General features: G+C 66.6%; 53 protein-coding genes (2 of these 53 only partly in view). 14 read left to right on the forward strand and 39 right to left on the reverse strand.

Translation table 11 applies throughout. The annotated features are described in order from the left end of the window. The 12 genes from grxD to U1707_RS04690 all read right to left on the reverse strand — a co-directional run. Positions 1–319: the 5' portion of a Grx4 family monothiol glutaredoxin gene (gene grxD, locus U1707_RS04635; RefSeq protein WP_332799065.1), read on the reverse strand. The gene continues 5 nt to the left of window position 1, outside the view; the window shows 319 of its 324 coding nt (coding positions 1–319); its start codon is at positions 317–319; its stop codon lies beyond the left edge, outside the window. 22 nt (positions 320–341) lie between these two features. Next, complete coding sequence (locus U1707_RS04640; RefSeq protein ID WP_131586202.1) at positions 342–572, reverse strand: BolA/IbaG family iron-sulfur metabolism protein; 231 nt, start codon at positions 570–572, stop codon at positions 342–344. Between the two features lies 1 nt (position 573). Continuing rightward, positions 574–897: a DUF1476 domain-containing protein gene (locus U1707_RS04645; RefSeq protein ID WP_332798886.1), complete on the reverse strand. Its 324-nt coding sequence runs from the start codon at positions 895–897 to the stop codon at positions 574–576. A gap of 113 nt (positions 898–1,010) precedes the next feature. Beyond that, a complete protein-coding gene (locus U1707_RS04650) occupies positions 1,011–2,009 on the reverse strand; it encodes an NADPH:quinone oxidoreductase family protein (protein WP_332798887.1) in 999 nt (332 codons plus the stop codon). Continuing rightward, positions 1,972–2,601: a 3-isopropylmalate dehydratase small subunit gene (leuD, locus tag U1707_RS04655; protein WP_332798888.1), complete on the reverse strand. Its 630-nt coding sequence runs from the start codon at positions 2,599–2,601 to the stop codon at positions 1,972–1,974. The genes U1707_RS04650 and leuD overlap by 38 nt, the downstream gene beginning before the upstream one ends. A 112-nt stretch (positions 2,602–2,713) precedes the next feature. Then, a complete protein-coding gene (gene leuC / locus U1707_RS04660; protein WP_443025643.1) occupies positions 2,714–4,150 on the reverse strand; it encodes a 3-isopropylmalate dehydratase large subunit in 1,437 nt (478 codons plus the stop codon). Positions 4,151–4,318: 168 nt separating this feature from the next. Beyond that, positions 4,319–5,221, reverse strand: a complete 903-nt coding sequence (locus U1707_RS04665; protein WP_332798889.1) for an alpha/beta hydrolase — start codon at positions 5,219–5,221, stop codon at positions 4,319–4,321. Further along, positions 5,221–5,904, reverse strand: coding sequence for a glutathione S-transferase family protein (locus U1707_RS04670; RefSeq protein WP_332798890.1), 684 nt, complete (start codon positions 5,902–5,904; stop codon positions 5,221–5,223). Before U1707_RS04670 ends, U1707_RS04665 begins: the two co-directional genes overlap by 1 nt. Beyond that, complete coding sequence (locus U1707_RS04675; RefSeq protein WP_332798891.1) at positions 5,904–6,539, reverse strand: 3-oxoacid CoA-transferase subunit B; 636 nt, start codon at positions 6,537–6,539, stop codon at positions 5,904–5,906. Before U1707_RS04675 ends, U1707_RS04670 begins: the two co-directional genes overlap by 1 nt. Beyond that, complete coding sequence (locus U1707_RS04680) at positions 6,539–6,862, reverse strand: DUF5076 domain-containing protein (RefSeq protein WP_332798892.1); 324 nt, start codon at positions 6,860–6,862, stop codon at positions 6,539–6,541. The genes U1707_RS04675 and U1707_RS04680 overlap by 1 nt, the downstream gene beginning before the upstream one ends. Continuing rightward, positions 6,862–7,689, reverse strand: a complete 828-nt coding sequence (locus U1707_RS04685; RefSeq protein WP_443025644.1) for an HAD family acid phosphatase — start codon at positions 7,687–7,689, stop codon at positions 6,862–6,864. The genes U1707_RS04680 and U1707_RS04685 overlap by 1 nt, the downstream gene beginning before the upstream one ends. A 306-nt stretch (positions 7,690–7,995) precedes the next feature. Then, positions 7,996–8,706: a CoA transferase subunit A gene (locus U1707_RS04690; RefSeq protein WP_332798893.1), complete on the reverse strand. Its 711-nt coding sequence runs from the start codon at positions 8,704–8,706 to the stop codon at positions 7,996–7,998. Positions 8,707–8,858: 152 nt separating this feature from the next. Between U1707_RS04690 and U1707_RS04695 the strand changes: the two genes are divergently transcribed. Then, positions 8,859–10,499, forward strand: a complete 1,641-nt coding sequence (locus U1707_RS04695; protein ID WP_332798894.1) for a thiamine pyrophosphate-binding protein — start codon at positions 8,859–8,861, stop codon at positions 10,497–10,499. Positions 10,500–10,789: 290 nt separating this feature from the next. On the opposite strand, the gene alaS is transcribed toward U1707_RS04695, so the two are convergent. Both alaS and U1707_RS04705 read right to left on the reverse strand, forming a co-directional pair. Next, entirely contained in the window at positions 10,790–13,444 is a 2,655-nt protein-coding gene (gene alaS, locus U1707_RS04700) for an alanine--tRNA ligase (protein WP_332798895.1), read from the reverse strand. 313 nt (positions 13,445–13,757) lie between these two features. Then, positions 13,758–15,020 (reverse strand): M24 family metallopeptidase, encoded by a 1,263-nt coding sequence (locus U1707_RS04705; RefSeq protein ID WP_332798896.1) that lies wholly within the window; start codon positions 15,018–15,020, stop codon positions 13,758–13,760. Between the two features lie 89 nt (positions 15,021–15,109). Between U1707_RS04705 and U1707_RS04710 the strand changes: the two genes are divergently transcribed. After that, a complete protein-coding gene (locus U1707_RS04710) occupies positions 15,110–16,447 on the forward strand; it encodes a dicarboxylate/amino acid:cation symporter (protein WP_332798897.1) in 1,338 nt (445 codons plus the stop codon). A gap of 142 nt (positions 16,448–16,589) precedes the next feature. Here U1707_RS04710 and U1707_RS04715 read toward each other — a convergent pair whose 3' ends face one another. The 6 genes from U1707_RS04715 to U1707_RS04740 form a co-directional block, all read right to left on the reverse strand. Next, positions 16,590–17,225, reverse strand: a complete 636-nt coding sequence (locus tag U1707_RS04715) for a glutathione S-transferase family protein (protein WP_332798898.1) — start codon at positions 17,223–17,225, stop codon at positions 16,590–16,592. Between the two features lie 17 nt (positions 17,226–17,242). Beyond that, positions 17,243–18,079, reverse strand: coding sequence for a class I SAM-dependent methyltransferase (locus tag U1707_RS04720; protein ID WP_332798899.1), 837 nt, complete (start codon positions 18,077–18,079; stop codon positions 17,243–17,245). Positions 18,080–18,610: 531 nt separating this feature from the next. Beyond that, positions 18,611–19,684, reverse strand: coding sequence for a recombinase RecA (gene recA / locus U1707_RS04725; protein WP_332798900.1), 1,074 nt, complete (start codon positions 19,682–19,684; stop codon positions 18,611–18,613). A 586-nt stretch (positions 19,685–20,270) separates the two neighbouring features. Beyond that, positions 20,271–21,215 carry a 4-(cytidine 5'-diphospho)-2-C-methyl-D-erythritol kinase gene (locus tag U1707_RS04730; RefSeq protein ID WP_332798901.1) on the reverse strand — a complete coding sequence of 315 codons (945 nt, stop codon included), beginning with the start codon at positions 21,213–21,215 and terminating at the stop codon, positions 20,271–20,273. 308 nt (positions 21,216–21,523) lie between these two features. Next, a complete protein-coding gene (locus tag U1707_RS04735; RefSeq protein WP_332798902.1) occupies positions 21,524–22,930 on the reverse strand; it encodes a tetratricopeptide repeat protein in 1,407 nt (468 codons plus the stop codon). 7 nt (positions 22,931–22,937) lie between these two features. Next, on the reverse strand, positions 22,938–24,599 hold the full coding sequence (locus U1707_RS04740; RefSeq protein WP_332798903.1) for an electron transfer flavoprotein-ubiquinone oxidoreductase: 1,662 nt from the start codon (positions 24,597–24,599) through the stop codon (positions 22,938–22,940). A 138-nt stretch (positions 24,600–24,737) separates the two neighbouring features. On the opposite strand from U1707_RS04740, the gene U1707_RS04745 reads away from it, so the two are divergent. From U1707_RS04745 to U1707_RS04760, 4 genes are all read left to right on the forward strand, one after another. Continuing rightward, positions 24,738–25,520, forward strand: coding sequence for a uracil-DNA glycosylase (locus U1707_RS04745; protein WP_332798904.1), 783 nt, complete (start codon positions 24,738–24,740; stop codon positions 25,518–25,520). Between the two features lie 77 nt (positions 25,521–25,597). Continuing rightward, positions 25,598–27,406, forward strand: a complete 1,809-nt coding sequence (locus U1707_RS04750; RefSeq protein ID WP_332798905.1) for a lytic transglycosylase domain-containing protein — start codon at positions 25,598–25,600, stop codon at positions 27,404–27,406. Between the two features lie 5 nt (positions 27,407–27,411). Next, positions 27,412–27,939, forward strand: coding sequence for a molybdenum cofactor biosynthesis protein B (gene moaB, locus U1707_RS04755; protein WP_056057366.1), 528 nt, complete (start codon positions 27,412–27,414; stop codon positions 27,937–27,939). A 209-nt stretch (positions 27,940–28,148) separates the two neighbouring features. Next, positions 28,149–28,421: a hypothetical protein gene (locus U1707_RS04760; RefSeq protein ID WP_332798906.1), complete on the forward strand. Its 273-nt coding sequence runs from the start codon at positions 28,149–28,151 to the stop codon at positions 28,419–28,421. Between the two features lie 108 nt (positions 28,422–28,529). Here the strand turns inward: U1707_RS04760 and mtnP are convergent, their stop codons facing one another. The 10 genes from mtnP to U1707_RS04810 form a co-directional block, all read right to left on the reverse strand. Further along, positions 28,530–29,399, reverse strand: a complete 870-nt coding sequence (mtnP, locus tag U1707_RS04765) for an S-methyl-5'-thioadenosine phosphorylase (RefSeq protein WP_332798907.1) — start codon at positions 29,397–29,399, stop codon at positions 28,530–28,532. Further along, positions 29,396–30,787: an amino acid permease gene (locus U1707_RS04770; protein WP_332798908.1), complete on the reverse strand. Its 1,392-nt coding sequence runs from the start codon at positions 30,785–30,787 to the stop codon at positions 29,396–29,398. Before U1707_RS04770 ends, mtnP begins: the two co-directional genes overlap by 4 nt. A 332-nt stretch (positions 30,788–31,119) precedes the next feature. Next, on the reverse strand, positions 31,120–31,473 hold the full coding sequence (locus U1707_RS04775; protein ID WP_332798909.1) for a HesB/IscA family protein: 354 nt from the start codon (positions 31,471–31,473) through the stop codon (positions 31,120–31,122). 114 nt (positions 31,474–31,587) lie between these two features. After that, complete coding sequence (locus U1707_RS04780) at positions 31,588–32,049, reverse strand: SUF system Fe-S cluster assembly protein (protein ID WP_332798910.1); 462 nt, start codon at positions 32,047–32,049, stop codon at positions 31,588–31,590. After that, positions 32,046–33,254, reverse strand: coding sequence for a cysteine desulfurase (locus U1707_RS04785; RefSeq protein WP_443025645.1), 1,209 nt, complete (start codon positions 33,252–33,254; stop codon positions 32,046–32,048). Before U1707_RS04785 ends, U1707_RS04780 begins: the two co-directional genes overlap by 4 nt. A 118-nt stretch (positions 33,255–33,372) precedes the next feature. Further along, positions 33,373–34,509: a SufD family Fe-S cluster assembly protein gene (locus U1707_RS04790; protein WP_332798912.1), complete on the reverse strand. Its 1,137-nt coding sequence runs from the start codon at positions 34,507–34,509 to the stop codon at positions 33,373–33,375. An 83-nt stretch (positions 34,510–34,592) separates the two neighbouring features. Next, a complete protein-coding gene (gene sufC / locus U1707_RS04795) occupies positions 34,593–35,336 on the reverse strand; it encodes a Fe-S cluster assembly ATPase SufC (protein WP_332798913.1) in 744 nt (247 codons plus the stop codon). Positions 35,337–35,338: 2 nt separating this feature from the next. Beyond that, positions 35,339–35,701 (reverse strand): endonuclease domain-containing protein, encoded by a 363-nt coding sequence (locus U1707_RS04800; RefSeq protein WP_443025646.1) that lies wholly within the window; start codon positions 35,699–35,701, stop codon positions 35,339–35,341. 116 nt (positions 35,702–35,817) lie between these two features. Beyond that, positions 35,818–37,308: a Fe-S cluster assembly protein SufB gene (sufB, locus tag U1707_RS04805; RefSeq protein ID WP_332798914.1), complete on the reverse strand. Its 1,491-nt coding sequence runs from the start codon at positions 37,306–37,308 to the stop codon at positions 35,818–35,820. Continuing rightward, complete coding sequence (locus tag U1707_RS04810; protein WP_332798915.1) at positions 37,308–37,778, reverse strand: SUF system Fe-S cluster assembly regulator; 471 nt, start codon at positions 37,776–37,778, stop codon at positions 37,308–37,310. The genes sufB and U1707_RS04810 overlap by 1 nt, the downstream gene beginning before the upstream one ends. A gap of 291 nt (positions 37,779–38,069) precedes the next feature. Between U1707_RS04810 and U1707_RS04815 the strand changes: the two genes are divergently transcribed. The 3 genes from U1707_RS04815 (at position 38,070) to U1707_RS04825 (ending at position 42,970) form a co-directional block, all read left to right on the forward strand. After that, complete coding sequence (locus tag U1707_RS04815; RefSeq protein WP_332798916.1) at positions 38,070–39,101, forward strand: quinone-dependent dihydroorotate dehydrogenase; 1,032 nt, start codon at positions 38,070–38,072, stop codon at positions 39,099–39,101. A gap of 162 nt (positions 39,102–39,263) precedes the next feature. Then, a complete protein-coding gene (ggt, locus tag U1707_RS04820; protein ID WP_332798917.1) occupies positions 39,264–41,006 on the forward strand; it encodes a gamma-glutamyltransferase in 1,743 nt (580 codons plus the stop codon). 176 nt (positions 41,007–41,182) lie between these two features. Beyond that, positions 41,183–42,970 (forward strand): AMP-dependent synthetase/ligase, encoded by a 1,788-nt coding sequence (locus tag U1707_RS04825; protein ID WP_332798918.1) that lies wholly within the window; start codon positions 41,183–41,185, stop codon positions 42,968–42,970. A 207-nt stretch (positions 42,971–43,177) separates the two neighbouring features. On the opposite strand, the gene U1707_RS04830 is transcribed toward U1707_RS04825, so the two are convergent. From U1707_RS04830 to U1707_RS04860, 7 genes are all read right to left on the reverse strand, one after another. Further along, positions 43,178–43,828 (reverse strand): lysophospholipid acyltransferase family protein, encoded by a 651-nt coding sequence (locus U1707_RS04830; protein ID WP_332798919.1) that lies wholly within the window; start codon positions 43,826–43,828, stop codon positions 43,178–43,180. Positions 43,829–43,898: 70 nt separating this feature from the next. After that, complete coding sequence (locus U1707_RS04835; protein WP_056047123.1) at positions 43,899–44,321, reverse strand: Fur family transcriptional regulator; 423 nt, start codon at positions 44,319–44,321, stop codon at positions 43,899–43,901. A 74-nt stretch (positions 44,322–44,395) separates the two neighbouring features. Next, entirely contained in the window at positions 44,396–44,884 is a 489-nt protein-coding gene (locus U1707_RS04840) for a GNAT family N-acetyltransferase (RefSeq protein WP_332798920.1), read from the reverse strand. Continuing rightward, entirely contained in the window at positions 44,884–45,501 is a 618-nt protein-coding gene (gene tsaB, locus U1707_RS04845) for a tRNA (adenosine(37)-N6)-threonylcarbamoyltransferase complex dimerization subunit type 1 TsaB (RefSeq protein ID WP_332799069.1), read from the reverse strand. The genes U1707_RS04840 and tsaB overlap by 1 nt, the downstream gene beginning before the upstream one ends. A gap of 124 nt (positions 45,502–45,625) precedes the next feature. Beyond that, a complete protein-coding gene (locus U1707_RS04850; protein ID WP_332798921.1) occupies positions 45,626–46,219 on the reverse strand; it encodes a malonic semialdehyde reductase in 594 nt (197 codons plus the stop codon). Next, entirely contained in the window at positions 46,219–46,791 is a 573-nt protein-coding gene (locus U1707_RS04855) for a NifU family protein (RefSeq protein WP_056050182.1), read from the reverse strand. The genes U1707_RS04850 and U1707_RS04855 overlap by 1 nt, the downstream gene beginning before the upstream one ends. Positions 46,792–46,993: 202 nt before the next feature. Beyond that, positions 46,994–47,905: an aspartyl/asparaginyl beta-hydroxylase domain-containing protein gene (locus tag U1707_RS04860; protein ID WP_332798922.1), complete on the reverse strand. Its 912-nt coding sequence runs from the start codon at positions 47,903–47,905 to the stop codon at positions 46,994–46,996. 91 nt (positions 47,906–47,996) lie between these two features. Between U1707_RS04860 and U1707_RS04865 the strand changes: the two genes are divergently transcribed. From U1707_RS04865 to U1707_RS04875, 3 genes are all read left to right on the forward strand, one after another. Next, positions 47,997–50,927: a M16 family metallopeptidase gene (locus U1707_RS04865; protein ID WP_332798923.1), complete on the forward strand. Its 2,931-nt coding sequence runs from the start codon at positions 47,997–47,999 to the stop codon at positions 50,925–50,927. Positions 50,928–51,483: 556 nt separating this feature from the next. Then, positions 51,484–52,812 carry a tRNA (N6-isopentenyl adenosine(37)-C2)-methylthiotransferase MiaB gene (gene miaB / locus U1707_RS04870; RefSeq protein WP_332798924.1) on the forward strand — a complete coding sequence of 443 codons (1,329 nt, stop codon included), beginning with the start codon at positions 51,484–51,486 and terminating at the stop codon, positions 52,810–52,812. Positions 52,813–53,213: 401 nt separating this feature from the next. Further along, positions 53,214–54,218: a PhoH family protein gene (locus U1707_RS04875; protein ID WP_332798925.1), complete on the forward strand. Its 1,005-nt coding sequence runs from the start codon at positions 53,214–53,216 to the stop codon at positions 54,216–54,218. 169 nt (positions 54,219–54,387) lie between these two features. Here the strand turns inward: U1707_RS04875 and wrbA are convergent, their stop codons facing one another. Continuing rightward, positions 54,388–54,990: an NAD(P)H:quinone oxidoreductase gene (gene wrbA / locus U1707_RS04880; RefSeq protein WP_332798926.1), complete on the reverse strand. Its 603-nt coding sequence runs from the start codon at positions 54,988–54,990 to the stop codon at positions 54,388–54,390. Positions 54,991–55,162: 172 nt separating this feature from the next. Then, positions 55,163–55,891 (reverse strand): pirin family protein, encoded by a 729-nt coding sequence (locus U1707_RS04885; RefSeq protein WP_332798927.1) that lies wholly within the window; start codon positions 55,889–55,891, stop codon positions 55,163–55,165. Positions 55,892–56,005: 114 nt separating this feature from the next. On the opposite strand from U1707_RS04885, the gene U1707_RS04890 reads away from it, so the two are divergent. Then, the gene (locus tag U1707_RS04890; RefSeq protein WP_332798928.1) at positions 56,006–56,896 is read left to right on the forward strand and encodes a LysR family transcriptional regulator; all 891 of its coding nucleotides are present in this window, start codon (positions 56,006–56,008) and stop codon (positions 56,894–56,896) included. A gap of 90 nt (positions 56,897–56,986) precedes the next feature. Continuing rightward, positions 56,987–57,178: the 5' portion of an rRNA maturation RNase YbeY gene (ybeY, locus tag U1707_RS04895; RefSeq protein WP_332798929.1), read on the forward strand. The gene runs 318 nt beyond the window's last position; only the first 192 of its 510 coding nucleotides appear in the window; it begins with the start codon at positions 56,987–56,989; its stop codon lies beyond the right edge, outside the window.

The raw sequence follows: 57,178 nt of genomic DNA on the forward strand, positions 1-57,178 counted from the left end.
CGGCCTTCTGCTTCTCGAACAGCTGCGCCAGTTCGCCGCTCTCGTACATTTCCATCATGATGTCCGAGCCACCGACGAACTCGCCGTCGACGTATAGCTGCGGAATGGTCGGCCAGTCCGAATAGGCCTTGATGCCCTGGCGGATGCCCTGGTCCTGCAACACGTCGACGCTCTCGAACTCGACCTCGAGATGGTTGAGGATCGCGATCGCGCGGCTGGAGAAGCCGCATTGCGGGAACAGCGGGCTGCCCTTCATGAACAATACGACGGGGCTGGCTTTCACCACCGCGTCGATGCGGGCGTTCGTGTCGTCGGTCATGTCCGGGGTCATGTCTGGGTCCTCAAGAAATTGCGGTGGTAAGCTGAAGTGCGTGCAGGACGCCGCCCATGCGACCGCCGAGCGCGGCGTAGACCGCCTGGTGCTGCTTCACGCGGCTCATGCCGGCAAAGCTCGCGGCGGTAACCTTGGCGGCGTAATGATCGCCATCGCCGGCCAGATCGGTGATCTCGACCTGCGCATCGGGGATCGCGTCGCGGATCATCGTCGCGATGTCGTCTGCGGCCATCGGCATCTTACTGCGCCTCCAGCAACTGGCGACGCGCTTCGATCATCTGCTGCGCAAGCGCGCGGCGGACGGTCGCCTCGTCATGGTCGAGCCCGGCAGCGGTCAGATCGCCGACGAGCTTGCGAACGACGTCATCGTCGCCGCCGCCTTCCATGTCGGCATGGACGAGCGCAGTCGCATAGGCATCGGTCTCTTCCGGCGTCAGCTGCATCTCGTGCGCGGCCCAGCCGCCGAGCAGGCGATTGCGCCGCGCGGTGATGCGGAAGGCCATCTCCTCCTCGCGCGCGAAATGCCCTTCGCTTGCGCGTTCGCGATCGTCGAAACTGGTCATTGCGCAGGTCCCCGGTACAGCCGTGTCTTGCCCCGGAGATAGGTCGCGGACCGCGCATGCGCAACAATGGCGGTATATCGCCCTCGTGCGACACGACGCGCGGGCCGCCCCGATCAGCCGACCTCGACCACCAGCTTCCCGATCGCGCCGCGTGCCGCCATCTTCGCGATCGCCTTCCCACCGTCCTCGAACGCGAAGACCTCGGTCACGCGCGGGGCGATCTTGCCCTGTTCCCAAAGGTCGAACAGCGTTTCGATATGCGCCTGGTTCGCCTTCGGATCGCGGGCGGCGAACGCGCCCCAGAATACGCCGCAGACGTCGCAGCTCTTGAGGAGCGTCAGGTTGAGCGGGAGCCTCGGGATGCCGGCGGGGAAGCCGACGACGAGATATTTGCCCTCCCATGCGATCGAGCGGAGCGCGGGCTCGGCATAATCGCCGCCGACCGGATCGTAGATCACGTCCGCGCCGTCGCGACCGACCGCGGCCTTGAACTGCTCGGCGAGCGCCTTGGACTGGTCCTTGTCGAACGGGGCGCGGGCGTAGATGAGCGTTTCGTCGGCGCCGGCGGATTTGGCGGCGGCGGCTTTCTCTTCGGACGAGACCGCGGCCACGACCTTCGCGCCGAATGCCTTGCCGAGTTCGATCGCGGCGAGCCCGACGCCGCCGGCTGCGCCGAGCACGAGCAGCGTCTGCCCCGCCTGGATATGGCCGCGGTCGAGCAGGGCGTGGATCGTCGTGCCGTAGGTGAGGATCAGCGATGCGCCTTCCGCGAAGCTGCGGCCTTCGGGAAGGCGGTAGAGCTTGGCGGGGTCGGCGATCACCTTCTCGCACAGGCCGCCGTGACCGAGCATCGCGATGACGCGATCACCGACTGCCCAACCGTTGACGCCCTCGCCGATCGAATCGATCGTGCCGGCGATCTCGCCGCCCGGTGCGAACGGTCGCTGTGGCTTGAACTGGTATTTGTCCTCGATGATCAGGACGTCGGGGAAGTTGATCGCGCAGGCCTTGACCGCGACGACGACCTGTCCGGGGCCGGCTGCCAGATCCGACAGCTCGACCATTTCCAGAGTTTCAGGTCCGCCGATCGCCTTCGACACCAATGCTCGCATACCCGCTCTCCACCGTGGTCCAGGGGCGATTCGATGCGACCGCCTCCTCGAATTTTGAAATCTGGGTATCCCTTGCCAGCGTCAGGCCGACTTCGTCCAGCCCTTCCATCAGGCATTGGCGGCGGAATGCGTCGAGTTCGAAGGTGAAGCGGTCCTGGAACGGGGTGGTTACGGTCATCGTCTCGAGATCGACGGTGACGATCTGGTCCTTGGCGACCTCCAGCAGGCGGTCGATCGCCTCTTGTGGGAGGACGACGGGGACGATGCCGTTCTTGAACGCGTTGCCCGAAAAGATGTCGGAGAAGCTTGGCGCGATGACTGCGGTGATGCCCATGTCGGCGAGCGCCCAGGCGGCGTGTTCGCGGCTAGAGCCGCAGCCGAAATTGTCGCCGGCAATGAGGATAGGCGACCCGGCATAGCGCGGGTCGTCGAAGATGTTGCCGGGGTCGGCACGTACCGTCTCGAACGCGCCGCGGCCAAGGCCGGTGCGCGTGATCGTCTTCAGCCAGTGCGCCGGGATGATGACGTCGGTGTCGATGTTCTTCGCGCCCCATGGATAGGCGCGGCCCGAGACGGTCGTGACGGGGGTCATCGCTGTTCCGTGCGCTCCGGGCCCGTCCGCTCCGGAGTCGTGCGCGCCGATGCGACATAGGCCGCCACGCCGCTGAGCATCGCGCCCGCCGCCAACAATACGAAAACCTTCTTCATGCTCTTTCCCCCATCAACTCTCTGACGTCACTCAGCTTTCCGGTCACTGCCGCCGCTGCCGCCATTGCAGGCGATACCAGATGCGTGCGCGCTCTGGGACCCTGCCGGCCGACAAAATTACGATTCGACGTGGACGCGCAACGCTCCCCCGCAGGGACTTTGTCCGGGTTCATCGCGAGGCACATCGAACAGCCCGGTTCGCGCCATTCGAACCCTGCGGCGATGAAGATCCGATCGAGGCCTTCGGCTTCGGCCTGACGCTTCACCAGCCCCGAACCGGGGACGACGAGTGCGCGGACGCCGGTTGCGACGTGGCGACCTTCGGCGATCGCCGCGGCGGCGCGGAGGTCTTCGATGCGGCTGTTCGTGCAACTGCCGATGAAGACGTGCTGGATCGTGACGTCGCGCATCGCGGTGCCGGCGGTGAGGCCCATGTAATCGAGCGATTTCTGCGCGGCCGCCTGCTTGGCGGGATCGGCAAAGCTCGACGGTTCGGGGACCACGCCGGTGATCGGGACGACGTCCTCGGGACTGGTGCCCCAGGTGAGGCCGGGCGCGATATCGGCGGCGTCGAGCACGACGGACTTGTCGTAACGCGCGCCGGGATCGGTTGCGAGACTGCGCCACCACGTCACCGCACGATCCCAGTTCTCGCCGGTCGGGGCCATCGGGCGGCCCTTCAGGTACGCGAAGGTGGTCTCATCAGGCGCGATCAGGCCGGCGCGCGCGCCTGCCTCGATCGACATGTTGGCGATCGTCAGGCGGCCCTCGATCGACATGTTGCGGATGACGCTGCCGGTGAATTCGATGACGTGGCCGGTGCCGCCCGCCGCGCCGATCTTGCCGATGATCGCGAGGATGACGTCCTTGGGGCTGACGCCGAAGCCAAGTTCGCCGTCGACGCGGACCTCCATCGTCTTCGCCTGCGACAGCAGCAGCGTCTGCGTGGCGAGGACGTGCTCGACCTCGCTGGTGCCGATTCCGAAGGCGAGCGCACCGAGGGCGCCGTGCGCGGAGGTGTGACTGTCACCGCAGACCAGCGTGGTGCCGGGGAGCGTGAAGCCCTGCTCCGGACCGACGACGTGGACGATGCCCTGCTCGATCGCGGTGGCGTCGATATAGTCGATGCCAAACTCGCTGGTGTTGCGGCGGAGCGCATCGAGTTGCTGCGCGCTTTCCGGATCGGCGATCGGCAGGACGCGACCGGCGGCATCCTTGCGCGGCGTCGTCGGCAGGTTGTGGTCGGGGACGGCTAGCGTCAGGTCGGGGCGCCGCACTTTCCGCCCTGCCACGCGCAATCCTTCGAAGGCCTGCGGGCTGGTGACCTCGTGGACGAGGTGACGGTCGATATAGATCAGGCAAGTGCCGTCGTCGCGGCGTTCGACGACGTGCGCCGCCCAAATCTTTTCGTACAACGTTTGCGGAGTGGCCATGATGGGCGGGCGTTAACCGAAAAGGGGTGTGACGCCAAGGTTGTAAGTAATTTTCGGTCGTAAGAATGCTTCGGCGCGCCGCGTTTCGGGCGAGCACCGTCATCCTAACGAAAGTCAGGATCCAGGGTTACGAACGACAACGCCCATGGCTCTGGATCCTGACTTTCGTCAGGATGACGGCGGCGGCGGGTTACCGGCAGGCATCGCCCTGTTCAGGAAGGCGACGCTGTCGGTCAGCACGGGGGCCTTGCCGCGGAATGGTTTCGACAAGGCCATCGCGACGTTCTCGTGGCTGAGACCGGGATAGTCGATATGCGTCACCGGGGCGCCGAGCGCCTTTAGCCGCGCGGTGAGGTTGATCGCGTTGTGCGGCTTTACCTGTTTGTCGTTGCCGGCGGTGACCAGCAGCATCGGCGGCGCGTCCGCCCGTGCGAAGTGGATCGGCTGGGTCATCACCGGGTCGGCGGCGCCCTGCATCGCGTCGATCGCGCGCTTGGCGGTGAAGGGGTAGAAATCGTAGGGCCCGCACAGGCCTACGGCGGCCTTGATGATGTGCGGGTCGACGCCTTCAGCCTTCAGCCAGCGCTGGTCGAGCGTCAGCATCGCGACGGTGTAGCCGCCTGCGGAATGGCCGGCGACGGCGATCCGGTTGGGGTCGCCGCCGGACTGCGCGATGTGGTCGCGGGTCCATTTCACCGCCTCGGCGCCGTCCTGGAGGAAGGCGGGGAAGCGCACGTCGGGCACCTTGCGGTAGTCGGGCATGACGACGACGTAGCCCGCCTTCGCATAGGCGCGCGCCGCGAACGCATAGGCGCCGCGCGAGCCGTGGACCCAGCCGCCGCCGTACCAGAAGATCAGTACCGGCAGGCCGGTCTTCACGCCGCCGGACGGGCGCCAGACGTCTAGCTTCTGGCCGTACGTGCCGAACGGGACGCCTTCGCGGACCCGCGCGGTGCCGCGACCGCCGCCCATGATGCCGTCGAGGACGCTGAGCGTGCCCGGCCCTGCCGTGAACGCGGTGCCCGCGATCAGGATCGCGATGAGCGCAACGATGATCGCGGCGCGGCGCATCAGCGGCGGAAATCCTCGGTGATCGATCCGCATGCGGCGAGGTCGGCTTCGTGGCTATCCTCGCGCCATGTTTCGACGAGCGCGGTTGTTTCCCATTCGCGCATTGCCGGGTGCGCGATGACCCGCTCGACCCAGGCGAGACCTGCCGGGCCGACGTCGATCCCGTAGGTCCGGACGCGGAACGCAACCGGGGCGTAAAAGGCGTCGACTGCGGTGAAATCGGCGCCGGCCAGCCACGGGCCGCCAAATCGATCGCGTCCCTCTTTCCAGAGTTCGGCGATCCGCGCGACGTCGCGGTCGAGCGCGTCGCTGCCGGGGGCGGCGTCGACGCGGACGCCGACGTTCATCGTCCGCTCGTTGCGGAGCGCGGAGAACCCGCCATGCATTTCCGCCGTCGCGCAGATCGCCCACGCGCGTGCCTCGGCGTCGATCGGCCAGACGCCGTCGTGACGCTCGGCGAGGTAGAGGACGATGCCGAGCGAATCCCATACCGTCCGCTCGCCGTCGATCAGCACCGGCACCTGCCCGGTCGGCGAGAAGGCGCGGAACGCGTCGTAATTGACGGGCGCCAGGAACGGCTCGATCCGGTCCTCGAACGCGACGCCCAGCATTTTCATCAAAAGCCAGGGACGCAGCGACCAGCTCGAATAGTTCCGGTTCGCGGTGATGAGCGTATAGTCCATCAGGCAGTGTAGCGCGCCGTGGTCTTCGCCGCGACCTCGTCCGCGGTCACGCCCGGCGCGAGTTCGACGAGCTTGAACGGGCTGTCGTGATCGGGCCGCTGGAACACGGCCAGATCGGTGACGATCATGTTGGCGACGTTCTTGCCGGTCAACGGCAGGGTGCAGGACGGGATGAACTTCGGCGTGCCGTCCTTGGCGGTGTGGTCCATCACGACGATGATCTGCTTGACGCCCGCGACGAGATCCATCGCGCCGCCCATGCCCTTGATCATCTTGCCCGGAATCATCCAGTTGGCGATGTCGCCGTCTTCGCTGACCTCCATCGCGCCGAGCACCGTGAGGTCGATATGGCCGCCGCGGATCATCGCGAAACTGTCCGACGAGCTGAAATAGGCCGAGCTGGGCAATTCGCTGATCGTCTGCTTGCCCGCATTGATCAGGTCGGCATCCTCCTCGCCCGCGTACGGGAACGGACCGATCCCGAGCATCCCGTTTTCCGACTGGAGCGTGACAGTCATCCCCTCGGGAATGTTGTTCGCGACCAGCGTCGGAATGCCGATGCCGAGATTGACGTAATAGCCGTCCTTGAGTTCCTGAGCCGCGCGCGCGGCCATCTGGTTCCGGTCCCAGGGCATCAGTTGATCGTTCCTTCCTGGATGGTGGTAATCGTCGTGAATTGTTCGCGCAGTTCGGTGCCGACACCGTCGACGATCGCCTGCAACGCGGCGTCTTCAGCGATGCCCCAGGTGCCTGCATAGGCGCGCGCGGCGTGGCGGATCGTGTCGGCGAGGAGGTAGCCGAACACGGTCGGGTCCTCGAGCACGCCGGCGTCGATCAGCACGTTGCTGCCCGCGCCGTTGGTGATCCAGATGCGCGCGACCTCGACCGATTCGCTCGTGAGTTGCGCGCCCTTGTCGAGCGCGATCGCGTTAGGGTGATTGGCAGGGTGGTCGGCCATTAGCGTACGCCTCCAGTCGGTGCCCAGTGGATCGCGGGCGGGAATACTTCGTCGCGGCGGCCCTTCCGTGCGGTGCCGTAGACAGGGTTGGGCAGCACGAACCACCCTGCCCCCCATTTCGCGGCGATCGCCGGCGATTGGACCACGGTGCGGCGGGCGGCGGGCGGCTGGCCTGTGTTGAACAGATCGCTGAAGTCGCCAAGCTGGTCGCCGCCCATCGCGACGACGCAGTATCTGGCGGCGATCGTCGCGCGGCGGCCGTCCTTCTTCGAACCGAGCGCGTCGTCGCCGGCCAGGAACAGCGTTTCGCCGTGGCGCGCGGGGCCCAGGCCTGCGCCTTCGATCGCCGCTTGCGTCTGTGCGGCGTTGGCGGCGGAGCGGTTGGTGTTGAAGACGACCGTCACGCCCATCGCGCGGAGTTGGGTGAGCCCGGCGCGGGCACCGGGGACGGGCGCGACCTGCTTTATGCCGGTGCGCTCCCACTCCTGCCAGCGAGGATCGGACCAGGGCTGGCCGGAGGATGCGTCATATTCGAAGCCGAGGTTGAGAAGGATTGTCTCGTCGACGTCGAAGACGGCGGCCTTGGGTTTGGTGCCACACGAGGTCCAGGTGGGGGCGGCTAGCGAGGCGCCTTGGGCGAGGACTACGGAGGTGGGTGTGCGTTGCGCGCGGACGTAACCGACAAGGGCGTTCCAGGCCTGGATGCTCACCGCTGCGGCTTCGCCCGAGGCGTAGAGATACTGCATGCCGGCGGGGACGCCGTCGATGGTTACGGGTGCTGCGATACTGGGCGCGGGCGCGATCGACGTGGGCGCGGATACGCTCACGCATCCTTGGAGCACCAGCGCCCCTGCGAACACAGGGGTCCAGGATACCACCCGCAGTGCCCGTGACCCTGGGCTCCTGCCTTCGCAGGAGAACGGGCTGTGCTTGCGATACACCATCAGGCCTCCGTCATGCCGGGCTCGTTCCGGCATCCACGGTGCCGCACAACCGAGAGAATTTGGTTTGCGGAACCGTGGCCCCCGGAACGCGTCCGGGGTGACGGAGTGATTTTGGCGCGGTCACGACCCAGACGCGCTGGCTGCCGGCCCATACCAGGCTCAAGCCTTCGCAGGAGAACCGCATCGGGTTCATGCCGTCGTGCGTTCGCGGACGGTGCGGAACTCGATCTTCTTGTCGTAGGGCGCGCCGACGATCATCCGCTTCACATAGATACCGGGCAGATGGATCGTATCGGGGTCGAGGCTGCCGACGGGCACGACCTCCTCGACCTCGGCGACGCAGATCTTGCCCGCGGTGGCCATCGGCTGGTTGAAGTTGCGCGCGGTCTTGCGGAAGAGGAGGTTGCCGCTCTCGTCCGCTTTCCAGCCCTTGATGATCGCCAGATCGGCGTGGATGCCGCGTTCGAGGATATAGTCCTGGCCGTCGAAGTTCTTCACTTCCTTGCCCTCGGCGACCAAAGTGCCGACGCCGGTCTTGGTGTAGAAGCCGGGGATGCCAGCCCCCCCTGCCCGGCAGCGTTCGGCGAGCGTGCCCTGCGGGCAGAACTCGACCTCGAGTTCGCCGCTGAGATATTGCCGCTCGAATTCCTTGTTCTCGCCGACATAGGACGAGATCATCTTCTTCACCTGGCGCGAGCGGAGCAGTTTGCCCAGGCCCTGCCCGTCGATCCCGGCATTGTTGCTGGCGATCGTCAGGTCTTTAACGCCGGACGCCTCGATCGCGTCGATCAGCCGCTCGGGGATGCCGCACAGCCCGAAGCCGCCCGCGCAGATCGTCATGCCGTCGAACAGCACGCCTTCGAGCGCCGCCGCCGCGTCGGTGTAGAGCTTGTTCGCCATGCATCCTCCTCTAGCTTTGGCGGTGGCATAATGCGCGGCAGCGGGCACGGCAATGTCGCAGGGGTCGCACGGGGTCGCGCTGGGGGTCGGGCGGGCGGCACCCGCTCGACTTCGCGCGGAGCATCGGGCTAGGGTGCGGCGAGGAGATGTGTATGACCCAGCGTACCGGCGGCCGAATCCTTGTCGATCAACTCGTGGTGCAAGGCTGCGACCGGATCTTCACCGTACCCGGCGAGAGTTTCCTGAGCGTCCTCGACGCGCTGCACGATACGCCGGCGATCGACCTCGTCGTCTGCCGGCAGGAGGGCGGCGTCGCCTATATGGCGTGCGCCGACGGGACGCTGACGCACCGGCCCGGCGTGGCCTTCGTGACGCGCGGACCGGGTGCGACCAATGCGGCGATCGGCGTGCATGTGGCGATGCAGGATTCGCAGCCGATGATACTTTTCGTGGGCGATATCGACCGCGGCACGCGCGACCGCGAGGCGTTCCAGGAGATTGATTTCCAGGCGATGTTTACGCCGATCGCGAAATGGGCGGCGCGGATCGACGATGCGCGGCGCATCCCGGAATATGTCGCACGCGCCTATGCGACGGCGATGTCGGGGCGACCGGGGCCGGTGGTGCTGGCGCTGCCTGAGGACATGCTGCTGGACATGGTGGAGGCGGTCGACCGGCCGCGCGTCGAGCGGGTCGCGCAAGGCTGCGACGCCGATACGATGGATTTGCTCGCCGACCTGCTGACCACTGCCGAGCGGCCGGTGGCGATCGTCGGCGGTGCGGGATGGGATGTCGCCGCGTCGGGCGCGTTCGCGACCTGGGCGGATCGTAACGGCGTGCCCGTCGCGTCGGCGTTCCGGCGGCAGGATGCTATCCCGAACGACTGTCCGGTATGGGCGGGCAACCTCGGCTATGGCCCCAATCCCAAGCTGGTCGAGCGGGTGAAGGCGGCGGACATGCTGCTGGTCGTCGGGCCTCGACTGGGGGAGGCGACCACCGATGGCTATGCGCTGATCACGCCCGTTCATCCGGGGCAGCGGCTGATCCATGTGCATCCCGATCCGGATGAATTGCACCGGGCGTACCGCGCGGATGTGGCTGTGTGCGCGGGGATGGAGGAATTTGCGGAGGCGTTGCTACTGCTCGACCTGCCGCCGCGAACTGCTGGGCAAGAGGCGCATGCGGAGTGGTTGGCGTGGTCGACGCCGGCGCCACGCGATCTGGTGATGGACCTCGGGCCTTGCGTGGCGGCGATGCGCGAGCGGCTGCCGGCGGATGCGATTATCTGCAACGGGGCGGGGAATTATTCGGGGTGGTGGCATCGGTACTGGACGTATGCCGGGCCGGGTACTCAGCTTGCGCCGACTGCTGGAGCGATGGGGTATGGGGTGCCGGCGGCGGTTGCGGCATCGTTGCGGCATCCCGAGCGGACCGTCGTGGCGCTGGCGGGGGACGGGTGTTTCCTGATGAACGGACAGGAACTGGCGACCGCGGTCGCGCATGGCGCGGACATGTTGGTGCTGGTCGTCGATAATGCCGGGTACGGGACTATCCGCATGCATCAGGAGCGGGAGTATCCGGGGCGGGTTTTGGGGACCGGGTTGCGCAACCCGGACTTTGCCGCGTTGGGGCGCGCTTATGGGTGTTGGGCGGAGACTGTTGCGAAGACGGAGGATTTTGCGGGGGCGCTGGACCGGGCGATGGCGCGCGGCGGGGTGCGGTTGCTGCATCTGGTGACGGATATCGAGGCTATTACCGCTGGGACTACGCTGGCGAAGGTGCGTGGGGGCTGACTTGCCTTCTGAAATGAAGCTTAGCGCTCCACATAAGCACTACCCCGGCGAAGGCCGGGGCCCAATTGGGGGACGGCTGTAACGAGGGACTAGCCTCCGTTATATCGACCTTGCCAATTGGGCCCCGGCCTTCGCCGGGGTGGAGATAGTTGTAGTGGGTGGCTTCATCAGCGCAGTCACTGTTCCCCCGCGAAAGCGGGGGTCCAGGAGCCACGGTCGCTCGCGGTACTTAGCTGGGCCCCCGCGTCCGCGGGGGAACTGCAAGGGTTGGGGTGCGACGTCGGCGAGTTTCAGGCGCCTGCCGCCTCCAGCTTCGCCCGCACCGCTGCGACCGCATCCGCCGCCTTCTCGGCATCGGGGCCACCACCCTGCGCCATATCCGGACGGCCGCCGCCGCCCTGCCCGCCTAGCGTAGCGACCGCGATCTTGAGCAGGTCGACCGCATTGTGGGTCGCCACCAGATCCGCCGTCACGCCGACCGCGACCGAGGCGCGGCCGTCGTTGATCGCGACCAGCATCGCGATGCCGGAACCAAGGCGCTGCTTGGCTTCGTCGACCGCGCCGCGCAAACCTTTGGCTTCGAAGTCGTTGAGCACCTGGCCGATGAACGCGACGCCGCCGACCTGTTCCGGCCCTACCGCTTCGCTCGAGCCGCCACCGCCCAAAGCCAGCGCCTTCTTCGCGTCGGCGAGTTCGCGTTCGAGGCGGCGGCGGTCTTCGAGCAGGGACGCAACGCGCGCCGGGACCTCGTCGGGGGTCGACTTCAACACCGCCGCCGTTTCGCGGAGGCGGTCGTCGCGGCCGGACAGATAGGCGCGGGCCGCTTCGCCGGTGAGCGCTTCAACGCGACGGATGCCGCTGGAGACCGCGCCTTCGCCGACGACCTTGAACAGGCCGATATCACCGAGCGCGGTGACGTGCGTGCCACCGCAGAGTTCGATCGAATAGGTCTTGCCGTCGTCCTGCGACCCCATCGACACGACGCGAACTTCGTCGCCGTATTTCTCGCCGAACAGCGCCATCGCGCCCATGGCGATCGCGTCATCGGGGGTCATCAGCAACGTCGTCACGGCGCCGTTGCCGCGGACCTGCGCGTTCACGTCGGCCTCGACCTGCGCGATGTCAGCGGGGGTCATCGCGACCGGCTGCGAGAAGTCGAACCGCAGGCGGTCGGGTGCGACGAGGCTCCCCTTCTGCGCGACATGCGTGCCGAGGCGCTCGCGCAAGGCTTCGTGAAGCAGATGTGTCGCCGAGTGGTTCGCGCGGATCTGTGCGCGGCGGGCGACGTCGATCTGGAGCTTGACCGGGTCGCCGACCTTGATCTCGCCCGCGTCGACGATCGCGTGGTGGACGAACACGCGGCCGAGCTGCTTCGACGTCTCGGTGACGTTCGCGCGCAGGCCGGAGTCGTTGGAGATGTGGCCGGCATCGCCGACCTGGCCGCCACTCTCGCCGTAGAAGGGCGTCTGGTTGACGACGATCGCGACGGTGTCGCCGGTGGTGGCGTGGTCGACGCGCGCGCCGTCCTTGACCAGTGCGACGACCTCGCCCTCGCCCGTATCCGACGCGTAGCCTAGGAATTCGGTGCCGCCGGTCTGCTCGACGATGTCGAACCAGATGTCGTCCGAGGCCTTGGCGCCCGAGCCCTTCCAGGCGGCGCGGGCGGCGCGCTTCTGCTCGGCCATCGCGGTGTCGAAGCCGGCGCGGTCGACCGCGATGTTGCGTTCGCGCAGTGCGTCCTCGGTCAAATCGTACGGAAAGCCGTAGGTGTCGTAGAGCTTGAACGCGACGTCGCCGGCGAGCGTGCCGTCGGTCATGTCCGCGGTCGCTTCGTCGAGCAGCTTCAGCCCCTTGTCGAGCGTCTGGCGGAAGCGCGTCTCCTCCTGCTGCAACGTTGCCTCGATCAGCGGACGCGCGCGCGACAGTTCGGGGTACGCGGCGCCCATCTCGGTGACGAGCGCGGGGACCAGACGGTGCATCAACGGCTGCTTCGCACCGAGGATGTGTGCATGGCGCATCGCGCGGCGCATGATCCGGCGCAGGACGTAGCCGCGGCCTTCGCTGGCGGGCAGCACGCCGTCCGCGATCAGGAAGCCCGCGGTGCGCAGGTGATCGGCGATCACGCGGTGGCTGGCGGTGTTGGCGCCGTCGGTCGCGGTGTGCGTCAGCGCTCCCGACGCGGCGATCAGCGCCTTGAACGTGTCGGTGTCGTAATTGTCGGTGACGCCCTGCATGACCGCCGCGATGCGCTCGAGCCCCATGCCGGTGTCGATCGACGGTTTCGGCAAATTGCCGACGATCTCGGCATTCTCCTGCTCATATTGCATGAACACGAGGTTCCAGATCTCGACGAAGCGATCGCCGTCCTCGTCGGGGCTGCCGGGAGGGCCGCCGGGGATGTGATCGCCGTGGTCATAGAAGATTTCCGAGCACGGCCCGCACGGCCCGTTGTCGCCCATCGACCAGAAATTGTCCTTGGTCGGGATGCGGATGATGCGGTGGTCGGGGAGTCCGGCGATCTTCTTCCAGAGGTCGAACGCCTCGTCGTCGGTATGGTAGACGGTGGCGGTCAACTTGTCGGGCGAGAGGCCCCATTCGCGCGTGAGCAGCGTCCAGGCGTGGACGATCGCCTGTTCCTTGAAATAATCGCCGAACGAGAAATTGCCGAGCATTTCGAAGAACGTGTGGTGGCGCGCGGTGTAGCCGACATTGTCGAGATCATTGTGTTTGCCGCCGGCGCGGACGCATTTCTGCGACGAGGTCGCGGTGGTGTAGGGGCGTGATTCGAGGCCGGTGAAGACGTTCTTGAACGGCACCATCCCGGCGTTGACGAACATCAGCGTCGGGTCGTTCTGCGGCACGAGCGGTGCGCTGGGCACGATCTGGTGCCCCTGCGATCCGAAATAGTCGAGGAAGCCGCGGCGGATGTCGTTCGTCGATGTCATGCGCGGGGACTTAGGCGAGCGGGGCGGTTCGCTCAAGTGAGGTGTATGGGGGCGTTGAACGTACGCCGTTGAAACGAAGACAGCTTGTTTCCCCGCGGAGGCGGGGACCCAGACTGGGCTCCCGCCTTCGCGGGAGAACAAGGAAGCGGGTGGTGCCTCCTGTCACACCCACCACCCCGGCGAAGGCCGGGGCCCAATTGGAAAGGTGGGAGTAACGGAGGACAGCACTTCGTTATCACCGTCCCCCAATTGGGCCCCGGCCTTCGCCGGGGTGGTGGAGTGCGCCGTGAGCGTGACTGCCTCGTTGGAAGTATTACCCCAACGGCGCCTCGAGCGACTTGGGCGGTTCGCTGAACCATTTCGGCCCGGTGTCGGTCATGTGGAAGCAGTCCTCGATGCGGACCCCGAACTTACCCGGGATGTAGATCCCCGGTTCGTCGGAAAAACACATCCCCGCCGCCAGCTTCGTCGTCTCGCCGCGAACAAGGTTGACGGGCTCGTGGCCGTCCATGCCGATGCCGTGGCCGGTGCGGTGCGACAGGCCGGGGAGCTTGTACCCCGGGCCATAGCCGAGCGTCTCGTAATGCAGGCGGACCGCATCGTCGACGCTGCCGGCGGTCGCGCCGATCTTCGCGGCGGCGAACGCGATCTGCTGGCCGCGGGCGACCTGGTCCCAGGTCTTGCGCTGGTCGGCGGTCGCCGTGCCGTGGACCCAGGTGCGCGACATGTCGGACTGATAGCCCTGGACGGTACAACCGCAGTCCATGAGGATCACCTGCCCGGCGGCGACGCGGTGGATCTCGCGGCTGCCGTGCGGATAGGCCGACGCCTCGCCGACCAGCGCCATCGAGAATTCGGGGGCGCCGCCGAGCTTTTTCGTCGCGGCGGTCATGAGGGTTCCGATCTCCGGGCCGGCCATGCCCTTTTCCACCCGTGCGTGGGTCCAGCTATAGGCCGCCAGCGTCACGTCGGTCGCCGTCTGCATCAACGTGATCTCGGCGGGGGTCTTGATCATCCGACAGCCGCGGACGACGGGGTTGGCGGACACGATCTTCGCACCCGGCACCGCGCGGGCAAGCGCGTCATAGGCGAAGAAGCGCACCGTCTCCTCGATCGCGATCGGCCGACCGATGAGTTTGCGGTCGCGCAGGAAGCCCGCGACGATCGTCAGCGGGTTCTCGTCCTCCTGCCAGACGCGGACCTCGGCGGGGACGGCGAGCGTCTCGCGCACCGACGGTTCCTCGAAGAACGGCGTGACGATGCACGGCGCGCCCTCGACCGGGAGGATCGCCGCGGTCAGCCGCTCGCTGCGGCTCCAGCGGACGCCGGTGAAATAGATCATCGACGATCCCGGCTCGATCAGGACCGCGCCGATGCCCGCCGCCCTCATCAGCGATTGCGCGCGGACGAGCCTCGCGGCGCGTTCGGCGGCGTCGATCGGTTTGGTCGTGCCAGTAATGTCAGACAGCGCCGACAGGTCCGGATCGGCCGCGCGCAGAATCGCGGCAGACGACAGCAACGGCGCCGCGACCGCGAGGCCGAGCAGGCCGCGACGCGAGGGGGTGAAGGCGGGCATTCCGGGTGCGATCGACATTGCCGGACGATAGGGTGCTTGACCCGAGCGCCGCAATCCCCTTCCCTACGCCCACGTTTCGGGAGCGATTAATGGCCAAGCGGCTAACCTTTTATATCTTGTTCGGTCTGGTCGCGGGGCTGGTCGTCGGCTGGGTTCTGAACGCGTCGATCGACGACGGCACCGCACAATCCGCCGCGCGGTTGAAGGACATTGCGGGCTATTTCTCGATCGTGACGTCGCTGTTCCTGCGGCTGATCAAGATGATCATCGCGCCTTTGGTCTTCTCGACGCTGGTGGTCGGGATCGCGCACATGGGCGACACCGGCGCACTTGGCCGCGTCGGTTTGCGCAGCCTGGGCTGGTTCGTCTGCGCGAGCCTGTTGTCGCTGACGCTGGGCATGATCCTCGTCAACGTGTTGCAGCCGGGCGTCGGCCTCGCGCTCGCGATCCCGCCGGCGACCGCGTCGAGCGGCGTCGATGCCGCAGCGTTCGATCTCGCCAAGTTCATCTCGCACATCGTCCCCGATTCGATGATCGCGGCGATGGCGAGCAACGAGATTTTGCAGATCGTCGTGTTCTCGGTGTTCGTCGGCGTCGCGATCACCGCGGTCGGCGAGAAGGCCGCGCCGCTCGTGAAGGCGATCGAGGCGCTGGTCGCCGTCATGCTGCAAATCACCAACTACGTGATGCGGGTCGCGCCGTTCGCGGTGTTCGCTGCGGTCACTGCGACGCTGGCCGAGCGAGGCCCGAGCATCATCGGCGATCTCGGCTATTTCATGCTGACGTTCTACATCGGGCTCGCGCTGTTGTGGCTGACGCTGATCGGGATCGCGTTCGTGCTGATCGGGCCGCGGACGCGGTTGCTGGTCCGCTATATCCGCGATCCGTTGATCCTCGCCTTCTCCGCGGCGTCGTCCGAGGCGGCGTATCCGCGAACGCTGGAGGCGCTCGACCGGTTCGGCGTACCGCCGCGGATCGCCAGTTTCGTGCTGCCGCTGGGCTATTCTTTCAATCTCGACGGGTCGATGATGTACATGACGTTCGCGTCGCTGTTCATCGCGCAGGCCTACGGCATCCACATGCCGATCGGGCAGCAGATCGCGATGCTGCTGGTGTTGATGGTGACGTCTAAGGGGATTGCCGGCGTGCCGCGCGCGTCGCTGGTCGTGATCGCCGGCACGTTGTCGATGTTCAAGATCCCGGAGGCGGGCATCTTGCTGATCCTGGCGGTGGATCATTTCCTCGACATGGGGCGCTCGGCGACCAACGTGATCGGGAATGCGGTAGCGGCGACCGTGGTGGCGAAGTGGGAGGGCGGGCTCGACGAGCGCGAGCCGGCTGACCGTGATCCGCCGGCGGCGCCGACCGGGCATGGGCCGAAGACTGACGTCGACAGCTTCGACAAGATCGGACCGGGTCAGGCTTGAGGGAGCAACCTCGAGCCGATTGCGTCATCCCAGCGAACGCTGGGATCCAGAGTTACGCGCGCCAGCGTTTGTGGCTCTGGATCCTGGGTCGAGCCCAGGATGACGATGGGGTTGGGATATCTTCGGCGTCTATCGCGACGGGTCAGGCGTAGGCGTAGGGGCCGCCCTTCTTCAGTCCGGCTTGATATGCCGGCCGCGCGTGAACCTTCGATAGCCACGCGATCGTCGCTGGGCGGGATTCGTTCAGGCCACCTCGGCTTCGCGCGGCTTCTAGGGGGAAGCTCATCATGATGTCGGCGGCGGTCATCTCGGCGCCGGCGAACCAGGGGCGCTGCGACAGTTCGGACTCGATATAGTCGAGATGGACGTCGATCATCGGCTGGATCTTCTTCACCGCGACCTTGCCCATGATCGGGATGCGCGCGAGGACGAGCTTCAGGAGCAGCGGCGGCATCATCGAGCCTTCCGCATAGTGCAGCCAGAAGCGGTAGCGGAGCGCGTCGGCACGGTTGGCGGGGGCGCCGAGCTTGCCGTCAGCCTTGTCGATCAGATATTCGACGATCGCGCCGGTTTCGGCGACGACCTGTCCGCCCTGGACGTCGACATCCTCGATCACCGGCGATTTGCCGAGCGGATGGACTTTCTTGAGTTCGGGCGGGGCGAGCATCGTCTGCTTGTTCCGCTCGTAACGCTTGATCTGATAGGGGAGACCGAGTTCCTCGAGCATCCAGAGGATGCGTTGCGATCGCGAATTTTCGAGGTGGTGGACGATGATCATGGTGGCTCACCTGTTCGTTACATAGCGGATTTGCGCGCGGTCCAGATCCAGGCGGCTGCGGGGAATTCCACCGTGTCGCCATTGCGGTACTGCGCGCAGACCTGGGTGAGACGCGCGATGTGGCGGTCGCGTTCCTCCGGCGCGGCGTCGCGGATGGCGGGGGCGGCCGGGCCGATGCGACCGAAATAGTCGACCGCGTCGGCTACGGGGTCGGCGCCCTCGCCCGCGCGGTAGGCGAAATCGATCCTTTGGGGCTGGGCGGCGGACCAGCCGGACGTCTCGAGGATCGTCGCGACGTGGGTCGGGTCGGCAAAGGCGAAGGGGCCGGGTGCGGTACTCGTCGGGGCGTCCGCTGTGCCGCCGGTGGCGCTGACGGTTTCGGTGGCCCAGTTGTTGGCGGCGCGTTCGGCGAAACAGGAGAAGACCAGCGTCGCGTCGGGGGCTGCCGCTTCGGCGAGGATAGCGAAGGCGGCTACGGGGTCTGCGAAGAACATGACGCCGTGGCGCGACACGTAGAGGTCAATGGGGGCGTGCTTAGCGGCGGCGGTGGTGATGTCCGCGCATTCGAACCGCGCGTTGGCCTGGCGTTCGGCGCGGTGCATGGCGATCTCGATCAGGTTTGGTGAGAGGTCTATGCCGGTGACTGCCGCGTTCGGGATGGCTTGCGCGGTGGCTAGCGTGGTTGCTCCGGCCCCGCAGCCTATGTCGATGATCTTGCGGGTTTGGAGGGTGGCGGCGGCGAGGATCGCGGCGTTCAGATGCGGGGTCAGGTTAATGAAGCTGCGGTCGGTTCTGCGCCATTCCGCGGCCCAGACGTCGCCTATTCTGCCGGTCCAGTCTCGGGCGGTGGTCATGGGCGGGGGTGCTTCATGGTTGCGGTTCGGGGTGGTCGTTTGGAGTGACGTATAGGAAGTATAGACGCTCGCGCGGGTTTGACGTTGGGGATTTTAGCAGCGTCGCGGGGCCTGTTGCACTGATCTTCGCGGTCGTCCCCGCTTCCTTGTTTCCCCGCGAAGGCGGGGATCCAGTCTGGGCTTCCGCCTTCACGGAAGAACAACGAAGTGCTGCCGTTTGGTGGGAGCTGCTACGCCGGCGGATGCGGGGTCCGGTTGGGGGGACGATCGTAACGAAGGATTGCGCTCCGTTATTGCGACCTTTCCAATTGGGCCCCGGCCTTCGCCGGGGTGGGGTTTGGGCCGGGGTGGGGTTTGGGCCGGGGTGGGGTTTGGGCCGGGGTGGTGCAGTGAGCTCCGATGCCGATGTCGGTGCAGGGTCGATGCCGGTGCGAAGTCGAGGCCGATGCCACCATCCGCTGCGTGCCCTCACCCTCCCATTGCGAAGGCAATGGGACCCTCCCTCTCCCCTCAGGGAGAGGGATTTAGGGGTTACACGTCGTCCTCGGCGTCAGGGCCGGCCATCATTTCCTCGGCGACCTTGTCGGTGCGCGCGCGGATCTGCTTTTCGAGGCGGTCGGCGGTTTCCGGGTTGTCCTTCAGGAAGGTCTTCGAGTTCTCGCGGCCCTGGCCGAGACGGACGCTGTCGTAGCTGAACCACGCTCCGGACTTTTCGACGAGACCGGCCTTTACGCCGAGATCAAGGATCTCGCCAAGCTTCGAGACGCCCTGCCCGTACATGATGTCGAACTCGACCTGCTTGAACGGCGGGGCGACCTTGTTCTTGACCACCTTCACGCGGGTCTGGTTGCCCGTGACTTCTTCGCCAGCCTTGATCGCGCCGATGCGGCGGATGTCGAGGCGGACCGAGGCGTAGAACTTCAGCGCGTTGCCGCCGGTCGTCGTCTCCGGGTTGCCGTACATGACGCCGATCTTCATGCGGAGCTGATTGATGAAGATCACCATGCAGCGCGAGCGGCTGATCGAACCAGTCAGCTTGCGCAGCGACTGCGACATCAGACGAGCCTGAAGCCCGACATGGCTGTCGCCCATCTCGCCCTCGATTTCGGCGCGCGGCACGAGTGCTGCGACCGAGTCGACGACGAGCACGTCGATCGCGTTCGAGCGGACGAGCGTGTCGACGATCTCGAGCGCCTGCTCGCCGGTGTCGGGCTGCGACACGATCAACTCGTCGATATTGACGCCGAGCTTCTTGGCGTAAACCGGGTCGAGCGCGTGCTCGGCATCGACGAATGCCGCGGTGCCGCCGCCCTTCTGCGCTTCGGCGATCACGTGGAGCGCGAGCGTGGTCTTGCCTGAGCTTTCCGGGCCGTAAATCTCGATCACGCGGCCGCGCGGCAAGCCGCCGACGCCGAGCGCGATGTCGAGCCCGAGCGAGCCGGTCGAGATAACCTCGACCTGCATGGTTTCCTTGGAGCCCAGGCGCATCGCCGAGCCCTTGCCGAAGGCGCGGTCGATCTGCGCGAGCGCGGCGTCGAGCGCCTTCTGCCGGTCGTTGGTTGCGGTTGCCATGCCGGTGTCCATCACTTTCAGATTAGCGGCCATCGAATATGCTCCCATCGCTAAAGCAAGCGCGCGTGCCATTCAACGCGTCAAACACCATGTATTCTCTTTGTTCTTGAGGAACAAGAGGGGAACGGTGGGTTTGTGAGGGAATGTGGGGTGTGTTTGTTGGCGGGAGCGGCATAGCTGCGGCTTCCTCCGGGTGGCGTTCATGGGTTTATGGTTCGTTCGCCAGTTCGTGGGGCGGTGATTCCGAAACACGTTGCCGCCTAACCAGTTCGTGCAGGTAAACCTCCCCGACGAAAGCCGGGGTCCAATTGGAAAGGTTGCAGTAACGACGTGCTGCCGTTCTCGGACACATTACCCAATTGGGCCCCGGCCTTCGCCGGGGGGTGCCTGTTTTGGATCTACGTCCTGAGCGCGGACCGACGTGCGGCGCGTGGTTTAGGTCGAAATTGGTTCGGGTTGTTTGGGGTTGGGACCGTCATGCATCACGGGTGGTTTGAAAGAGCCGCCGTGACGGGCGGGGTCGGTTGCAGCTCTGGATCCTGACTTTCGTCAGGATGACGGGCGGTGGCGGCGGACTGACGTGGGTGACCGTCAGATGCCGAAATTGCGAGACGATCGATCAGGCGAGGCTGGTTGCGAGCGTCCACCAGCCTTTGGCTTGGGCGGCGGTGGCGGCGGTGTCTCGGGCTTCCAGGGTTTCGAACAGGGCGAAGCAGGTGGCGCCGGAGCCGGACATTCTGGACAGCAGGACGTCGTCCGCCGCGTCCAGGAGGGCGCGGACTTGGGCGATTTCGGGGGCTAGCGCCAGTGCGGGGGGCTCGAGGTCGTTGCGGCCGGCTTTCGCGCGTTCGAGAAGGTCGCCTTCGGGGATCGGACCTCGGTCGTGGCCGTCCCAGGTCTTGAAGACGGCGGCGGTGGAGACAGCTACGCCCGGGTTCACGAGGAGCAATGGCGTGCCGGACAGGCTTTCGAGATTGGTGAGCGTATCGCCCTTGCCGGTGCCGAGCGTGGTGCGGTTGGCGAGGCAGGCGGGGACATCTGCGCCGAGCTTGGCGGCGATTTCGTGGAGGCGGGGGTCGGTTGCGGCGATGCCGTGGAGGCGGGCCAGGGCTCGGAGGGTGGCGGCGGCGTCGGCCGAGCCTCCGCCTATGCCCGAGGCTATGGGGAGGTGCTTTTCGAGGGTTATGGCGTGGTGGGTGTTCGGGGCGAAGGCGGTGGTGAAGGCGTCTGCTGCGGCGGTTACTAGGTTGCCATGCCAGGGCGCGGCGCCTGGGGCGGCGCTGGGCGATCCGTCCGCATCTTCATTGTCCACTCCCAATTGGGCCCCGGCCTTCGCCGGGGTGTTGCCGGGGGTCGGGGTGGTGCTTTGGGCGGGGAGGAGCGCTGCGGCGAAGGGGCCGGATATCGTGAAGCTGTTGGTTTGGGCCGATTCCACGGTGATGATGTCACCGTCGGTGGCGAAGGCGAAGAGGGTTTCGAGGTCGTGGTAGCCGTCGGGGCGGCGGCGGCGGACGTGGAGCGCCAGGTTGATCTTTGCGGGGGCGGGTTCGGTGATGGCAGGCATTTCGGGTCTCGGGATCAGCAGACGTTCGAGCGTCGTCTAGCGTACTATGCGTGATTTCAGGGGAATTAGCGCGTCGTCCTGACGAAAGTCAGGATCCAGAGCCAAGCACGGCAGCTTCAGTTACTCTGGATCCTGACTTTCTTCAGGATGACGGGAGGGGTGAGATGCCGGGGCGCTCATCTCCGTGCTAAGCTTGGTATCGGTCGATGCTTCAGCTTGCGGGAGTGGTCTCACGGTGCCCGCGATCCCGTGCGTCGCCCCGCCCTCGAACACCTGCCTTCGGTACGGGTCCCTTCCCTCTTGCAGCGTTAGCGGCGGGCTTTCGGGGGGAGGCCGTTTGCGATCTTGGGCGTTATGCGCGGGATTTCGCTCGCGTCGGCGGTCAGCAATGCGGCGCGCCAGGCATACCGCGCTTCGTAGTTTCGGCCCACGCTCCAATACGCGTCGCCGAGATGGTCGGCGATCTCGGCATTGGTGGGTTCGGCCTGCGCGGCGGCTTCGAGCAGCGGGAGCGCGCGCGCCGTGTTGCCGGACAGGTGGTAGGCCCAGCCGAGCGAGTCGGTGATCGAGGCATTTGCCGGGTCGAGGCGGGTGGCGCGTTCGAGCAGCCGGATCGAGCCGGGAATGTCGTCGCCGTGTTCGACCTGCGCAAAGCCGAGATAGTTCAGCGCGAGCGGTTGCGCGGGGCCGCGGGCGACCGCCTTTTCGAGTGCGTCGCGGGCTTCGGGCCAGCGGCCGGCCTGGTCGAGGGCGCCGCCATATTGCAGCCAGCTACCCCAGGTGCCGCCCTTCGCGCCGTCCGCCGCGATGATGCGCTGGTACCAGGTCGCGGCTTCGGCCGGGTTGCCGGTGGTCAGGAGCAGGTCGGCATAGCGTTGCCAGTCGGCCGCGTCCGCCCCCTGCTGATCGACGCGGTTCTTGGCGGCGGCGAGCGCTTCTCCGTCACGATCTGCGTTGGCCAGGATGTCGATACGTTCGGCGGCCGCAGCGGCGGCGAACGGGCTCTTCGGACCGACCTGATCGAGGACAACGAGGGCGCGGTCGACAAGCTTGCCGCGGGCCAGCGCGTCGGCGAGGAGAATGCGGGCACGATCGTAGCGCGGATCGGCACGCAGGGCGCCCTGAGCCAGTGCGATCGAGAGCGGCGAGGGTTCGCCGAGCGCAAGGTCGCTGGCGAGATGCGCGAGCAGGCGCGAGACGCCGATCGCGAGCGGTTGCTTGGCGGGCGCCCTGGCGATCAGGTCGCGGGTTTCGGTGGCGAAGCGGTTGGCGACCGGGTCCTTCGCGGCGGTGGCGAGCGAGGGGCCGGGATCGCGGCCTTCGCCGTGCGCGATCCACGCGTAGAGCGATGGCGCCAGGACCACGAGCGGGCCGGTAGCGAGCATGCCGATCGCCGCGTTGGCGGCCTTGGTGTCGTTGGATCGCGCAGCGTCGGCGAGCGGCAATAGCGCGGCGTCGGCCGGGGCTACGCCGGCCTTGTCGAGCACGGCGACGGCGCGGGTGGCGAGCGACATGTCGCCCGCCTTCAACGCCTCGCGATAGGCGCGGATCGCGACGACGGGATCGGCGGGCGAGGCCGCGAGCACCCTGGCATAGCTGGCGGCGGCGACGTCCGTATCGCCGGCTGCGTCGGCGGCGCGGGCCTTGAGATAGGCGGAGAGATCACCGGTCCCGGCCGTGGCGGGCGCAGCCAGGACGAGACCGATTGCGAGCAATACAGGCTTACATGTTGGGATAATTGGGGCCTCCGCCGCCCTCGGGTACGACCCAGTTGATGTTCTGAGTGGGGTCCTTGATGTCGCAGGTCTTGCAGTGGACGCAGTTCTGCGCGTTGATGACGAACTTGGGATCGCCGGTATCCTCGCCGACCACTTCGTAAACGCCGGCCGGGCAATAGCGTTGCGCAGGCTCGTCGTACATCGGCAGGTTGTAGGCGATCGGGACGCTTGCATCCTTGAGCGTCAGGTGGACCGGCTGGTCCTCCTCGTGGTTGGTGTTCGAGACGAACACCGACGACAAGCGGTCGAAGGTCAGCACGCCGTCCGCCTTGGGATAGGCGATCGGCTTGACCAGATCCTTGCGCCACAGGCTCTCATGGTCGGGATGATGGTGCATCGTGAAGGGGACCTTGAGGCCCCAATGCTCGAGCCACATCGTTACGCCCGCCAGGCCCGAGCCAACCAGGTCGCCGAACTTCTTGACCAAAGGCACGACGTTGCGGACGACCGACAGCTCCTTCTTGACCCACGACTTTTCGAACGCCTCGGGATAGGCGGCGAGTTCGTCATGGCCGCGCTGCGAGACGATCGCCTCGACCGCGGCCTCGGCAGCCATCATGCCGGACTTCATCGCGGTATGCGTGCCCTTGATACGCGGCACGTTGAGGAAGCCGGCGCTGTCGCCGATCAGCGCGGCGCCGGGCATCACGAGTTTCGGGATCGACTGGAGCCCGCCGTCGCTGATCGCGCGCGCACCGTAGCTGACGCGCTTGGCGCCCTTGAGGAGCGCGGCGATCTCGGGGTGCGTCTTCCAGCGCTGCATCTCGCTGAACGGCGACAGATAGGGATTGGTGTAGTTCAGCCATGTGACGAAGCCGATCGAGACCTGGCCATTCGCCTGGTGATAGATCCAGCCGCCGCCGTTCGAGCCGTCGGTTTCCGACAAGGGCCAGCCCTGCGTGTGGATCACGCGGCCGGGGCTGTGGAGTTCCGGGTCGATGTCCCAGAGCTCCTTGATGCCGAGGCCGTAGACCTGCGGATCGCTGTCCTTGGCGAGATCGAACTTGGCGATCAGTTGCTTGGTCAGGTGACCGCGGCAGCCTTCCGAGAAGAAGGTGTACTTCGCGTGGAGTTCGAGGCCGGGGGTATAGTCGCCCTTGTGCGTGCCGTCGCGCGCGACGCCCATGTCGCCGGTCGCGACGCCCTTCACCGAGCCATCATCGCTGAACAGGATTTCGGCAGCGGCAAAGCCGGGGAAAATCTCGACGCCCAACTCTTCGGCCTTGCCGGCGAGCCAACGGCACAGATTGCCGAGCGAGCCGGTGTACGTGCCCTTGTTGTGCAGGAACGACGGCGTGACGAAGTGCGGCATCTCGCTCTTCTTCGTCTTGGTCAGGATCCAGTGATGGTTCTCGGTCACCGGTACTTCGGCGAGCGGGCAGCCGTCCTCGCGCCAGGTCGGCAGGAGCTCGTCGAGGCTCTTCGGATCGATGACCGCGCCGGACAGGATGTGCGCGCCGACTTCGGAGCCCTTTTCGAGCACGCAGACGCTGATCTCGGCGTCCTTCTCCGCCGCCAGCTGCTTCAGGCGGATCGCTGCGGAAAGACCGGCTGGGCCAGCGCCGACGATCACCACGTCGTACGGCATCGATTCACGTGTCGTCATCATCGTCTCCCGGGGATGTCCCCTCTTGCCTTAGCCTTGCGCCCCACCCCTCGTTCGGGCTCGGGCGGGCACCATCTTGTCCAATATGGCGATTGCGCGAGTTGACCGCCACGTCAACCGTGCAGCATAGGTTACCCTGTGGGGGCGGACCAAACCATCGATTGGCGAAATGCCGCCGCTAGCGCGCTCGATTGGTGGCACGAGGCTGGCGTCGACACGCTAGTCGACGACGTTCCACGCGACTGGTTCGCGGCGCCTGAACCGCTTGTCGCACCTGCCACGACACCCGTAGCGCCCGCTGCAGCACCGTCTGCGATGCCGCTGTCGTTGGCTGATTTCCTCAACTGGCGAAGCGGTGCGGAGGTTCCCGAGGCGGACTGGAGCGGGGTTTCGCTGGCGGCGGTCGGACCGGCTGACGCTACGGTCATGGTGCTTGTCGATTGCCCCGACCGGGACGACGGCGCCGATAATGGTGGGGCGGGCGCTTTGCTCAGTGGCGCATCGGGGCGGTTGCTCGACAAGATGCTCGCGGCGATCGGCCTGACGCGCGACGAAGTGCACCTCGCTGCGGTCTGCGCGAAGCGGCCCACCGCGGGGCGGATCCAGAGCGAAGTCGAGGCGCGGCTGGCGGAAATCGCCAAGCATCACATCGGGTTGGTCGCGCCAAAGCGGTTGCTGCTGCTGGGGAATGCGGCCAGCCGTGCAATCCTCGGGACGGAATTACAGGCGGCGCGTGGGCGTTTACACGTGTTTAACCATAAGACCGCACAAACGGGGGTCGGTGACGCGTCGGCTGTGACGACCGTGGTCGCGAGCTTTCATCCGCGGTTTCTGATCGAGAAGCCCGCGGCCAAGGCCGAGGCCTGGAAGGATTTGCAGATGCTGATGCGCGGGCCGTCGTCGCAAGAGGGTGCACAATGATTCGGATGCGATCTGTTTCCCGGGGGGCCATCATCTTGGGCCTGAGCGCCCTGCCCCTGCCGGCCTTCGCGGCGACCATGGCCGCTGGTGAGCCCGGCGGCGATGCGCGGCTCGGCAAGACGCAGTTGGTCGGCGCGCCGACGATCGAACAGATTCCGGATCAGCTCGATGCAGGCCAGCGCGAGGCATACAAGACCGTGTTCGCGGCGATCCGCGACGGCCGCTGGACCGACGCGCAGATCGGGCTCGACACGATGAAGCCCGGCCCGCTGCACGCCATCGCGCGGGCCGAGATGTATACGGCCAAGGGTTCGCCGCGCGTCGAAATGGCGCCGCTCGTCGCGCTGCTGAACGAAGCGCCCGAACTGCCCGAAGCCGCGCAGATCTCGCGCCTTGCCATGACGCGCGGTGCGGTCGACCTGCCGCCCCTGCCCGTGGCACAACGGCTGATCTGGCAGGACGGCGCGCCGCGTCGCGTTCGGGCGAAGAGCCTGCAAGGCGACATGATCGCCGCCGACCTCGCGTCGAAGATGCAGCCTTATGTGAAGGCGGACATGGGCCGCGAGGCGCAGTCGCTGCTCGAAAGCACGCCCGGCCTCACCCCCGAGGCGCTGACCGAGTGGCAGCAGAAGATCGCGTGGATCTATTTCCTCCAGGGCGACGACGCGAACGCGCGCGTGATGGCGGCAAAGGCCCAGAACGGCGTCGGCGACTGGGCCGTGCAGGGCCGCTGGGTCGGCGCCCTGTCGGCATGGCGGCAGAATGACTGCGCCAATGCCGAGGCCGGGTTCGAGGGCGTCGCGGCCCGCGCCGGCGACGTCGACCTGCGCGCGGCGGCACTGTACTGGGCCTCGCGCGCGGACATGGTGTGCGCCCGCCCCGACAAGATCGAGGGCCGGCTGAAGGCGGCGGCGCAGTTCGGCGAAAGCTTCTACGGTCAGCTCGCGCGCCAGCAACTGGCGATGCGGGACAAGGGCAATTCCGTCGGCGGCGTGGTCGCGAGCGACTGGAAAATCGTCGGCAACCGTCCGAACGTGCGCGTCGCCGCGGCGCTGGTCGAGGTCGGCGAGACCGATCTGGCCGATACCGTCATCCGCCAGCAGGCGAAGATCGGCGATCCGCGCGAGTTCGGCAACCTGGTCCGCGTAGCCGAGGCGCTGAGCCTGCCGGCGACGACCGTGTGGCTCGCCCATAATTGTCCGCAAGGGGTCACTTCGACTGCGGAAGCACGCTATCCGACGCCGAACTGGACGCCGGACAGCGGCTGGCACATCGACAAGGCGCTGGTCTACGCCCACACGCTCGAGGAATCGCGGTTCCGCAACACCGTGAAGAGCCCCGCCGGCGCATACGGCCTGATGCAGATCATGCCCGCCGCGGCGACCGATTTCGCGCGCGAGCGTGGCACGTCGATCGACGTGAAGGCGCTGACCAAGCCCAGCACCAACATGGATGTCGGCCAGCGCCATCTGGAGCGACTGCGCGACATGGCGGGCGTCACCGGCGGGCTGCTGCCGAAAGTGATCGCGGCGTATAATGCGGGGCCGCGGCCGGTCGGCGACTGGAACGCGATCGTCCACGATAACGGCGATCCGCTGCTGTATATCGAGAGCATTCCCTACTGGGAAACGCGTGGCTACGTGACGACCGTGCTGCGCAATTACTGGATGTACGAGGCGCAGGGCGGGAAGAAGGCGTCGGTCAGCCGCAACGCGCTGGCGCAGGGCATGTGGCCGCGATTCCCCGGCCTGCCGGGTGCGACGTCGGTGCGGATCGCCGCCAGGCCGTACCAGCAGTACCACCCGAGCGTGGCGCCGCTGCAGACGACCGTTGCGGCCAATGCGAGCGTCGGACCGCAATCCGCCACCCTCATACGCGCGGACTGACTTTCATGCCGATCGACGAAAGCCGGACCTTTCTGCCGGTACGCATTGCCGTTCTGACCGTGTCGGACACGCGTGGCCTCGCCGAGGATCGATCGGGCGATACGCTGGTCGCACGGCTGACCGAGGCGGGCCATGTGCTGGCCGATCGCCGGATCGAAAAGGACGATGTCGAGACGATCGTCTCGCGGTTGCACGCGTGGATCGGCGATCCCGAGGTCGATTGTATCATTACCACCGGTGGCACGGGCGTCACCGGGCGCGACGTGACCCCCGAGGCGGTGGAGCAGGTCGCCGAAAAGATGATCCCCGGCTTCGGCGAACTCTTCCGCATGCTCAGCTACCAGACGATCGGCACCTCGACCGTGCAGTCGCGCGCGTGCGCCTGTGTGTCGCACGGCACCTATATTTTCGCACTGCCCGGCTCGACCGGTGCGGTGAAGGATGGCTGGGACGGTATTCTCCGCGACCAGCTCGACAGCCGTCATCGGCCCTGCAATTTCGTCGAGCTGATGCCGCGCCTGCTGGAGCGGTAAACGCACCAACCTTCCGTATCGCGCACCAGATCATGGTGCTGCGTTCGGTGCGTGATTTGCGAGGCGCAGGAAAAAATTCGTCAAATTGTGACGCTTTGCGAGCACGTTGGCGGTCGTGTGTCGCTGTACTAATAAACTGGCACACTCGGTGCATTGGTGATCACGCAATCCGGTCGGGTTGCAACACCAACAATCCGAAGGACGCCCCCATGTCACCGTTCATCCTCAAGAGCCTCATCGTCGTCACCGCGCTCGTCTCCGCCGCACCGATCCTCGCTGCCGGTGGGTCGCAACCGACGACCGAACTGAAATACGACGCGAGGACGCAGAAATATTGCGTGACGGACGCGGCCACCACCGGCAGCCGCCTCCGGCACACAACGTGCAAGACCGCGACACAGTGGAGTGCCGAAGGGCTCGACATGCCGAAGAGGACGGTCGCGAACACGCGGATGCCGGTCGCGACGATCACGCAGGACTAATGCGCGAACGTGCGCCCTGAGCGACATCTCCGACATGTCGTTCCGCTGTTCGAAGCTGGACGATCCTCCCCCAAGGGGGAGGGTCGTTCGATCGCGTGTCGGTCCGCGTTAGCGACCCAAGGCCCGGCCGGCGACCACGGCAAGCTTCGCGACCAGAGCCGGATCGCGCGCCTCGCTGGCGGTGATGATCGCGCTGTCCAGGCAGGTGTCGATCGGCGATGCCGTACGCTCTGTCGGTAATGCGCGGAGAAGTGCCATCACCATCGCGCGCGCCTTGGCCGCGTTGGCGCCGAGTTGCGCGATCACCTGCGCGACGTCGACGCCCGCTTCGCCCTCCCGCCAGCAATCGTAATCCGTCACCATGCCGACCAACGCGTAGGGAAGCTCCGCCTCGCGCGCGAGTTTCGCCTCGGGCATCGCGGTCATGCCGATCACGTCGCAGCCCCATTGGCGGTAGAGCAGGCTCTCCGCCCGCGTCGAAAATTGCGGGCCTTCCATCGCCAGATACGTGCCTTGGTCGTCGACCTGCGCGCCGGCCTGCCGCGCGGCGGCGGCGGCGTAGCGGGACAGTCGCGGACATACCGGGTCCGCCATCGACACATGCGCGACAAGGCCGGTGCCGAAGAAGCTCGACACGCGCCCCCTGGTGCGATCGATGAACTGGTCGACGACCGTGAAGCTGCCAGGTGGGCGGTGCTCGACCAGCGATCCGACCGACGATACGGCCAGAACGTCGGTCACGCTGAGCCGCTTCAACGCATCGATGTTGGCGCGGGCGTTCAGGTCCGACGGTGCGATGCGGTGGCCGCGACCATGACGCGGCAGGAACGCGACGCCGACGTGTCCGACGCGCCCAGTGTAGATCGCGTCCGAGGGTGCGCCCCAAGGCGTCTCGACGGTCTGCCAGCGACCGTCCTCGATCCCTTCGACGGCGTACAGCCCGGAGCCGCCGATGATCCCGATCGTCCAGCCGGTCATTCGGCTAAAGCTCGCGGTCGTGCGTAGACGAAGTAGATCACGAGCCCGAGCAGGTTCCACAGCCCGAAATAGAGCTGCGTCTTCGCGGGCAGGCTGACGAACAGGTACAGGCAGCCGAGGATACCGATCGTGCCGACCAGCGTCGCAGCGGGTGCGCGGAACGTCCGGATCGCGTCGGGCGCGCGGCGGCGCATCACCAGCATGCACGCGCAGACCGCGACGAAGGCCGCGAGCGTACCGGCATTGGCGAGCGCGGCGATCTCGGCAAGCGGTAGCAACCCGGCGATCACCGCGACGATCGCTGCGGTAATCCACGTGATCCGCACGGGGGCGCCGCGCTTCGAGACCTTGGCGAGGCTCAGCGGAAGCAACCCGTCGCGCGCCATCGTGAAGAAGATCCGGCTCTGGCCGAACAGGAACGCGAGCAGCACGGTCGGGAGCGCGATCACCGCGGAGGCGCCGAGAAACGTCGCGAAGCCGGGTCGGCCGATCTCGCGGAGGATCAGCGCGAGCGGCTCGGCGCTGCCGGCAAACTTCGTGTACGACAGCGCGCCGACCGCGGCGACCGCGACCAGGATGTAGATCGCAATGCACGCGACCATGGACCCTACGATGCCGATCGCGAGGTCGCGGCCGGGGTTCTTCGTCTCCTCCGCCGCCGTCGAGATCGCGTCGAATCCGTAGAAGGCGAAGAAGATGATCGCCGCCGCCGCCATGACGCCGCGTTCGGCGCCATCGGGTGCGACCGCCTTGGGGAAGCCGTAGGGCATGAACGGGTGGAGGTTCGCGCTTTTGAAATAGTGGAGCGCAATGAACACGAACACCGCGAGCGCGATCATCTTCACGCCGACCAGCACCGCGTTCAGCGTCGCACTTTCTCGTGTGCCGAACGACAATACGCCCGCGACGACCGCGATGATGAAGATGGCGGGCACGTTGAGGATGCCGCCCAGTTCGGGGCTGAGCGTCAACGCCTCGGGAAAGCCGAACGCGCCGCGCAGCAACGGCGCGGCATAGCCCGACCAGCCAACCGCGACGGTCGACACGACCAGTGAATATTCGAGGATCAGCGACCAGCCGATCACCCACGCGATCAGTTCGCCCAGCACGACATAGCTATAGGTGTAGGCGCTGCCCGACGCCGGGATCATCGTCGCCATCTCGGCATAGGCGAGTGCCGCGCAGGCGCAGATGCCGCCGGCGATGACGAACGACAGGATCACGGCGGGGCCGGCTAGCCCTGCGCCCACGCCGATCAACGTCAGGATGCCGGTGCCGACGATCCCGCCGACGCCCATCGCCACCAGATGCGGCCACGACAGGGTCCGCGCGAGCTGATGCTCGGGCGGTTGCTCGGTTACGATCTTTCGGCGAAACAGACTGGCCACGGATATCCCCTTTTGTTGGCGGGGGAGTGGCACAGGACGGGCGCGGCGGGCAAGTTCGGCTGTCTCAGCGGCACAGTTGCGGCCGTCTCTTCGTCATGCCGGGCTCGTTCCGGCATCCACGGTTCCGCACATCCGAGAAGTCCGAGTTCGCGGAACGGTGGACCCCGGAACCAGTCCGGGGTGACGGAGTGGATTTGAGCCCATCCCGACCCGATCGCAAAACGAGGGGCTTCGTCCGAATGGTAGTTACCGCCTTCTTGTTCTCCCGCGAAGGCGGGAGCCCAGTCTTGGTCCCCGCTTTCGCGGAGAAAAACGCTACCTTGCAGAGGAGCTTAGACGGTGAAGCTCTCGCCGCACCCGCATGCCCCCTTGGCGTTGGGGTTCTGGAACAGGAACCCTGCGGTGAAGTCGTCCTCGACCCAATCCATCGTCGAGCCAATCAGGTACAGGATCGACCCGCCATCGACGAACAGCGTCCCGCCGGGCGTATCGATCCGCTCGTCGAACGGCTTGGCCTCGGTGACGTAATCCACAGAATAGGCCAGCCCCGAACATCCGCGCTTAGGCGTCGACAGCTTCACCCCGATCGCGTCCGCCGGCGCACGCGCCATCAGGTCAGCGATCCGTGCGTGCGCCGTCTCCGTGAGGTTGAGCGCCGCGGGTCGTGCTCGCAATGTCGTCGCCATGTTCGTCGTCCTTCCTTCCCCCCTCCCGCAGGCGGGAGGGGCCGGGGGTGGGCTTGATAAGCGATGTCCCGCCCTCCCCTCCCCTAACCCCTCCCGCAAGCGGGAGGGGAATGATTACAGCATGCCCAATTCGAGCTTCGCCTCGTCCGACATCTTCTGCGGATCCCAAGGCGGATCCCAGACCAAGTTCACTTCCGCGAACCCGACTCCCGGCACCGACCCGACGCGCATCTCGACCTCGGCAGGCATCGACTCCGCAACCGGGCAGTTCGGCGTGGTCAGCGTCATCGCCACCACCGCATGCCCGTCCTCGGTCACCTCGACGCCGTAGATCAGGCCGAGATCGTAGATGTTCACCGGGATCTCGGGATCGTAGATTTCCTTCAGCGCGTCGATGATCGCATCGTACACCGCACCGCCGGGCTCGCCGGGCGAATCCACCTGCGGCTTCTGCGCCAGGAACCCGGCGAGGTAATCGCGCTTGCGATCCGCGTCGGAGTCCGTCTCCATGACGACGCGCGCCTTGGGCGGCGACTGGACCGCATCCACTTCCTCGATCTCGAACCGATCGCTCATTTGAAAATCCTCGTTACTCGCTCGATACCGCGTACCAGCGCCTCGACGTCCGCCGGGCCATTATACACGCCAAAGCTCGCGCGTGCCGTCGCCTCGACGCCCAGCGCCTCCATCAGCGGCTGCGCGCAGTGATGGCCGGCGCGGATCGCGACGTGCTCCTCGTCCAATATGGTGCCGATGTCGTGCGGATGAACCCCCTCGATCGAGAAGCTCACGATGCCCGCCGAATCCGCCGGGCCGTAGAGGCGCACCGAATTGATCCCCGACAGCGCGTCGCGGGTCGCGGTCACCAGCGCGGTCTCGTGCGCGTGGATCGCATCCAGCCCGATGCTCTCGACATAGTCGATCCCGGCATGCAGCCCGAGCGCGCCGACGATATGCGGCGTCCCCGCCTCGAACCGCCCCGGCGGCGGCGCGTAGGTGGTCCTGGCGAACGACACCTTGTCGATCATCGACCCGCCGCCCTGGTACGGCGGCATCGCGTCGAGCAGGTCCGGCTTGGCCCACAACACGCCGATCCCGGTCGGGCCGTACAGCTTGTGGCCGGAGAACACGTAGAAATCGCAGCCGATCGCCTGCACGTCGACCGCGATGCGCGGCACCGACTGGCACCCGTCGAGCAGGATTTTCGCGCCGACCGAATGCGCGATTTCCGTCGCGCGCTTGGCATCGAGTACCGAGCCGAGCACGTTCGAAACATGGCCGAGCGCGACCAGCTTGTGCGCCGGCGTGATCATCCGCTCCATCGCGTCGAGGTCGATGCGGTGGTCGGGCGTCAGCGGCAACACGTCGATCGCGAGCCCGCGCGCTTCCGCGATCATCTGCCACGGCACGATGTTCGAATGATGCTCCAGCATGGAGAGCAGGATGCGGTCACCCGGCTTCAACTGCGTCCCCGCCCAGCACTGCGCGACCAGATTGATCGCCTCGGTCGCGCCGCGCACGAACACGATCTCGTCGGGGGAGCCGGCACCGATGAACCGCGCGACGGACTTGCGGGCGGCTTCATAGGCGACCGTCATGTCGGCGGACCGCTGGTACACACCGCGGTGTACGGTGGCGTAGGTCTCTCCATACGCGCGCGTAATCGCGTCCACTACCGCCTGTGGCTTCTGCGCGGTGGCAGCGGTATCGAGATACGCCCAGCCCTCCGGAATCGCTGGAAAATCCGAGAGACGGTCGAGCGGGCGCGTTTGGTTAGACACGCTCATACCCCGTCACCCCGGACTTGTTCCGGGGTCCACCGTTGGGCTTGATCCAACGATCGAGAAGCACGCGGAACGGTGGATGCCGGAACGAGCCCGGCATGACGGAGCGACTGCATCACAACGCCCGCTCCAGCCACGCATCCGCATCCGCCACGAAAGCCTTGCGCACCGTCTCGTCCGCGATCTGCACGAACGCATCGCCGACGAACGCGCGCGTGAGCAGCGCCTGCGCCTTGGCATGCGGGATGCCGCGGCTCTGCATGTAGAACAGCGCGCGCTGGTCGAGTTCGCCGACCGTCGCGCCGTGCGCGCACTTCACGTCGTCCGCGAAGATCTCCAGTTCGGGCTTCAGGTTGACCGTCGCGGTCCGCTGCAACAGCAACCCGCGCAACGACTGCACCCCATCGGTCTTCTGCGCATCGCGTGCCACCTCGACCCGCGCCGCAAGGCTGGCGGTCGACTTGTCCGCCGCGACCGCGCGCCAGATCTGCTTGCTCTGGCCAGCCAGAGCCGCGTGCCGCACCGACACAGCGCATTCCTGACGCTGGTCGTGCCGCGTCAGCAGCGCGCCGCCATAGTTGGCAAACGCATCGTCGCCCGACACGGTGATCGCGCCATCGATCCGCGTGCCCGCATCGCCGGCGCCGAGCACCGTCACGATCAGGCTCGCTTCCGCCCCGATCTCGACCTCGTCGCGCAACGACACGAAGCCGTCCGCCTGAAGCAACCGTACCGCGCGTGTCAGCCTGGCACCCTTGCCGAGCGCCATGCGCGTGGAACGGTTCGACCAGCCGGCCCCGACAAAGGTCTCGACCACCGACGCGCTCGCGCCCGCGATAAGCACGATCTCCGCGGGAAGCTGGTTGTCGCCACCCGTCGCGATGTGCACGATCTGGATCAGTTCGGCCGTCGCATCCGCCTCGACGCGCAAGGACCAGCCCAGGCCGGTGGTCCGACGCCCGAGGACATGCGATCCGCCGTCGATCGGGACGATCGTGACGTGCCGCAGATCGCTGCGCTCCTCGTCGAGCACACCATCCACGAACACCGCCCGCGCGCCCGGTAGGTCGAGAAACCAGTCGCCCGCATCCAGCGCAACGCCGCGCGGCAGTCCAGCCGCCGCCGCGATCGCCGCCGGATCACCCCAGCGCCAGGATTCCTCGCGCGTCGAAGGAAGTTCGATGCTGAAATCCTCCCCGGCACGGGGAGGGGGACCGCGACGCGTAGCGGCGGGGTGGAGGGGGGCTTCCACTGACGCTACATCCAGCGGAGAACCCCCTCCACCAGCGTCGCTGGTCCCCCTCCCCGTACCGGGGAGGATTTGCGACAGGCTACTCACGCGGCGATCCCCACATAGCCTTCGCTCTCGAGCTGCTGCGCCAGTTCTTTGCCGCCCGAACGAACGATCCGGCCATCCGCCAGCACATGCACGAAGTCCGGCTCCACATAATCCAGCAACCGCTGGTAGTGCGTGATCAGCAGCACCGCCTTGTCGGGCGCGCGCATGATGCGGTTGATGCCGTCGCCGACGACGCGCAGCGCATCGATGTCGAGCCCCGAATCGGTCTCGTCGAGGATCGCGAACTTCGGGTTAACGATGCCCATCTGGACCATCTCGTTGCGCTTCTTCTCACCCCCCGAAAAGCCGACGTTCACCGGCCGCTTGAGCATGTCGTAGTCCATGCCGAGCAGATCCGCCTGCGCGCGGGCGAGCTTAAGGAACTCGCCGCCCGACAAGGGCTTCTCGTCACGCGTCGCGCGCTGGGCGTTGAGCGCCTCGCGGAGGAACTGGACGTTCGACACGCCGGGGATCTCGACCGGATACTGGAAGCCGAGGAACACGCCCGCCGCGGCGCGCTCATGCGCCTCAAGTTCGAGCAGGTCGACACCATCGAACGTCACCGAGCCCGCCGTGACCTCGTAACCGGGCCGCCCGCCGAGGACATAGCCCAGCGTCGACTTGCCCGCCCCGTTCGGCCCCATGATCGCGTGCACCTCGCCCGCGTTCACGGTGAGGGACAGGCCCTTGAGGATTTCCTTGCCGTCGATCTCGGCGTGGAGGTTTTCAATTTTCAGCATCGTCATCTTTCTAGCCCCTCCCCTTCAGGGGAGGGGTTGGGGTGGGGCGGACGCCGATCGGGCGTCGCGTGTAATTCGATCAACAAGCGCTGCAACACGCCTTCGACGTTCTGCATGACGTCGACGTTGCTGAAGCGGATGGTGCGGTAGCCCATCGCTAGCAACGTCTGGTCGCGTTGCGCGTCAACCAGCGAATCAGTGTGCGTGTGGCCGTCGATCTCCACGATCAATGCCTTTTGCGGGCAGAGAAAGTCGGCGATCCGGTTGCCGATCGTTGCCTGGCGGCGAAACTTGAAACCGCCGAGCTGCGATCGGGCGAGATGCGCCCAGAGCCGCTTTTCCGGTTCGGTCGGGTTCCGACGCATGCCTGCGGCGAAACCGTGCAACCGGGCGATGCCGTTTGCGGAAACGCCCCACCCCCGGCCCCTCCCCTGAAGGGGAGGGGAGTTTAGGCGCAGGTCTTCGTCTTGCGGTGTCTGGGTCACCCCACGCTGCCTTCCAACGAAATCCCCAGCAGCTTTTGCGCTTCGACCGCAAACTCCATCGGCAGCTGCTGCAGCACCTCCCGCGCAAAGCCGTTCACGATCAGCGCCACCGCGGCCTCCTGGTCCAGCCCGCGCGACATCGCGTAGAACAGCTGGTCCTCGGAGATCTTCGACGTCGTCGCCTCGTGCTCGATCTGCGCGGACGGGTTGCGGACTTCGATATATGGCACGGTATGCGCGCCGCACTGGTCGCCGAGCAACAGACTGTCGCACTGCGTGAAGTTGCGCACGCCCTCCGCGGTCGGCGCGACGCGCACCAGCCCGCGATAAGTGTTGTCCGACCGCCCCGCCGAAATCCCCTTCGACACGATCGTCGAGCGCGTGTTCTTGCCGAGGTGGATCATCTTCGTGCCGGTATCGGCCTGCTGGCGATTGTTCGTCACCGCGACCGAATAGAACTCGCCGACCGAGCCGTCGCCGAGCAGCACGCACGAAGGGTATTTCCATGTGATCGCGCTGCCGGTCTCGACCTGAGTCCAGCTGACCTTCGAGTTCTTGCCCTGGCACAGCGCGCGCTTGGTGACGAAATTGTAGATCCCGCCGACGCCGTTCTCGTCGCCCGGATACCAGTTCTGCACGGTCGAATATTTGATCTCGGCATCGTCGAGCACGACGAGTTCGACCACCGCCGCGTGCAGCTGGTTCTCGTCGCGCATCGGCGCGGTGCAGCCTTCGAGATACGAGACGTAACTGCCCTTGTCGGCGACGATCAGCGTGCGCTCGAACTGCCCGGTATTCTCGGCATTAATGCGGAAGTACGTCGACAGCTCCATCGGGCAGCGGACGCCCTCCGGAATGTAGACGAACGTGCCGTCGGAGAAGACCGCCGAGTTCAGCGTCGCAAAGTAATTGTCGCGCTGCGGCACCACCTTGCCGAGCCACTTCCGGACGAGCTCGGGATATTCCTTGATCGCCTCGGAGATCGAGCGGAAGATCACGCCCGCAGCCTCGAGCTCCTTGCGGAACGTCGTCGCGACCGAAACGCTGTCGAACACCGCATCGACTGCGACGCGGCGCTTCGGGTTGCCGTCCGCGTCGAGCGGATCCTCGACCACGCCCGCCAGCATCTTCTGCTCGCCGATCGGAATGCCGAGCTTCTCGTAGACGCGCAGGATCTCCGGATCGACCTCGTCGAGCGACCCGAGCTTCGGCTTCGCCTTGGGCTCCGCGTAATAATACGCGTCCTGGTAATCGATCGGCGGTACGTCGAGCTTCGACCAGTCGGGCGCCTCCATCGTCTGCCACAACGCGAACGCCTTAAGCCGCCAGTCGAGCATCCACTGCGGCTCGCCCTTCTTGGCCGAAATGAAGCGCACCGTGTCTTCCGACAGACCCTTCGGTGCGAATTCCTGTTCGATGTCCGAGGAGAAACCCCACTCGTACGTCTTGTTCGCGGCGGCGTATGCCTCTGCGTTCCGGGTAGCCATTATACACTCACTCTCGTTTCCCCGCGAAGGCGGGGATCCAGGGTTACGGGCGATTCAATTGGGACTTGGGCCGACAAGCTGGCGAGCGACACGCTGGCGAGCGCGCCGCGAACCGCGTCGTTGACGGCGTTCCAGTGCGGCTTCACGCGGCAGGACTGGGCGACGCAGCAATCCTGCGACGCGCCATCGACGCACGAGGTCAGCGCGATCGGACCCTCGACCGCCTCGATGATGTCGGCGAGCGAGATCATCGCCGGTGGGCGCGACAGGCGGAAGCCGCCGCCGGAGCCGCGCGTGCTCTCGATCAGGCCAGCAGCCGACATCCGGCTTACCAGCTTCTGCACGGTCGGGAGCGGCACGCCGGTCTCCTCGGCGAGCAACGTCGCGTTCAGCCGCGCGATCCCGCCGCAATGACGCGCCGCAGCACTCATCATGACGACCGCATAGTCTGCTAGGCTGGAAAGACGCATGGCGGCTTGAAAGTCCAATCGGACCGATCTGATCCGATTAGTCAAATGGGCGTTGTGCAGTGCATCGTCAACCCGCGCAGGCATGCTAACGACTCGCAACTCAAGGGCGGTTTTTGTATTCGGCATGACCCGCGAGGTTGACTTCCCCCCTCCCTGGAAGGGAGGGGTCGGGGGTGGGTCGGCCGGTTGGCGATCGCAGCACGCGCCCACACCGACCCACCCCCAGCCCCTCCCTTCCAGGGAGGGGAGCAAAGATTACCCTTCCCGACCGGCGAAAAAGCGAGGACGCGCATGGCCTTCTACCACCCGATCCTATTCCGTCTCGACGCCGAGCGCGCACATACCCTCACCATCACAGCGCTCGCCGCATGGGGACGGGCCGGCGCACCGCTCTCCCCCAACGTGCCGCGTCTCGCGACGACCGTGGCGGGGATCGCGTTTCCCAACCCGGTCGGGCTGGCGGCGGGGGTCGACAAGGACGGTCGCGCGATCGACGGGTTCTTCGGGCTTGGCTTTGGCAGCGTCGAGATCGGTACGCTCACGCCGCTTGCCCAGCCCGGCAACCCGAAGCCCCGCATCTTCCGCCTTCCCGAAGACCGGGCGATCATCAACCGACTCGGCTTCAACAATGGCGGGCTCAGTGGGGCGCTGGACCGCGTGAACCGCGGCGCGGGCGGCGAAGGCGTTCTGGGCATCAATGTCGGCGCGAACAAGGACGCGACCGATCGCACCGCCGACTATGTCCACGGCGTCACTCGCGCCGCGGCATATGCCAATTACGTCACGATCAACATCAGTTCGCCGAACACGCCGGGTCTGCGCGATCTGCAGCACGGCGCGGCGCTGCGCGATTTGCTTGTCGCGTGCACCGCCGTGAAGGGCGACACGCCGATCTTCCTGAAGGTCGCACCGGACCTCGAACCCGCGGACATCGACGACATCGCGCGCGCCGCGATCGACAACCGCATCGACGCGCTGATCGTCAACAACACGACGGTTTCGCGGCCCGGCCTGCGCTCGGCCAACGCAAAGGAAACCGGCGGACTGTCCGGAGCCCCCCTCGCCTCGCTCGCCCGCCAGCGCCTGATCGACTTCCGCAAGGCGACCGGCGGGGCGATGCCGCTCGTGTCGGTCGGGGGCATCGGCAGCGGTGCCGAAGCCTATGCCCGCCTCCGCGCCGGCGCGAGTCTCGTCCAGCTTTATACCGCGCTGGTATATGAGGGACCGGGCCTCCCGGCCCGCATGTTGCGCGAACTGGACGCGCTGCTGATCCGCGATGGATTTGCCTCGGTCGGCGACGCGGTGGGAGTCGACGCTCGCTGACACTATTCTTCCCCCACGCTCTCCCGTCATCCCAGCGAACGCTGGGATCCGGAGCCAAGTACGTCGGCCTTCGTGGCTCTGGATCCTGGGTCGAGCCCAGGATGACGGGACGTTTCGGTTAGCCGCTTGCCTCGTGTTCGAACCGCGTTAGGCTTGCGGCCGATGAAGACCTCTCTCCTCGCGCTCGCCCTCCTCGTCCCCACCGCCGCCGTAGAGGCGCGCCAACCCGCACCTGCCGCCATCAAAGACCAGGGGATGGTCAGCGCCGCCGACCCGCGTGCGGCGGCGGCCGGCGTCGAGATCCTGCGCGCCGGCGGCAGCGCGACCGATGCCGCCATCGCGACAATGCTCGCGCTCAACGTCGTCGAGCCGCAAAGCTCGGGCATCGGCGGCGGCAGCTTCTGGATCAACCATGCGGCCGGGGGCGCGCTGAGCACAATCGACGCTCGCGAAACCGCGCCGGCCGCCGCCGACGCGCGCTGGTTCTATGCCCCCGACGGCACGCCGCTGAGCCATAGCGACGCGGTCCCCGGCGGTCGCAGCGTCGGCATCCCCGGTGCGCTCCGCGGCATGGCGCTCGCGCACCGCGCGTCGGGCAAGCTTCCGTGGGCGCAACTGTTCGCCCCCGCGATCCGGCTCGCGACCAACGGTTTCCAGGCCTCTCCCCGCCTCGTCAACGGCATGACGGCGTATGGCGACCACGTCACGCCCGAGACGCGGAAGATCTTCTCCGCGCCCGACGGCACGCTGGTCGCGATCGGCGCGACGATCAGGAACCCGCAACAAGCCGCGCTGCTGCAGCGCATCGCGACCCAAGGCCCCGACAGCTTCTATGTCGGCCCGCAGGCGCAGAAGATCGTCGCCACGGTCAACACCGCCGCGCGCAATCCGTCGAAGATGACGCTCGGCGATCTCGCCAGCTACGACGCTAAATCGCGGCCGCCGGTCTGCGTGAAATACCGCGTGTACCGCGTCTGCGGGATGGGCCCGCCGTCGTCGGGCGGCATCACCGTGCTGATGATCCTGAAGCAGCTCGAACGCTTCGACATGGCCAAGCTTGGCAAGAACAGCGCGCAGGCCTGGCACCTGTTCGCCGAATCCTCGCGTCTCGCCTATGCCGACCGCAACCTGTACGTCGGCGATCCCGATTTCGTCCGTGTGCCGGTGCAGGGCATGCTCGACGCGAAGTATCTCGCTGGCCGCTCGGCGCTGATCTCGCCGACGACGACGATGGCGACCGTCACCGCCGGCTCGCCCCCAGGCGCCCCTGCCCGCGTCGGCGCGCCGGTCAGCGAGGTCCCCGGCACGACCGACATCGCGACGGTCGACGCACGCGGCAACGTCGTCGAGGTCACCACCACCGTGGAGGGCTATTTCGGTTCCGGGCTGACGGTCGACGGCACCGTCCTCAACAACCAGCTCACCGACTTCGACATCGTCCCTGAAAAGGACGGCGCGCTCGTCGCCAACCGCGTCGAGGGCGGCAAGCGACCGCGCAGCTCGATGAGCCCGACGATCGTCTACGGTCCCGACGGCAAGGTCCGGCTTGCAGTCGGCGCGGCGGGCGGCTCGACGATCATCGCGCAGGTGGCGAAGGCGATCATCGGCGTGGTCGACTGGAAGCTGTCCGCGCAGGATTCGATCGCACTCGGGCTGCTCTATGCGCCGGGCCAGGTCGCGACGGCGGAAAAGGGTACCGAGCGCGAAGCGATGGTGCCGGCGTTGCAGGCGCTGGGCGAGACCGTGCAGGTCGCGGCGCTCGGCCTGAAGGCGAACGCGATCGAGCGTGTGGGCGGCAAATGGGTCGGCGCGGCGGATCCGCGCAGCGAGGGTGTGGCGATGAGCCAGGACGGCAGCGTCACCCGGATCGTACGCGTCGGCAAAGTCCAGCGCGCGCCTGAATGATACTCACTTACCCATCGTCATCCTGGGCTCGACCCAGGATCCAGAGCCAGCAGCGTTACCGTCGATGTCTCTGGATCTCAGCTTTCGCTGGGATGACGAGTGTTGCTATACTGGCCTCGCACTAAAGCAAGCCGACCCATCAAACATCGGGCTGCAAGAGTACCTCAGGAGAGACAATGGCCCGCCAGCTCGAACGATTCCCGAACCTCGTCACGATGTTCTTTGCGCGGGCAGCGGAGAAGGGCGACGCGCCGTTCCTGTGGACCAAGACGAGCGGCGCGTGGGTCGCGACCAGCTGGGCCGACGCCGCGCGCCAGGTGGCGTCGCTCGCCACCGCGCTGACCGCGATCGGCCTGAAGCGCGGCGATCGGGTAATGCTGGTCAGCGAGAACCGGCCAGAATGGTGCCTGAGCGACCTCGCGATCATGGCGGCGGGCTGCATCACCGTGCCGACCTACATCACGAACACCGAACGCGATCATCTGCACATCATCGAGAATGCGGGCGCCTGCGCGATCATCGTCTCGACCGCGAAGCTCGCCAAGACGCTGCTCCCCGCGGTGGTCCGCTCGAACCAGGCGCACACCGTGATCGGGTTCGAGGACATGAGGGTCCCCGCCGCGATCGACTTCCACAGCTGGCACGGGCTGATCGCCGCGCACCCGACCGCGCCGGACGCGGCCGCGGCGCGCGCCAACTTCGCGCGCGAGGACCTTGCCTGCATCATCTACACCTCGGGTACCGGCGGCGCGCCGCGCGGCGTGATGCAGCACCACGGCGCGATCCTCCACAATTGCGCCGGCTGCGCGGCGGTCATCTCGGAGGATTTCGGTTGGGACGACGAGGTCTTCCTGTCGTTCCTGCCCTTGAGCCATGCCTATGAGCATACCGGCGGCCAGCATTTTCCGATCTCGCTCGGCGGCCAGATCTATTACGCGGAGGGCCTGGAAAAGCTCGCGGCGAACATCGAGGAAACGCGCCCGACGATCATGTTCGTCGTCCCCCGCCTGTTCGAGGTGCTCCGCACGCGGATTTCGAAGACGATCGAGAAACAGGGCGGTGCGTCGGCATTCCTGCTGCGCCAGGCGCTCGATATCGGCGGCAAGCGCTATGCCGGTCGCCTTCGCCTGACCGACCGGCCGATGCAGGCCGCCGTCGCGACGCTGTTCAAGCCGAAGATCTCGAAGAAATTCGGCGGCCGGCTGAAGGCGATGATCTCGGGCGGTGCGCCGCTCAATCCCGAAGTCGGGCTGTTCTTCGAAGCGCTCGGCCTCACCTTCCTGCAAGGCTATGGCCAGACCGAGGCGGCACCCGTCATCTCGTGCAACCGCCCCAAGGCCGGCGTGCGGATGGATTCGGTCGGGCCGGCCCTCAAGGATACCGAAGTCCGGATCGCCGAGGACGGCGAGATCCTGGTCCGCGGCGAACTGGTCATGCACGGCTATTGGCGCAACGATGCCGAGACCGCGAAAGTGCTCAAGGACGGCTGGTTGCATACCGGCGACGTCGGCGAGATCGATGACCGCGGGCGGATCCGGATCACCGACCGCAAGAAGGACCTGATCATCAACGACAAGGGCGAGAACGTCGCCCCGCAAAAGGTCGAGGGCATGCTGACGCTCCAGCCCGAGATCGTCCAGGCGATGATCGTCGGCGACAAGCGCCCGTACATGGTGGCGCTGATCGTGCCCGATCCGGAGTGGACGCAGGAATGGTGCGCCGGCAATGGCGACGCGTGCAGCTTCGCCCGGCTGGCGGAGAATAGCGAGTTCCGTACCGCGCTGGGCGCTGCGGTCGAGCGCGTGAACAAGGAGCTGACGGTCACCGAACGGATCCGCCGCTTCGTGCTGGCCGATGGACCGTTCACGATCGAGAACGAGCAACTGACGCCGAGCTTGAAGATCCGTCGGCATGTGTTGAAGCAGGCGTATGGGGAACGGCTGGACGGTTTGTACTCGAGTTAAGGTATCAATCAGCTCCCCACCCCGGCGGAGGCCGGGGCCCAGTTGGAAGACGATGCAAACGGAGCTCTGCGCTTCGTTACAACCACCTTTCCAATTGGGCCCCGGCCTCCGCCGGGGAGGGAGACTTGGAGAGCGCACCTCCCGTCTCCGTGTTCTCCCGTGAAGGCGGGAGTCCAGTCTGGGTCCCCGCCTTCGCGGGGAAACACTCTAGCTGAGTGCTTCCATTCGGCGGCGGGCTTCGGCAGCTATGGCTTTTCGGTCGCCGTAGTCCACCGAGTCGAAGGGGTCCGCGAAATGCAGCGTTGCCACGAAACGGCCTTTGCGCGTCAGCACGCGGGCGGCGTGGTGCTGCCCCGGCTCGTCGCCGACCCACGCGAGTTCATGCGTCGCCGCGCCATAGTCGATGCGGACCGGCTGGACCCGGACGCCGGGCGGCGGCGGATCGAGTGCGGCCAGAAGTGCTGCCTTGAAGGGAAGCAGGGTCACGCCGTCGCCGGTCGTACCTTCGGGGAACAGCGTCACCGGCCAGTCCTGCGCGAGCGTATCGCGGATCTGGGCGATCTGCGCGGTCACCGCCATGCGGTCGGCGCGCGAGACGAAGATGGTCTGGTTGAGCGTGCACAGCCAGCCGACCAGCGGTGCCGCCCGCAGTTCCGATTTGGCCACGAACGCGGTGCCGGTCGCCCCCGAAAGGAGCAGGATGTCGATCCAGCTCAGATGGTTCGAGACGAAGACGACATCGTGACGCAGCGAATTGCCGACCACCCGCGTCCGAGCACCGACGATGCGCCCGACCAGACCCAGGAACCGCGGCGGCCACGGCGATTTCCGTCCGAACAGCCGCCACGCGCCATGCAACGGCAGTGCGAGGATCAGCGCCAGCAGCAGCGCCGCCAGCCGCGCGCCAAGGCGGATCCGGCCGATCGCGTCAATCCTTGCGGGTGAGCGCGACGCCGTAGAGTTCCATGCGGTGATCGACGAGGCGGAAGCCGAGCTTTTCCGCGATCGCCTTCTGCAACTGCTCGAGTTCGGGATCGACGAATTCGATCACCTTGCCGCTCTCGACGTCGATCAGGTGATCGTGATGCGCTTCGGGCGCGGGCTCGTAGCGTGCGCGGCCGTCGCCGAAGTCGTGACGGTCGAGGATGCCGGCTTCCTCGAACAGGCGGACCGTGCGGTACACCGTGGCGATCGAGATGCCCGGGTCGATCTGCGACGCGCGTTCATAGACCTTCTCGACATCAGGATGGTCGTCGGCCTCGGACAGCACGCGCGCGATGACGCGGCGCTGCTCGGTGATGCGCAGGCCCTTCTCGTTGCAGAGTGCTTCCAGATCGATCTTGCGCGGCATGTGTCATTCCCTCGTTGAGTGCCATGTAGGGCCTCCGCGCTGTTGCGAAAAGGGATAGTGACTCGCAATAAGCCTTAGCTGGTGATATCTTTGGAATATGTGTGTGCGTCGTACGCGACGCCGGTCTTGCCGCGATAATAAGCGCGGCGCTCGCCGACCTTGGTGAAGCCGTGCGCGTCGTACATCTTGACCGCGTCGTTGCCGGCGCGGACTTCGAGGTGCAGTTTGGCGATGTTGCCGACCGAGCAGTCGGCGATTGCTGCGCGGATCAGCGACGTGCCGACGCCGCGACGGCGATAGTCGGGTGCGACCGCGATCAGCAGAAGTTCGGCTTCGTCGGCCACCGACCGCGTCATCGTGAACCCGGCGGGAAGATCGTCGACATAGGCGAGCGTCAGGTGGACGCCGGTCAGGGCGAGCACGCCGAGGCACTGGCTGCGCGTCCACGCCTCGCCGTAGCGCGGGTCGAACGCCTGGGTCATCAGCGCGTCGACGATCGCGAGATCGCGTGCGTCGCCGGTACGGAGCGTGACGGTGCGGGTCGCGACTTGGCGGCTGGCCATTATTTCGGGACCGAGGGTTTGGCGTCGGGCGCACGGCCGTAGATCGGGCTTGGCGCGAGCGCGGTCAGTGCTTTGGGGAGCAGGATCGCCGAGGCTGCGTCGGGGAGCGCTTCGGTGAGATCCAAGCGGTCGTCGAGCGCGGCGAGCCAGCGCACGCCGTTGCCGACCGCGCGCCGTCCCGCCAGCGCGGCGAGCGCGGCGGCGGGCTTCAGCGATGCCATGTCGGATCGCGGCGACAGATCGGCGGAGAAGGCTTGCATGAAGACTTCGCCATGGCCCCCTTCCATGATTACCGCAATATCGTCGGTCAAGCGATCGGCGAAACCGGCGGCAGCGATGAGGGGAAGCGAGGAAAAACCAGCGATTTCCGCGCCCCAGCCGAGCGCGAGGCCGCGGGCAGCGGCGATGCCGACGCGGACGCCGGTGAAGCTGCCGGGGCCGCAGTCGACGATGATCCTGTCCGCACGACCGCCCTCGGGGAGCTCGGCGATCATCGGAATGAGGCGCTCGGCATGGCCGCGGCCGACGACCTCGTGCGCGCGGGCGATCACGGCGCCGCCTTCTATGAGGGCGACCGAGCAGGCGGTGGTGGATGTTTCGATTACTAGCGTGCGCATTGTCTCATCCGTCATGCCGGGCTCGTTCCGGCATCCACCATTCCGCGTGCTATACAATCGTACGTCATGCGGAACCGTGGACCCCGGAACAAGTCCGGGGTGACGGAGCATTTTTGGGTCGCTGTCAGGCGATGCTGTTGAACTTCGCGAAGTCTGGGCGCGGCGAGCGGGCGTAGATCGTCGCGGGATCGCCGTGGCCGAGCGTCGAGATGAAGTTCGTCCGCACCGCGGGCGTGTCGTGGAAGAACGCCGCATCGACCTTACCCGCGTCGAACCCCGACATCGGCCCGGTATCGAGCCCCAGCATCCGCGCGGCGATGATGAAATAAGCGCCCTGCAGCGTCGAATTGCGGAACGCCGACGCCTCGCGCAGTTCGGCATTGCCGTCGAACCACGATTTCGCATCGGCGTGCGGGAACAGTTCGGGCAGGTGTTCGTGGAAATTGGTGTCCATGCCGATGATCACCGACACCGGCGCCTTGAGGATCTTGGGCTGGTTCTGCGCGCTGCACGCCTCGGCGAGCTTCTGCTTGGCGTCGTCGCTGACCACCCAGATCAGGCGTGCGGGGAGCTGGTTGGCCGACGTCGGGCCCCATTTCATCAGGTCCCAGATCGCGTGCAGTTCGGCCTCGGCGACCGGCTCGTCGGTATAGCCGTTATAGGTCCGGGCTTCGCGGAAGACGGCGTCGAGGACGGCGGCGTCGAGTGGCTCGCGCATCAGACGGCTCTCACTTCGGTGACTTCGGGCACGTAATATTTCAGCAACTGCTCGATGCCGTTCTTGAGCGTCGCGCTCGACGACGGGCAACCGGCGCAGGCGCCCTGCAACTGGAGGAACACCTTGCCCTTGTCGAAGCCGCGATAGACGATGTCGCCGCCGTCGTTCGCCACCGCCGGACGAACACGCGTGTCGATCAGTTCGCGGATCTGCGCGACGATGTCGGCGTCGGCGGGATCGTCGGACAGCGCGGGCTCGTCCGAGGGCACCGAGAAACCGGCACGGGCGGGCTTGAACAGTGGCATCGCGGCGGAGAAATGATCGAGCAGGATCGCGAGCACATCGGGCTTCAGGTCCGACCAGGCGACGCCCGGCCCGGCGGTGACCGAAACGAAATCACGGCCAAAGAACACGCCGGTCACGTCGCCCAGATTGAAGATCGCCTCGGCCAGCGGACTGGTCTCGGCCTCCTCGGGGGTGGCGAAGTCGCGCGTGCCGGCGTCCATGACGGTGCGTCCCGGCAGGAACTTCAACGTCGAGGGGTTCGGGGTGGATTCCGTTTCGATCAGCATGAGGGGCATGTGGCCCGGCGGACGCGAGGGATCAAGCGTGGAACGGGAAACGGTTTCTTTCGGGGAGTGTGTGACCACGCATCTTCCCCCCTCCCTCGTGAAGGGAGGGGTCGGGGGTGGGTGGGTTCGTGATGGGCGTCACACTGACCCATCAGCCGACCCACCCCCAGCCCCTCCCTGCCAGGGAGGGGAGCGAGAAGGGTCACCCGTCGCGGTGTGTCGCTGCGGCGTTCCATCTGCCGATGTTGCGGACCGTGTCCTGGACGAAGGCGGAGCGGCGGACGATGCCGAGCAGCATGTCGGCGATCCACTTGCCGGGGTTGCGCAGCGGCCGCGCGAACTGGATCAGCAGGACGACCCGCGTACCGGACGTGTCGTTCCAGACCTGATGCTGATAGGTGTCGTCGAACACGAGCGTTTCGCCCTCCGCCCAGCGCACGGTGCGGTCGTGGAGGCGCATCCGGACGTCGCCGTCGCGCGGGACGATCAGGCCGAGGTGGCAGGTGAGCAGGCCCTTGGTCACGCCACGATGCTCGGGAATATGCGTGCCGGGCGCGAGGATCGAGAACAGTGCGCTGTTCAGGCCGGGAATGCGCGCGACGGCCGCCGCCGTCTGCGGACACCGCGCCAGGCTCTCCTCGATTGGATAGCCATAACCGTAGAGGAAGAACGAGCGCCATTTGCCCAATTCGGCGATCGACCGGTGATCGGGCGAGATCGTCGCGAGACTGGGCGATGCGTCGCCTTGCAACGCGACGCGGACCGCCTCGTCGCGGATCGCCGCCCAATGCTCGCGCAACTCCGCGGTCCAGGCGAAATCGCGGACGTCGAGCACGGGATCGTTGGCGACCAGCGAGGACGACTCGATCATCCGGTCGAACACCCCGCGCAGGTGCTTGCCGACGCGGATGATCAGCGGGCGGGCGGGCTCGGCGATCATCGACACGCCGGCAAAGCGCGGATCGGGCATGAGCGCATGACGACGGACCGACGGCGCGCCCCGATCCCGCCACATTGCGGACTGCCCCAGTTCGGCTTCGACCGTCATCTCTACCTTGCGCCCCGCCGTGTGTCCGCGCGTCGTCGCGCCGATCCCCTTGTCCGGACACGACATACCCCGTGTGTTGGACGAAATGATGGCGGTCGCGGGGCCCTACGACGGTGCGACGCTGGCGATGCGCGCGCGGGGGCGCTAGGGATGGACCATGCTATCCTTTTCGCGCTTGTATCGCGCTCCCGTCCTGCTCCCCCTCATGCTCGGCCTCGCTATCCCGGCGAGCGGGCAGATGGCAACGCAGCAGGCCGCCTCCGCCCCGGTAACAGAAGGCGCCAAGGGGGGAGCGAAGGAGGCACCGACGCTTCCCGAGCTGACCGGGATCGACACGACCGCGTGGCTCTACAAGGGCAGCGATCTCACCCGCGACCCGGAATGGAAGTTCGGCACGCTGCCCAACGGCATGCGGTTCGCGGTGCGCAAGAACGGCGTCCCGCCGGGCCAGGTGTCGGTGCGCGTGCGGATCGATGCGGGCTCGCTGAACGAGACCGACAGCGAGCGCGGCTTTGCACATTTCATCGAGCATCTCTCGTTCCGCGGCTCCGAATACGTCCCCGACGGTGAGGCGAAGCGCGTGTGGCAGCGGTTCGGCGCGACCTTCGGATCGGATACCAACGCGCAGACCACGCCGACCTCGACCACGTTCAAGCTCGATCTTCCCTCGGCAACCGAAGCGGGGCTCGGCGAGAGCCTGAAGATCATGTCCGGCATGATGGAGAAGCCGACGATCACCGACGCGTCGGTCGCCGCAGAGCGCCCGATCGTGCTGGCCGAACAGCGCGAGCAGCCCGGCCCGCAGGTACGCTTCGGCGACGCGATCCGCGCGACGTTCTTCGCTGGCCAGCCACTCGCGGATCGGTCGCCGATCGGCAACATCAAGACGCTGGAGGCCGCTACCGGTGCCACTGTAAAGGCGTTCCACGATCGCTGGTATCGGCCGGAGAACACCGTCGTCATCATCTCGGGCGACATGGACCCGGCGCTGTTCGGACGGCTGATCGTCAAGAACTTTGCCGACTGGAAGGGCATCGGCCCGTTCGTGCCCGCACCCGATTTCGGCAAGCCCGATCCCAAGGCGCCGGTGTCGGCGACGATCGCCGAGCCGGCCATTCCGGCGGTCGTAACGCTCGGCGTGGTACGCCCTTGGAAGTATCAGGACGACACCGCGATCATGAACCAGAAGCGGCTGGTCGACGTGCTCGCTACCCGCCTGATCAGTCGACGCCTCGAAACGCGGGCGCGCGCTGGCGGCAGCTTCCTGCAGGCCGGCGTGTCGATCGATGACGTCTCGCGCTCGGCGAACCTGACGAGCGTCAACATCGTGCCGATCGGGACCGACTGGGAGGCGGCGTTGAAGGATGTGCGCGCGGTGATCGCCGACGCACAGACCAACGCGCCGAGCCAGGCCGAGGTCGACCGCGAATATGCCGATTTCGACACGATCATGCGGACCAGCGTTGAAACCGCGAAGGTCGAGGCGGGATCGAAGCAGGCGGACGACATGGTCGGCGCGCTAGACATCCGTGAAACGGTGGCCGGGCCGGAAACGTCGTACAAGATCCTTCAGGACGCCAAGGCCAAGGGCATGTTCACCCCCGCCACGTTGCTCGCATCGAGCAAGGCGATCTTCGAGGGGACGGCGACGCGTGCCCTAGTAAATACGCAGACGCCCGATGCGGGGGCCGCGAACAAGCTTGCGACCGCGCTCAAGGCGGATGTTTCGGGTCTGGCCGGCAAGCGTCGTGCGCAAGGGGCGGTCGATTTCTCGAAGCTGCCGTCGCTCGGCAAGCCGGGGACGGTCGCCAGCCGCGAGAAGGTCACCGCGTTCGACATGGAGCAGGTGAACTTCGCCAACGGCACGCGCGTGCTGCTGTTCCCCAACGCCGGCGAGACCGGGCGGGTCTATGTCCGCGTGCGGTTCGGCGGCGGCTATACCGCGATCCCGTCCAACCGGCCGACGCCGGCCTGGGCGGGCGATCTGGCACTGGTCGCGGGCGGGATCGGCAAGCTCGACCAGGGCGATCTGGATCAGCTTACCGCCGGTCGCCGGATCGGCCTCGACTTCGGGATCGACGACGATGCGTTCACGCTCAGCGCGATCACGTCGCCGGCGGATTATGCCGACCAGCTGCGCCTGATGGCGTCGAAGCTGGCGTTCCCGGCCTGGGATCCGGCGCCGGTCGCGCGCGCTCGGGTCGCGGCGCTGGCCGGGTTCGCAGGCTATGATTCGTCGCCGGACGGCGTGTTGTCTCGCGACCTCGAAGGGCTGCTGCGCGCCGGCGATCCGCGCTGGGGGACGCCGTCGAAGGCGACCGTCGAGGCGCTGAATGCCAAGGACTTCCGGGCGTTCTGGGAGCCGATCCTGCAGACCGGACCGATCGAGGTCTCGATCTTCGGCGACGTGAAGACCGAGGACGCGATTGCCGCGGTCGCCAAGACGTTCGGCGCGATGAAGCCGCGCACGGCGGTGTCGACGGTCGGCGCGCCGGTGGCGTTCCCCGCGCACAACACGACGCCGGTGATGCGCGCGCATACCGGTCCCGAGAACCAGGCGGCGGCGGTGATCGCCTGGCCGACCGGCGGCGGCGTCGACGACATCGTCGAGGCGCGACGGCTCGACGTGCTGGCGCAGGTGTTCAGCGATCGGCTGTTCGAGCGGCTGCGGCAGGCGGCGGGCGCGAGCTACAGCCCCAACGTATCGAGCCAGTGGCCGGTCGGCATGAGCACCGGCGGCCGCATGGTCGCGATCGGCCAGGTCGCGCCCGACAAGGTGTCGTTCTTCTTCCAGATCGCCCGCCAGATCGCGGCCGAACTGGTGTCGACGCCGATCGCCGCGGACGAGCTGGACCGGATCAAGAAGCCGATGGGGCAGTATATCCTGCGCGCCTCGACCGGGAACCAGTTCTGGTTGCAGCAACTGGGCGGCGCGACGTTCGACCCGCGCCGGATCGCCGCGACTCAGCGGATCGCGAGCGACCTGGTGACGACGACGCCGGTAGAATTGCAGGCAACCGCGGCGAAGTATCTGCGGCCGGACAAGGACTGGACGATGGCGGTGGTGCCGGCCGCCACGAAGAAGTGACGCCCTGACCCCTCTCCCCCACGGGGAGAGGGAGGAGCCACTTGGCGACGGAAGGGTGAAGGGCTTTGAGGCGAACGGCCCGAGCCTCACGCCCCTCACCCTCCCACACGCAAGAGCGTGCGGGCCCCTCCCTCTCCCCGGAGGGGCGAGGGGATGACCACGCTTCGCCTGCGCCCCCTCCCTCCCTCTCCCCCGCGGGGAAAGGGAGGGAGGAGCCACTTGGCGACGCAAGGGTGAGGGGCTTTGGGGCGAACCGCCCGAGCCTCACGCCCCTCACCCTCCCACATGCGAGAGCATGCGGCCCTTCCTCTCCCCGGAGGGGCAAGGGGTATGACCACGCATCGCCTGCGCCCCCTCCCTCCCTCTCCCCCGCGGGGAGAGGGAGGGAGGAGCCACTTGGCGACGGAAGGGTGAGGGGCTTTGGGGCGAGCGACCCGAGCCTCACGCCCCTCACCCTCCCACATGCAAGAGCATGCGGGCCCCTCCCTCTCCCCGGAGGGGAGAGGGGTTTAAGCGCCCCCTCCCCACTGCCGCGTAAATTTGGTAGGGCGCCGGCATGTCCCCTCCCGAAACATTCCCGAAGACCTTCCACGTCAAGTCGTTCGGCTGCCAGATGAACGTCTATGACGGCGAGCGCATGGCCGAGCTGATGGCCGCCCAGGGCCTCACCCAAGCCGACCCGGTCGATGCGGACGTCGTCGTCCTCAACACCTGCCACATTCGCGAGCGCGCCACCGAAAAGGTCTATTCGGACATCGGCCGCCTCCGGAAGGACCAGCGCCGCAAGTCCGGCAAGACGCCGATGATCGCGGTCGCCGGTTGCGTCGCGCAGGCCGAGGGCGAGGAGATCTTCACGCGCGCCAAGGTCGACATCGTCGTCGGCCCGCAAGCCTATCACAACCTGCCCGAGCTGGTCGCCAAGGCCGCCGCCGGCACGCCCTCGCTCGACACCGACATGCCGCTCCTGTCGAAGTTCGGCGCACTGCCGGCACGACGGAAGGTTGCACCCTCGGCGTTCCTGACGGTGCAGGAAGGGTGCGACAAATTCTGCACCTATTGCGTCGTCCCCTACACGCGCGGTGCGGAGATAAGCCGGCCGTTCGCTGCGATCGTCGACGAGGCCAAGGCGCTGGTCGATGCCGGTGCGCGCGAGATCACGTTGCTCGGCCAGAACGTCAACGCATGGAGCGAGAATGAGCGCGGCCTCCACGACCTGATCCGCGACCTCGACCGCATCCCGGGTCTTGCCCGCATCCGCTACACGACCAGCCACCCCAACGACATGACGCAGGGCCTGATCGACGCGCACAGCGACATCGAAAGCCTGATGCCGTTCCTGCATCTGCCGGTGCAGAGCGGCAGCGACCGCGTGCTGAAGGCGATGAACCGGAGCCACACCCGCGACTCCTACCTCCGCCTCCTCGACCGCGTCCGCGCGGTACGCCCCGACATCGCGCTGTCCGGCGACTTCATCGTCGGCTTCCCCGGCGAAACCGATGCCGAGTTCGAGGACACGCTGAGCCTGGTCGATGCGGTCGGCTATGCGCAGGCTTACAGCTTCAAATACAGCCCCCGCCCCGGCACCCCCGCGGCGTCGATCGTCGAGCAGGTCCCCGAGGCCGTGATGGACGAGCGTCTCCAGCGCCTGCAAGCCGCACTTAACCGCGACCAGCATGCCTTCAACGCCGCCACCGTCGGTCGCACCTGCTCGGTTCTGCTGGAGCGTACGGGCAAACTTCCCGGTCAGCTGATCGGCAAGTCGCCCTGGCTGCAATCGGTCCACCTGATCGGCGACCATGCGATCGGCGACCTGGTCGAGGTGACGCTCGCGGCTGCCGGACCCAATTCGCTGACCGGCCTGGAACGCGTGCGCGAGGCTGCGTAACGACGGGACGGCCGGCGATTGTCCACGCGATCCTTCCTACGGTCCGTCATCCTGACGAACGTCAGGATCCAGGGTAACCGAGGGCGCTCCGCGCGGCTCTGGATCCTGACTTTCGTCAGGATGACGGGACGGGTGTTGGCCGATGCCCGACCTTTGATCTGCGCCTCGGGCCCTGTAAAGATCACACCGGGTCTCCGCAAGAACCCCCGCGATTTCGCTGTCCTACATCCGGATCGCCTGTCACACTCGCCCCCGATGCAGCTTCGCCCACGCGACTCGAATCATCTCTCAGCCAGCGCTCCGGCGCGGCTTGAACGCGTCGCCCGCGATGCTCATCTTCCTTCCAAAGGTTACGGTTCGACGCTTCCAGGCGTAACCTTTGACGCCCCTGAAAGGACCGTATGAGCCGTAAACCCGTTCCCGCCCAGTCCGGTGACCGCGCCCGAGTCGAGTTGCTGTTCGACAAGCCCCAATTGCTCGTCCGGCTGTTCGGCCAGTACGACCAGAACCTCGTTGCGCTCGAAAACCGCCTCGGCGTCTACATCACCGCGCGCGGGAACAAGATCGGCCTGGAAGGCACCGCCGAACAGGTCGCCAAGGCGCGCGATGTGCTCCACGATCTCTACGCCCGCATCCAGCGCGGCGAGGACGTCGATACCGGGCTCGTCGACGCCTCGATCGCGATGGCCGACGAACCGGTGCTCGCCGGCATCATCCGCGCCGACGCGGGCGGCGGTGCCGCGCCGCCGATCATGATCCGGACGCGCAAGAAGACGATCGTGCCGCGCACGCCGGCGCAGGCGCATTACATGCGCGAGCTGGCCAATAACGACATGATCTTCGCGCTCGGGCCGGCAGGAACGGGCAAGACCTATGTGGCCGTGGCGCAGGCGGTGCAGCAACTCATTACCGGCAGCGTCCAGCGCCTTATCCTCTCACGACCGGCGGTCGAAGCCGGCGAGCGGCTGGGCTTCCTCCCCGGCGACATGAAGGAGAAGGTCGATCCGTATCTGCGTCCGCTCTACGACGCGCTGTACGATTGCCTTCCCGCGGAGCAGGTCGAACGCCGCATCGCCAGCGGCGAGATCGAGGTTGCGCCGATCGCCTTCATGCGCGGGCGGACGCTGGCGGATGCGTTCGTGATCCTCGACGAGGCGCAGAACACCACGCCTGCACAGATGAAGATGTTCCTGACGCGCTTCGGCCAGAACAGCCGGATGGTGATCTGCGGCGACCCCAAGCAGGTCGATATTCCGGGCGGCGTGGCGGCATCGGGCCTGGCGGATGCGGTCCGGCGGCTGGAGGGGATCGAGAGCATCTCGATGTGCCGCTTCACTGTTGGCGACGTGGTCCGCCATCCGATCGTCGGGCGGGTCGTCGAGGCCTATGAGGGCAAGGACGATTGAGTAGAGAATGGGGTGGAGAACGGGGCATGTCCAAACCATTCCGTCCCCCCGGGCTCGTTCCGGGGTCCACGGTTCCGCGAAATCACCTCCAGCGATTTTGTGGAACCGTGGATGCCGGAACAAGCCCGGCATGACGGAGCATTAGGAGCGTGGGTATCTCCTACGCAGTTCAGCCCTTCAGCTTGGCCGCAGTCTCGGCGATGCGCCTGCCCTGGTAGCGGGCGCCGTCGAGTTCGTCCTTGCTCGGCATGCGGCTGCCGTCGCCGTCCGAGATCGTCGTGGCGCCGTAGGGCGAGCCGCCCTTGACCGTATCGACGCCCATCTGGGCCTGGAAGCCATAGTCGAGCCCGACGATCGTCAGGCCGTGATGCATCAGGTTGGTGATGATCGAGAACAGGGTCGTCTCCTGCCCGCCATGCTGGCTCGCGGTCGAGGTGAACGCGCCGCCGACCTTGCCGACCAGCGCGCCCGAGAACCACAGGCCGCCGGTCGTATCCCAAAACTGCGCCATCTGCGCGGGCATCCGGCCGAAGCGGGTCGGCGCGCCGACGATGATCGCGTCATACTGCGCGAGTGCGTCGGGGCCTTCGATCTCGGCATGCGCGGTATCGGTCTTGAAGTGCGCGGCTTCGATCACCGCCTGCGGTGCGGTCTCGGCGACGCGGCGAATGTCCACCTCGGCACCACCGGCGCGTGCGCCCTCGGCGACGGCATCGGCCATCTGCTCGATATGGCCGTAGGACGAGTAATAGAGCACGAGAACCTTGGTCATGGGTGTTTTCCTTCTTGGCTCCCCCTCCCGCAAGCGGGAGGGGGCTGGGGGGGGTGGGCGCCCGGCATCCAAGACCGAGCCGGGTGCGATAGCGTATTCTAAACTACCGTCCCGTCGGAGGTGAGCGAGGGCCCACCCCCTGCCCCCTCCCGCTTGCGGGAGGGGAAGAAAGTCATTCCGAGTCTACGAGAACGATCTCGGCGTCTTCCTGTGCCGTGATCGTCACCGTCTGGCCGCCCGAAAGCGCCGCTCCGTCGCGGGCGCCGAAGCCGACCTCGTCGATCGTGATCGCGCCGGTCGCCGGCACAAGATACGCATGCCGCCCTTCGCCGATTGCATAGTCGACGCTGTCGCCGGCCTTCAGCGTAGCCGCGAGCACACGGGCGTTCGCGCGGATCGGCAACGCGTCGCCATCGCCCTCGAAGCCGCTTGCGAGCGTCACGAACTGTCCGGAGCGTTCACCCTTGGGGAACGGCTTGGCGCCCCAGCTCGGCGAGCCACCTTTACGCGACGGCTCGATCCAGATTTGGAAGATCGTCGTCGTTTCGAGCTCCAGATTATATTCGGCATGCCGCACGCCGGTGCCGGCGCTCATGACCTGAACGTCGCCCGCCTCGGTGCGCCCCTTGTTGCCGAGCGAATCCTGGTGGGTGATCGCACCCGAGCGGACATAGGTGATGATCTCCATGTCCTGATGCGGATGCGGCGGGAAACCCGAATTCGCGGCGATCTGGTCGTCGTTCCAAACCCGGATCGCGCCCCAACCCATCCGTGCCGAATCGTAATAGCTGGCGAACGAGAAATGATGCCGTGCGTTCAGCCAGCCGTGATCGGCATGGCCGAGGCTTTCGAAGGCGCGGCGCTCTACGGGTGTCGTCTTGTTCAAGGTCGTGGTCGTCATGCGATATCTCCACTGGTTGATCCCAAGATAGACCCGCCGACCGCAACGTAAATAGAAACGGTGGAAACCGATCGTTTCGCTGCTACTCTGCGGGGCCATCCTGTGGAGAGCCGCATGCGCCTGCCCGATCTCGAAGCCTGGGCGATCTTCGCCAGCGTCGTCGAGCACCGTTCGTTCAGCGCCGCCGCCGATGCCATCGGCCTCAGCAAGGCGACGGTGTCGAAGGCGATCACGCGGCTCGAGGCGCATCTCGGCCAGTCGCTGTTCCACCGTACCTCGCGCCGGCTCGCGCTGACCGAGGCGGGCAAACCGCTCGCCGAGCATGCCGCACGCATCCTTGCCGAGGCGAGGCTGGCGGAAGAATCGGCCAACGATGCGGCCAGCGCGCCGACCGGCCGGGTGCGCCTTGCCGCACCGATGAGCTTCGGCATCACCAACGTCGCACCGTTGCTGGCCGAATTCCTTGCCGAGCATCCCGGCATCGAGGTCGACCTGCATCTGTCGGACGCCCGCGTGGATATCGTCGCCGAAGGGTTCGACGTCGCCTTGCGGATCGCCGAACTGCCCGACAGTTCGCTTCGCGCGCGGCGCTTGTGCACGATCCACGCGCATCTCGTCGCCGCGCCCAGCTATCTGGCGGCGCACGGAACGCCCACGCATGCGGCACAGCTCGGCGAGCATAAACTGTTTGGCTATTCGAACATCGTCGGACCTTGGCGGTTTCACGGGCCGGACGGTGCAGACGTATCCGTGCGCGCGCAGGGCCAGCTTACCGCGAACAGCGGCGAGGCGATCGTGCCGTCGCTGATCGCCGGTCTCGGCATCGCAAGACTGCCCGATTTCATCGTCAACGTCCATCTGGCCAGCGGGGCGCTGGTGACGATCCTCGACGATTGGGCACCCGCCCCGATCGGCCTTCACCTGCTGACCCCGCCCAGCCCGCTGCGTCCCGCCAGAGTCGAGGCGCTGATCGACTTTCTCGCCAATCGGCTTCGGGACAGATAGATACCGCGGGACAGATAGAAACGCGCTGGTGCGGAACTTCCGTTACTGCGAAATGCTTTCGCCCTTGGCCATTCCGTTCGAAAGACCTGCATGCTCGAAATCGCGCTTTCTTCAGACACTCCCTGGCCGGACGCGGACTGGGACGGGCTGGCCTTGCGGGCAGCGACAGCGGCGATTCAGCGCACGCCGCACGGCGAACTGCTCACCAGCGCGGCGACGGTCGAGATTTCGATCCGGCTTGCGTCTGACGACGAGGTCCACACGCTCAACAAACAGTACCGT

Origin of the sequence: Sphingomonas sandaracina (assembly GCF_036663695.1) — a bacterium.
Taxonomy (GTDB): Bacteria; Pseudomonadota; Alphaproteobacteria; order Sphingomonadales; family Sphingomonadaceae; genus Sphingomonas.

Coding starts and splice junctions, on each gene's coding strand:
- U1707_RS04705 (WP_332798896.1), bottom strand. CDS start 15,020: ATGCCCGCCTTCACCCCCTCGCGTCGCGGCCTGCTCGGCCTCGCGGTC.
- U1707_RS04855 (WP_056050182.1), bottom strand. CDS start 46,791: ATGCTGATCGAAACGGAATCCACCCCGAACCCCTCGACGTTGAAGTTC.
- U1707_RS04885 (WP_332798927.1), bottom strand. CDS start 55,891: ATGACGACCACGACCTTGAACAAGACGACACCCGTAGAGCGCCGCGCC.
- U1707_RS04650 (WP_332798887.1), bottom strand. CDS start 2,009: ATGCGAGCATTGGTGTCGAAGGCGATCGGCGGACCTGAAACTCTGGAA.
- U1707_RS04750 (WP_332798905.1), top strand. CDS start 25,598: ATGGCCGCTGGTGAGCCCGGCGGCGATGCGCGGCTCGGCAAGACGCAG.
- wrbA (WP_332798926.1), bottom strand. CDS start 54,990: ATGACCAAGGTTCTCGTGCTCTATTACTCGTCCTACGGCCATATCGAG.
- U1707_RS04665 (WP_332798889.1), bottom strand. CDS start 5,221: ATGCGCCGCGCCGCGATCATCGTTGCGCTCATCGCGATCCTGATCGCG.
- U1707_RS04850 (WP_332798921.1), bottom strand. CDS start 46,219: ATGCGCGAGCCACTCGACGCCGCCGTCCTCGACGCCGTCTTCCGCGAA.
- U1707_RS04675 (WP_332798891.1), bottom strand. CDS start 6,539: ATGCCCTGGGACCGGAACCAGATGGCCGCGCGCGCGGCTCAGGAACTC.
- sufB (WP_332798914.1), bottom strand. CDS start 37,308: ATGGCTACCCGGAACGCAGAGGCATACGCCGCCGCGAACAAGACGTAC.
- U1707_RS04875 (WP_332798925.1), top strand. CDS start 53,214: ATGAGCCGTAAACCCGTTCCCGCCCAGTCCGGTGACCGCGCCCGAGTC.
- U1707_RS04780 (WP_332798910.1), bottom strand. CDS start 32,049: ATGAGCGATCGGTTCGAGATCGAGGAAGTGGATGCGGTCCAGTCGCCG.
- leuD (WP_332798888.1), bottom strand. CDS start 2,601: ATGACCCCCGTCACGACCGTCTCGGGCCGCGCCTATCCATGGGGCGCG.
- U1707_RS04775 (WP_332798909.1), bottom strand. CDS start 31,473: ATGGCGACGACATTGCGAGCACGACCCGCGGCGCTCAACCTCACGGAG.
- U1707_RS04670 (WP_332798890.1), bottom strand. CDS start 5,904: ATGGACTATACGCTCATCACCGCGAACCGGAACTATTCGAGCTGGTCG.
- sufC (WP_332798913.1), bottom strand. CDS start 35,336: ATGCTGAAAATTGAAAACCTCCACGCCGAGATCGACGGCAAGGAAATC.
- U1707_RS04645 (WP_332798886.1), bottom strand. CDS start 897: ATGACCAGTTTCGACGATCGCGAACGCGCAAGCGAAGGGCATTTCGCG.
- U1707_RS04760 (WP_332798906.1), top strand. CDS start 28,149: ATGTCACCGTTCATCCTCAAGAGCCTCATCGTCGTCACCGCGCTCGTC.
- U1707_RS04835 (WP_056047123.1), bottom strand. CDS start 44,321: ATGCCGCGCAAGATCGATCTGGAAGCACTCTGCAACGAGAAGGGCCTG.
- U1707_RS04810 (WP_332798915.1), bottom strand. CDS start 37,778: ATGCGTCTTTCCAGCCTAGCAGACTATGCGGTCGTCATGATGAGTGCT.
- ggt (WP_332798917.1), top strand. CDS start 39,264: ATGAAGACCTCTCTCCTCGCGCTCGCCCTCCTCGTCCCCACCGCCGCC.
- U1707_RS04720 (WP_332798899.1), bottom strand. CDS start 18,079: ATGACCACCGCCCGAGACTGGACCGGCAGAATAGGCGACGTCTGGGCC.
- miaB (WP_332798924.1), top strand. CDS start 51,484: ATGTCCCCTCCCGAAACATTCCCGAAGACCTTCCACGTCAAGTCGTTC.
- mtnP (WP_332798907.1), bottom strand. CDS start 29,399: ATGACCGGCTGGACGATCGGGATCATCGGCGGCTCCGGGCTGTACGCC.
- U1707_RS04680 (WP_332798892.1), bottom strand. CDS start 6,862: ATGGCCGACCACCCTGCCAATCACCCTAACGCGATCGCGCTCGACAAG.
- tsaB (WP_332799069.1), bottom strand. CDS start 45,501: ATGCGCACGCTAGTAATCGAAACATCCACCACCGCCTGCTCGGTCGCC.
- leuC (WP_443025643.1), bottom strand. CDS start 4,150: ATGGCCACTCCGCAAACGTTGTACGAAAAGATTTGGGCGGCGCACGTC.
- U1707_RS04695 (WP_332798894.1), top strand. CDS start 8,859: ATGACCCAGCGTACCGGCGGCCGAATCCTTGTCGATCAACTCGTGGTG.
- recA (WP_332798900.1), bottom strand. CDS start 19,684: ATGGCCGCTAATCTGAAAGTGATGGACACCGGCATGGCAACCGCAACC.
- U1707_RS04730 (WP_332798901.1), bottom strand. CDS start 21,215: ATGCCTGCCATCACCGAACCCGCCCCCGCAAAGATCAACCTGGCGCTC.
- U1707_RS04860 (WP_332798922.1), bottom strand. CDS start 47,905: ATGTCGTGTCCGGACAAGGGGATCGGCGCGACGACGCGCGGACACACG.
- alaS (WP_332798895.1), bottom strand. CDS start 13,444: ATGACATCGACGAACGACATCCGCCGCGGCTTCCTCGACTATTTCGGA.
- moaB (WP_056057366.1), top strand. CDS start 27,412: ATGCCGATCGACGAAAGCCGGACCTTTCTGCCGGTACGCATTGCCGTT.
- U1707_RS04825 (WP_332798918.1), top strand. CDS start 41,183: ATGGCCCGCCAGCTCGAACGATTCCCGAACCTCGTCACGATGTTCTTT.
- U1707_RS04715 (WP_332798898.1), bottom strand. CDS start 17,225: ATGATCATCGTCCACCACCTCGAAAATTCGCGATCGCAACGCATCCTC.
- U1707_RS04890 (WP_332798928.1), top strand. CDS start 56,006: ATGCGCCTGCCCGATCTCGAAGCCTGGGCGATCTTCGCCAGCGTCGTC.
- U1707_RS04800 (WP_443025646.1), bottom strand. CDS start 35,701: ATGCGTCGGAACCCGACCGAACCGGAAAAGCGGCTCTGGGCGCATCTC.
- U1707_RS04840 (WP_332798920.1), bottom strand. CDS start 44,884: ATGGCCAGCCGCCAAGTCGCGACCCGCACCGTCACGCTCCGTACCGGC.
- U1707_RS04815 (WP_332798916.1), top strand. CDS start 38,070: ATGGCCTTCTACCACCCGATCCTATTCCGTCTCGACGCCGAGCGCGCA.
- U1707_RS04710 (WP_332798897.1), top strand. CDS start 15,110: ATGGCCAAGCGGCTAACCTTTTATATCTTGTTCGGTCTGGTCGCGGGG.
- U1707_RS04690 (WP_332798893.1), bottom strand. CDS start 8,706: ATGGCGAACAAGCTCTACACCGACGCGGCGGCGGCGCTCGAAGGCGTG.
- U1707_RS04865 (WP_332798923.1), top strand. CDS start 47,997: ATGCTATCCTTTTCGCGCTTGTATCGCGCTCCCGTCCTGCTCCCCCTC.
- U1707_RS04740 (WP_332798903.1), bottom strand. CDS start 24,599: ATGACGACACGTGAATCGATGCCGTACGACGTGGTGATCGTCGGCGCT.
- U1707_RS04640 (WP_131586202.1), bottom strand. CDS start 572: ATGCCGATGGCCGCAGACGACATCGCGACGATGATCCGCGACGCGATC.